Source organism: Buttiauxella sp. A111 (assembly GCF_014189855.1).
Taxonomy (GTDB): Bacteria; Pseudomonadota; Gammaproteobacteria; order Enterobacterales; family Enterobacteriaceae; genus Buttiauxella; species Buttiauxella selenatireducens.
On record NZ_BJFN01000002.1, the window covers coordinates 173,015 to 230,685 of the forward strand.

Annotated in this window: 49 protein-coding genes, 3 tRNA genes and 1 pseudogene (2 of these 53 running past the window's edge); 21 read left to right on the forward strand and 32 right to left on the reverse strand. The window is 49.8% G+C overall.

What is annotated here, in order from left to right; all coding sequences use genetic code 11:
• Window positions 1-1,081: the 5' portion of an MFS transporter gene (locus BSPA111_RS06960; protein ID WP_183270449.1), read on the reverse strand. The gene continues 275 nt to the left of window position 1, outside the view; the window shows 1,081 of its 1,356 coding nt (coding positions 1-1,081); the start codon lies at window positions 1,079-1,081; its stop codon lies beyond the left edge, outside the window.
• Between the two features lie 822 nt (window positions 1,082-1,903).
• Here BSPA111_RS06960 and BSPA111_RS06965 point away from each other — a divergent pair.
• The 3 genes from BSPA111_RS06965 (at window position 1,904) to msrA (ending at window position 3,125) form a co-directional block, all read left to right on the forward strand.
• On the forward strand, window positions 1,904-2,083 hold the full coding sequence (locus BSPA111_RS06965) for a hypothetical protein (RefSeq protein WP_183270450.1): 180 nt from the start codon (window positions 1,904-1,906) through the stop codon (window positions 2,081-2,083).
• Between the two features lie 96 nt (window positions 2,084-2,179).
• Window positions 2,180-2,641, forward strand: coding sequence for a peptide-methionine (R)-S-oxide reductase MsrB (msrB, locus tag BSPA111_RS06970; protein ID WP_183270451.1), 462 nt, complete (start codon window positions 2,180-2,182; stop codon window positions 2,639-2,641).
• The gene (gene msrA, locus BSPA111_RS06975) at window positions 2,631-3,125 is read left to right on the forward strand and encodes a peptide-methionine (S)-S-oxide reductase MsrA (protein WP_183270452.1); all 495 of its coding nucleotides are present in this window, start codon (window positions 2,631-2,633) and stop codon (window positions 3,123-3,125) included. Before msrB ends, msrA begins: the two co-directional genes overlap by 11 nt.
• Window positions 3,126-3,230: 105 nt before the next feature.
• On the opposite strand, the gene BSPA111_RS06980 is transcribed toward msrA, so the two are convergent.
• The 4 genes from BSPA111_RS06980 to syd form a co-directional block, all read right to left on the reverse strand.
• Window positions 3,231-3,680 carry a flavodoxin gene (locus BSPA111_RS06980; RefSeq protein WP_183270453.1) on the reverse strand — a complete coding sequence of 150 codons (450 nt, stop codon included), beginning with the start codon at window positions 3,678-3,680 and terminating at the stop codon, window positions 3,231-3,233.
• A gap of 27 nt (window positions 3,681-3,707) precedes the next feature.
• Window positions 3,708-4,478 (reverse strand): tRNA pseudouridine(65) synthase TruC, encoded by a 771-nt coding sequence (truC, locus tag BSPA111_RS06985; protein ID WP_183270454.1) that lies wholly within the window; start codon window positions 4,476-4,478, stop codon window positions 3,708-3,710.
• Complete coding sequence (locus tag BSPA111_RS06990) at window positions 4,478-4,807, reverse strand: YqcC family protein (protein ID WP_183270455.1); 330 nt, start codon at window positions 4,805-4,807, stop codon at window positions 4,478-4,480. The genes truC and BSPA111_RS06990 overlap by 1 nt, the downstream gene beginning before the upstream one ends.
• 675 nt (window positions 4,808-5,482) lie before the next feature.
• Window positions 5,483-6,031: a SecY-interacting protein gene (gene syd, locus BSPA111_RS06995; RefSeq protein WP_183270456.1), complete on the reverse strand. Its 549-nt coding sequence runs from the start codon at window positions 6,029-6,031 to the stop codon at window positions 5,483-5,485.
• A 67-nt stretch (window positions 6,032-6,098) separates the two neighbouring features.
• On the opposite strand from syd, the gene queF reads away from it, so the two are divergent.
• The 4 genes from queF to BSPA111_RS07015 all read left to right on the forward strand — a co-directional run bounded on the left by queF (window position 6,099) and on the right by BSPA111_RS07015 (window position 11,636).
• Entirely contained in the window at window positions 6,099-6,941 is an 843-nt protein-coding gene (queF, locus tag BSPA111_RS07000; RefSeq protein WP_183270457.1) for an NADPH-dependent 7-cyano-7-deazaguanine reductase QueF, read from the forward strand.
• Window positions 6,942-7,056: 115 nt separating this feature from the next.
• The gene (ppnN, locus tag BSPA111_RS07005) at window positions 7,057-8,421 is read left to right on the forward strand and encodes a nucleotide 5'-monophosphate nucleosidase PpnN (RefSeq protein ID WP_183270458.1); all 1,365 of its coding nucleotides are present in this window, start codon (window positions 7,057-7,059) and stop codon (window positions 8,419-8,421) included.
• Window positions 8,422-8,903: 482 nt separating this feature from the next.
• The gene (locus BSPA111_RS07010) at window positions 8,904-10,202 is read left to right on the forward strand and encodes an HAAAP family serine/threonine permease (protein WP_183270459.1); all 1,299 of its coding nucleotides are present in this window, start codon (window positions 8,904-8,906) and stop codon (window positions 10,200-10,202) included.
• A gap of 69 nt (window positions 10,203-10,271) precedes the next feature.
• Window positions 10,272-11,636 carry an L-serine ammonia-lyase gene (locus BSPA111_RS07015; protein ID WP_183270460.1) on the forward strand — a complete coding sequence of 455 codons (1,365 nt, stop codon included), beginning with the start codon at window positions 10,272-10,274 and terminating at the stop codon, window positions 11,634-11,636.
• A 119-nt stretch (window positions 11,637-11,755) separates the two neighbouring features.
• Here BSPA111_RS07015 and kduI read toward each other — a convergent pair whose 3' ends face one another.
• Complete coding sequence (kduI, locus tag BSPA111_RS07020; protein WP_183270461.1) at window positions 11,756-12,592, reverse strand: 5-dehydro-4-deoxy-D-glucuronate isomerase; 837 nt, start codon at window positions 12,590-12,592, stop codon at window positions 11,756-11,758.
• A gap of 410 nt (window positions 12,593-13,002) precedes the next feature.
• Here kduI and kdgT point away from each other — a divergent pair, with 410 nt between their 5' ends.
• Window positions 13,003-13,998 carry a 2-keto-3-deoxygluconate transporter gene (gene kdgT / locus BSPA111_RS07025; protein WP_183270462.1) on the forward strand — a complete coding sequence of 332 codons (996 nt, stop codon included), beginning with the start codon at window positions 13,003-13,005 and terminating at the stop codon, window positions 13,996-13,998.
• A gap of 53 nt (window positions 13,999-14,051) precedes the next feature.
• Here kdgT and BSPA111_RS07030 read toward each other — a convergent pair whose 3' ends face one another.
• The gene (locus tag BSPA111_RS07030; RefSeq protein ID WP_183270463.1) at window positions 14,052-15,236 is read right to left on the reverse strand and encodes a PLP-dependent aminotransferase family protein; all 1,185 of its coding nucleotides are present in this window, start codon (window positions 15,234-15,236) and stop codon (window positions 14,052-14,054) included.
• A gap of 145 nt (window positions 15,237-15,381) precedes the next feature.
• Between BSPA111_RS07030 and xni the strand changes: the two genes are divergently transcribed.
• Window positions 15,382-16,137: a flap endonuclease Xni gene (xni, locus tag BSPA111_RS07035; RefSeq protein WP_183270464.1), complete on the forward strand. Its 756-nt coding sequence runs from the start codon at window positions 15,382-15,384 to the stop codon at window positions 16,135-16,137.
• A 109-nt stretch (window positions 16,138-16,246) separates the two neighbouring features.
• On the opposite strand, the gene rlmM is transcribed toward xni, so the two are convergent.
• From rlmM to BSPA111_RS07055, 4 genes are all read right to left on the reverse strand, one after another.
• Window positions 16,247-17,347, reverse strand: coding sequence for a 23S rRNA (cytidine(2498)-2'-O)-methyltransferase RlmM (rlmM, locus tag BSPA111_RS07040; protein WP_183270465.1), 1,101 nt, complete (start codon window positions 17,345-17,347; stop codon window positions 16,247-16,249).
• Window positions 17,340-17,735, reverse strand: coding sequence for a DUF423 domain-containing protein (locus tag BSPA111_RS07045; RefSeq protein ID WP_064543833.1), 396 nt, complete (start codon window positions 17,733-17,735; stop codon window positions 17,340-17,342). Before BSPA111_RS07045 ends, rlmM begins: the two co-directional genes overlap by 8 nt.
• Window positions 17,736-17,784: 49 nt before the next feature.
• Window positions 17,785-18,702: a glycine cleavage system transcriptional regulator GcvA gene (gene gcvA / locus BSPA111_RS07050; RefSeq protein ID WP_064543831.1), complete on the reverse strand. Its 918-nt coding sequence runs from the start codon at window positions 18,700-18,702 to the stop codon at window positions 17,785-17,787.
• 343 nt (window positions 18,703-19,045) lie between these two features.
• Window positions 19,046-19,273 carry a YgdI/YgdR family lipoprotein gene (locus BSPA111_RS07055; protein WP_183270466.1) on the reverse strand — a complete coding sequence of 76 codons (228 nt, stop codon included), beginning with the start codon at window positions 19,271-19,273 and terminating at the stop codon, window positions 19,046-19,048.
• Between the two features lie 195 nt (window positions 19,274-19,468).
• Between BSPA111_RS07055 and csdA the strand changes: the two genes are divergently transcribed.
• Window positions 19,469-20,674, forward strand: a complete 1,206-nt coding sequence (gene csdA, locus BSPA111_RS07060) for a cysteine desulfurase CsdA (RefSeq protein WP_183270467.1) — start codon at window positions 19,469-19,471, stop codon at window positions 20,672-20,674.
• Window positions 20,675-21,115: a cysteine desulfurase sulfur acceptor subunit CsdE gene (gene csdE / locus BSPA111_RS07065; RefSeq protein WP_183270468.1), complete on the forward strand. Its 441-nt coding sequence runs from the start codon at window positions 20,675-20,677 to the stop codon at window positions 21,113-21,115.
• On the opposite strand, the gene tcdA is transcribed toward csdE, so the two are convergent.
• The gene (tcdA, locus tag BSPA111_RS07070; protein ID WP_183270469.1) at window positions 21,106-21,915 is read right to left on the reverse strand and encodes a tRNA cyclic N6-threonylcarbamoyladenosine(37) synthase TcdA; all 810 of its coding nucleotides are present in this window, start codon (window positions 21,913-21,915) and stop codon (window positions 21,106-21,108) included. The genes csdE and tcdA overlap by 10 nt on opposite strands.
• Before the next feature lie 97 nt (window positions 21,916-22,012).
• Window positions 22,013-23,113 (reverse strand): murein transglycosylase A, encoded by a 1,101-nt coding sequence (gene mltA / locus BSPA111_RS07075; RefSeq protein ID WP_183270470.1) that lies wholly within the window; start codon window positions 23,111-23,113, stop codon window positions 22,013-22,015.
• Window positions 23,114-23,321: 208 nt separating this feature from the next.
• On the opposite strand from mltA, the gene BSPA111_RS07080 reads away from it, so the two are divergent.
• The 3 genes from BSPA111_RS07080 to BSPA111_RS07090 all read left to right on the forward strand — a co-directional run bounded on the left by BSPA111_RS07080 (window position 23,322) and on the right by BSPA111_RS07090 (window position 23,676).
• Window positions 23,322-23,398, forward strand: a tRNA-Met gene (locus BSPA111_RS07080).
• Window positions 23,399-23,460: 62 nt separating this feature from the next.
• Window positions 23,461-23,537, forward strand: a tRNA-Met gene (locus BSPA111_RS07085).
• 62 nt (window positions 23,538-23,599) lie between these two features.
• A tRNA-Met gene (locus BSPA111_RS07090) sits at window positions 23,600-23,676 on the forward strand.
• A gap of 182 nt (window positions 23,677-23,858) precedes the next feature.
• Here BSPA111_RS07090 and amiC read toward each other — a convergent pair.
• Complete coding sequence (gene amiC, locus BSPA111_RS07095) at window positions 23,859-25,115, reverse strand: N-acetylmuramoyl-L-alanine amidase AmiC (RefSeq protein WP_183270471.1); 1,257 nt, start codon at window positions 25,113-25,115, stop codon at window positions 23,859-23,861.
• A 235-nt stretch (window positions 25,116-25,350) separates the two neighbouring features.
• Between amiC and argA the strand changes: the two genes are divergently transcribed.
• Entirely contained in the window at window positions 25,351-26,682 is a 1,332-nt protein-coding gene (gene argA / locus BSPA111_RS07100) for an amino-acid N-acetyltransferase (protein WP_183270472.1), read from the forward strand.
• A gap of 24 nt (window positions 26,683-26,706) precedes the next feature.
• Here argA and recD read toward each other — a convergent pair whose 3' ends face one another.
• The 12 genes from recD to rppH all read right to left on the reverse strand — a co-directional run bounded on the left by recD (window position 26,707) and on the right by rppH (window position 45,338).
• Window positions 26,707-28,542 carry an exodeoxyribonuclease V subunit alpha gene (recD, locus tag BSPA111_RS07105; RefSeq protein WP_183270473.1) on the reverse strand — a complete coding sequence of 612 codons (1,836 nt, stop codon included), beginning with the start codon at window positions 28,540-28,542 and terminating at the stop codon, window positions 26,707-26,709.
• Window positions 28,539-32,099, reverse strand: a complete 3,561-nt coding sequence (recB, locus tag BSPA111_RS07110) for an exodeoxyribonuclease V subunit beta (protein ID WP_183270474.1) — start codon at window positions 32,097-32,099, stop codon at window positions 28,539-28,541. The genes recD and recB overlap by 4 nt, the downstream gene beginning before the upstream one ends.
• Before the next feature lie 112 nt (window positions 32,100-32,211).
• Window positions 32,212-35,097 carry a pitrilysin gene (gene ptrA / locus BSPA111_RS07115; protein WP_183270475.1) on the reverse strand — a complete coding sequence of 962 codons (2,886 nt, stop codon included), beginning with the start codon at window positions 35,095-35,097 and terminating at the stop codon, window positions 32,212-32,214.
• 211 nt (window positions 35,098-35,308) lie between these two features.
• A complete protein-coding gene (recC, locus tag BSPA111_RS07120) occupies window positions 35,309-38,683 on the reverse strand; it encodes an exodeoxyribonuclease V subunit gamma (protein WP_183270476.1) in 3,375 nt (1,124 codons plus the stop codon).
• A gap of 7 nt (window positions 38,684-38,690) precedes the next feature.
• Window positions 38,691-39,032: a prepilin-type N-terminal cleavage/methylation domain-containing protein gene (locus BSPA111_RS07125; protein ID WP_183270477.1), complete on the reverse strand. Its 342-nt coding sequence runs from the start codon at window positions 39,030-39,032 to the stop codon at window positions 38,691-38,693.
• Entirely contained in the window at window positions 39,014-39,448 is a 435-nt protein-coding gene (locus tag BSPA111_RS07130; RefSeq protein WP_183270478.1) for a DUF2509 family protein, read from the reverse strand. Before BSPA111_RS07130 ends, BSPA111_RS07125 begins: the two co-directional genes overlap by 19 nt.
• On the reverse strand, window positions 39,445-40,005 hold the full coding sequence (locus BSPA111_RS07135; protein ID WP_183270479.1) for a prepilin peptidase-dependent protein: 561 nt from the start codon (window positions 40,003-40,005) through the stop codon (window positions 39,445-39,447). Before BSPA111_RS07135 ends, BSPA111_RS07130 begins: the two co-directional genes overlap by 4 nt.
• A complete protein-coding gene (locus BSPA111_RS07140) occupies window positions 39,996-40,478 on the reverse strand; it encodes a prepilin peptidase-dependent protein (protein WP_183270480.1) in 483 nt (160 codons plus the stop codon). The genes BSPA111_RS07135 and BSPA111_RS07140 overlap by 10 nt, the downstream gene beginning before the upstream one ends.
• 184 nt (window positions 40,479-40,662) lie before the next feature.
• Window positions 40,663-41,457 (reverse strand): thymidylate synthase, encoded by a 795-nt coding sequence (gene thyA / locus BSPA111_RS07145; RefSeq protein WP_183270481.1) that lies wholly within the window; start codon window positions 41,455-41,457, stop codon window positions 40,663-40,665.
• Between the two features lie 6 nt (window positions 41,458-41,463).
• Complete coding sequence (gene lgt, locus BSPA111_RS07150; protein ID WP_183270482.1) at window positions 41,464-42,339, reverse strand: prolipoprotein diacylglyceryl transferase; 876 nt, start codon at window positions 42,337-42,339, stop codon at window positions 41,464-41,466.
• 210 nt (window positions 42,340-42,549) lie between these two features.
• A complete protein-coding gene (ptsP, locus tag BSPA111_RS07155; protein ID WP_183270483.1) occupies window positions 42,550-44,796 on the reverse strand; it encodes a phosphoenolpyruvate--protein phosphotransferase in 2,247 nt (748 codons plus the stop codon).
• An 11-nt stretch (window positions 44,797-44,807) separates the two neighbouring features.
• Entirely contained in the window at window positions 44,808-45,338 is a 531-nt protein-coding gene (gene rppH / locus BSPA111_RS07160) for an RNA pyrophosphohydrolase (RefSeq protein ID WP_034498067.1), read from the reverse strand.
• Window positions 45,339-45,792: 454 nt separating this feature from the next.
• On the opposite strand from rppH, the pseudogene BSPA111_RS22645 reads away from it, so the two are divergent.
• The 5 genes and pseudogenes from BSPA111_RS22645 to BSPA111_RS07185 form a co-directional block, all read left to right on the forward strand.
• Window positions 45,793-45,888 (forward strand): annotated as a pseudogene (locus tag BSPA111_RS22645) (hypothetical protein); the annotation flags it as partial.
• Window positions 45,889-46,025: 137 nt separating this feature from the next.
• Window positions 46,026-46,712: a DNA mismatch repair endonuclease MutH gene (gene mutH / locus BSPA111_RS07170; protein ID WP_183270485.1), complete on the forward strand. Its 687-nt coding sequence runs from the start codon at window positions 46,026-46,028 to the stop codon at window positions 46,710-46,712.
• A 75-nt stretch (window positions 46,713-46,787) separates the two neighbouring features.
• A complete protein-coding gene (locus BSPA111_RS07175; protein ID WP_183270486.1) occupies window positions 46,788-47,501 on the forward strand; it encodes a TerC family protein in 714 nt (237 codons plus the stop codon).
• Between the two features lie 126 nt (window positions 47,502-47,627).
• Window positions 47,628-47,846, forward strand: coding sequence for a YgdI/YgdR family lipoprotein (locus BSPA111_RS07180; protein WP_064543789.1), 219 nt, complete (start codon window positions 47,628-47,630; stop codon window positions 47,844-47,846).
• Window positions 47,847-47,990: 144 nt separating this feature from the next.
• Window positions 47,991-49,031 carry an NADP(H)-dependent aldo-keto reductase gene (locus BSPA111_RS07185; RefSeq protein ID WP_183270487.1) on the forward strand — a complete coding sequence of 347 codons (1,041 nt, stop codon included), beginning with the start codon at window positions 47,991-47,993 and terminating at the stop codon, window positions 49,029-49,031.
• A gap of 324 nt (window positions 49,032-49,355) precedes the next feature.
• On the opposite strand, the gene lplT is transcribed toward BSPA111_RS07185, so the two are convergent.
• Entirely contained in the window at window positions 49,356-50,552 is a 1,197-nt protein-coding gene (gene lplT, locus BSPA111_RS07190) for a lysophospholipid transporter LplT (RefSeq protein WP_183270488.1), read from the reverse strand.
• Window positions 50,545-52,704, reverse strand: a complete 2,160-nt coding sequence (aas, locus tag BSPA111_RS07195; protein ID WP_183270489.1) for a bifunctional acyl-ACP--phospholipid O-acyltransferase/long-chain-fatty-acid--ACP ligase — start codon at window positions 52,702-52,704, stop codon at window positions 50,545-50,547. The genes lplT and aas overlap by 8 nt, the downstream gene beginning before the upstream one ends.
• Before the next feature lie 693 nt (window positions 52,705-53,397).
• Here aas and galR point away from each other — a divergent pair.
• Window positions 53,398-54,405, forward strand: coding sequence for an HTH-type transcriptional regulator GalR (gene galR, locus BSPA111_RS07200; protein WP_183270490.1), 1,008 nt, complete (start codon window positions 53,398-53,400; stop codon window positions 54,403-54,405).
• A gap of 3 nt (window positions 54,406-54,408) precedes the next feature.
• Here galR and BSPA111_RS07205 read toward each other — a convergent pair whose 3' ends face one another.
• The 4 genes in view from BSPA111_RS07205 to BSPA111_RS07220 are tightly spaced (at most 56 nt apart) and all read right to left on the reverse strand, a layout consistent with a single transcriptional unit that may run on beyond the window.
• Complete coding sequence (locus BSPA111_RS07205; RefSeq protein WP_183270491.1) at window positions 54,409-54,858, reverse strand: GNAT family N-acetyltransferase; 450 nt, start codon at window positions 54,856-54,858, stop codon at window positions 54,409-54,411.
• Entirely contained in the window at window positions 54,855-55,661 is an 807-nt protein-coding gene (locus tag BSPA111_RS07210) for an FCD domain-containing protein (protein WP_373925629.1), read from the reverse strand. Before BSPA111_RS07210 ends, BSPA111_RS07205 begins: the two co-directional genes overlap by 4 nt.
• A gap of 56 nt (window positions 55,662-55,717) precedes the next feature.
• Window positions 55,718-57,145 carry a glycoside hydrolase family 1 protein gene (locus BSPA111_RS07215; RefSeq protein ID WP_183270492.1) on the reverse strand — a complete coding sequence of 476 codons (1,428 nt, stop codon included), beginning with the start codon at window positions 57,143-57,145 and terminating at the stop codon, window positions 55,718-55,720.
• Between the two features lie 7 nt (window positions 57,146-57,152).
• On the reverse strand, window positions 57,153-57,671 hold the 3' portion of the coding sequence (locus tag BSPA111_RS07220) for a PTS sugar transporter subunit IIC (RefSeq protein WP_183270493.1). The gene runs 819 nt beyond the window's last position; the window shows 519 of its 1,338 coding nt (coding positions 820-1,338); its start codon lies off the right edge, out of view; it ends in the stop codon at window positions 57,153-57,155.

Sequence of the window (57,671 nt, forward strand, 5' to 3'; positions counted from 1 at the left end):
AGAACGCCATCGCCATAAAGCCGATAACCATCATTTCTGATTCAACATAGTTACAGAACACCATGCTGACCGAGAGCAACATCCCCAATACGATTGGCGTTTTACGCGCGATGTTTAACGAACCGGTGCGGCGCATCAGCCAGTCAGAGATAACGCCGCCCAGCACGCCGCCGATGAAGCCACAGACTGCCGGAACCGAAGCCACAAAACCGGCTTTCAAAATCGACATGCCTTTTTCCTGAACCAGATAAACCGGGAACCAGGTAATAAAGAAATAGGTTAAGGCGTTAATGCAGTACTGGCCGATATAGATCCCGATCATCATGCGCGAACCAATCAGCTGTTTGATCTGGCCCCATTTCTGCGCGAAAGGTACCCGCTCTTTGGTTTGCTTCTGATCCATATTGATCAGCGCGCCGCCTTCTTCGATGTACTCCAGCTCTTTCTTATTCACACCCGGATGGTTATTCGGCTCATGAATCACTTTCAACCAGACAAAACTGATGATGATGCCTAAGCCCCCCATGAAGAAGAAGACGTGCGACCAGCCCACTTCGTGCGTCAGCCAACCCATGATTGGCGCGAAGATTACCGTCGCGAAATACTGTGCGGAGTTAAATATGGAGACCGCCGTGCCGCGTTCCTGTGCCGGGAACCACGCTGCGACTATTCGGCTGTTGCCGGGGAAGGAAGGCGCTTCAGCCAGTCCCACCAGGAAGCGCAGGGTAAACAGCGCGATGATGATGCCAAAGCCACTGAAGATATCGACGAAACCTTGCAGCAAGGTAAACAGCGACCAAATAAAAATCGACCAGAAGTAAACGCGTTTAGAGCCGAAACGGTCAAGCAGCCAGCCTCCGGGGATCTGCCCGATGACGTATGCCCAGGAAAATGCGGAGAACACATATCCCATACCAATCGGATCAAGGCCGATATCTTTCGCCATTTCTGAACCGGCAATAGATAACGTGGCGCGGTCGCCATAGTTAAACGAGGTGACGATGAAGAGCATTACTACTATCCAATAACGAGCGTTGGTTCTTTTCTCGGCAACGCTCGCCGTTTGGCTAATGGTGTTCATGTTGCACTCCTGAATCATACCCGTCGTCTTTCAAGTTGCCGCCTTCCCGCACCTCGAAATCCATGGGGTATATAGCTTTTAGCTACAATCCATTCTGCACTTGTAGGGTTATCAGAATGAGGTATCGGCCGGTCCGCAGTATTTTTGTGACTCTGACTCTGCGGTTTTATGTTTGGCCGAGGGAAAGTATATGAAGGGAGTGAAAACGCCTCATCGTGCAAAGACACAAGTTTGCCGCACGTTTTGTGAGCACTTTATGGCTTTTGTCCAACGTTCTGGGGGATGGTTCACGGATTTGGGAATTATTGTATAAAGCAGAGGAAGGTAACGGATTACGTGGTAATGATTTTAATGCGATGGAGCGTTTGGATAGAGTCGGAGCAGGTAGCCATCTTTGCTCGCCCACATGTCGTCTGGACCCGCACCAGGAATACCCGCGAAGGCTTTAAATGTACTGTCACCTTCCATTCTGTGCAGAGCACTTTTTCATTTTTCCCTCTGCAGTTTTGAACAATGTACAAACATGACCCTTACAATACTAATATATTTCAATGCAGGCCAACTGCGTGTTTGAAAAGTATTTTTAAATAATTAAAAATCATCTCTTTTTCATTTATTTATAATACTTTTTTTAGATATTAAATGAACAACCACAATTTCTTTTTGGCTTGTAAAAACTTCACTCAGTGTTATTTCTCCATTGCTATAGTTGAATATTATGACTCTACCAAGATTAAATGTCGCTATCGTTGACAGAGCTTTCCTAAGCGATCAATTTGTTTTATGGTTAAGTATCAATTGTTTCGTATAAGAGAGGGTTTTATGTTCAAACCAGGCGATATGGTACAGGCTAAAAAAGGCGGACCGAAAATGAAGGTTCTGGATGTACTTGGTGATGAAGTCATTTGTACCCCTTCAAATCACCTAAGCGATGAGAAGATAACGCTGAAAGCTTCCGACGTGGCTTTGTATAAAGAGGAAGGTGATTTCGGCGTCTGTTGATACCAAGTTCCTCACCATAAATTGCGGTGAAAAGCGCTTCCCTGATATACATCAAAATATTAACCAAGGGAATTAACCCACTCAAGAGGCGACACTATGAGCAATAAATATCATAAAGATACTCAGACAATAACAAATTTATCTGAACTACAGTTTAACGTAACGCAAAATAATGCCACGGAGCGTCCTTTCACTGGTGAATATGACAAACATTTCGAAGACGGACTGTATGTCGATATCGTTTCCGGTGAACCGTTATTTTCATCACTGGATAAGTTTGACTCAGGATGTGGTTGGCCTGCTTTCAGCAACCCGGTAGATGAGAATGTACGTAATATTAAAGATCTGAGCCACGGGATGATACGAACTGAAGTACGTTCCGTTCATGCTGATAGCCATCTTGGGCATGTATTCCCTGACGGCCCCCAGGAGAAAGGCGGACTACGTTACTGCATTAACTCAGCCGCGCTGCGTTTTATTCCTAAAGCAAATCTAAGCGCTGAAGGATATGGCGAATATCTGGCACTGTTTAATTCTGGAGATAAACATGAAAAATGAAGTCGCAATTCTTGCAGGAGGTTGTTTCTGGGGAGTGCAGGATTTACTTCGCAAAGTTGATGGGGTTATCAGCACCGAAGTTGGCTACACGGGTGGACAGAATGACAATCCGACCTATGCGTACCATCCAGGCCATGCAGAGGCGGTAAAAGTCGAGTTTAATCCTGAGCAGATTAGTTTCCGCGATTTGCTGAAATACTTCTTTCAGATCCACAATCCCACTACGCCATTTAGGCAGGGTAATGATGTTGGCTCCAGCTATCGTTCTGCTATCTTTTGGCTCACGGATGAACAGATGCACCAGGCCAACCAGTTGATCGAGGAAATAGACGCATCAGGTATTTGGCCGGGTGCAGTCGTCACTGAAGTGAAGGAAGCGACACCCTTCTGGTCAGCAGAGCCAGAGCACCAGGACTATCTCGTGCATAACCCAAATGGCTATACCTGCCATTTTGTCAGACCAGACTGGCAACTCCCTGAATAGTTGTGCGGCAATTGCATTGCTGGCATGTGATGACCCGCACCCAGCGCGCTGGGTGTAATATCATTGGCGGCGACGCCCAAGCATCCCCGCCATTGATTCTTGCCGTTACTTTAACAGCGTTTCCCACTGCTCGACCCACGGGTTCGAAACAGATTCCGGCTCAGGATGATCATTGGCATCAATCGCTAACACGGTGCCAATACGTTTTGCGCCTTGCTCTTGCAGCAAGGTATCGAATTGTTTACCACCGCCACAAAAATGTTCGTAGTTGCTGTCGCCCAGCGCAATCAAACCGTAACGCAATTCAGGCTGGTATCCGACTTTGTCTTTAATTGCCTGAAACAGAGGAACAATGCTGTCGGGTAAATCGCCCTGGCCGGTTGTTGAAGTGACAATCAGCACATATTGGTCGCGATATTTCTGCCAGTCTGCAAGCTCAGGATCTTCGAATACTGTGGCTTTATGACCTTTCTTTTTTAGAATCGCTTCGGCTTCTTCCGCCACCAACAGCGAGTTTCCATACATCGTTCCTACAAAAATCCCCACTTCGGCCATCAGTTAACTCCTTGCGTTACGGCTGTATTATTCATCCTGGCCGTTGCTTGCCACAAACTCAACCTTTTCGATATCACTCAGCAATCCACGCCAGCCAAACTGTGACATCATCTGCATCCAGGTATCATCGAGCGTTGCGCGCAAGCATAACGGCTCACCGGTAACAGGATGCGTTAACGAAAGCTGGCTTGCATGCAGCATCAGGCGTTGGCAGCCAAAATGTTCTGCCGCAGCACGGTTTTGGCGCAGGTCGCCATGCTTAGAATCGCCAATCATCGGATGGCGCAAATGGGACATATGGCGGCGTAGCTGGTGCTTGCGCCCGGTTTTAGGTTCCAGTTCCACAAGGCTGTAGCGCGCTGTTGGATAGCGACCAACCGGGACCGGCATTTCAACCGTTGCCAGACCGCGATAATGCGTGACCGCAGGCTGCGGCGTTTTGTCTTGCGTAGCGTGTTTATCCGCAATTTTATCCAACTCTTCAACGAGCGGATAATCCAGCAAGGCTTCATCTTCAAGCCAACCGCGAGTGACCGCGTGGTAACGTTTCTTAATCTGGTGATTTTCAAACTGCTGCGAGAGCAAATGCGCAACTTCGCTGGAGAGCCCCATCAACAAGACGCCAGAAGTTGGTCTGTCGAGGCGATGTACGGTAAAAACGTGCTTACCGATTTGGTCACGCACGGTTTGCATGACGAACACCGTTTCATGACGGTCCAGCCAGCTTCGGTGCACCAACCAACCCGAAGGTTTGTTCACGGCCACCAACCATTCATCCTGATAAATAATTTCCAGCATCAGTTTTTGTCACTCGCGAACAGAGCATCAAGCTCTTGCAACGCTTTTAAGAGAGGCTCACGCCCAGCATGTGTCGCATCGAGCGCCATTTCGTAGTATGGCGCGATGGCGAAATCGACTGGCAAAGGATGCCGCGCTTCTATCAGGGCGTGCATGCGTGGAATTAAAACCCATTGCAACCATTCTGTGGGTTGTAGAGTATCCAGACAAAACGGCTGGGTACTTTCAAAGGCTTCGGCGCCCGGCGCACTGCCCTGCCAATGTTGATGGTCACGTAAAACCTGCTCGATGATGTGTAGATGCTGGCGTACCAGCGCGTGACGTTCCATGAAAACCTCAGGCATCAGTGAAAAAGAAGCCAGCAAGCATACCACTTCTTACTTTCTTCATTTCTTACTGTGGGCGAAAAAAAAAGCATAAAAAAAGGGAGCACTGTATAAACAGTGCTCCCGGTTCGTTTCGCAGCTAATCCGGCTACTTTTGGTGCTCCCTGCTCGTCCGTGACAACTATGTCCTGTGGTCTCCTGACCTACATTCCGTCGTACTCGCGTCCTGCTACCGTCATCCTGCGGTGATCCGGCATCATCCTGATGCATTATCCTTTGGTCTTCCAGACCCACCGAACATTCCTGGCTCGGCTCTCATTCTCCATCCTGGAGGTGTCCCTTACTCTTCCTGAGTGATCCTTGCTTCAATCCTGAAGCCTTCCTTGTAACACCTTCCTGGTGTCTTCCCGTTCTTCAATGAAGTGACATCATCCTGACATCTCCTTCACTTCCCGACTTCCTGTCGACGGACATAGAATCTACTAATTCGTTCAATCTCGCAAGGCACTCACAACCTATGCTTACGATAACCTTCATTCAAAAGCGACAGAAATTATCACCAAACAATTGATAATTAATAGCTATTTCATTAATAGCCATAAAAATCTTAAATGAAAAGTTAGAGATCTCTTACAGCTTGTGTAAGAGATCTCTCACAAGCTCAGCAGCGATCAACGGTTAAATGACCTGCGGCTGAAGCTCCTGAAGGAATAAACTCAGTGAAGGTGCGAGAGTTGTCCGCTGTTTGGTGCCGATTTTCTCCAGCACCACTCCGCCTGTGAGATTGCAAAGTGACACCACTTCCATTTCGTCAGGCGTGGTGGCGAGGAACAGGGTCGGTGAAAGCTTTAAACGCTTTTGCGTGACCAGATGGCCAATCAGGTTTTCCTGGACGCGCTGAAAATCCTCTTCGCTCCAGGCTTGTAATAACGTTAAAGCCTGATGACCTGACTGCGCGGGCATGTCGCCAGCAAACTGCGTGGTATAAAACTGATGCGCACCAGGTTGCAGAGTAATATCCATCGCCCGTTCCACGGCGCTGAGATCACCAGCAGGAGTGAAAGGTTGCGGCTGCCAGCGCACATCATTACCGGTTGTCGTCACGATACACGGGGACGGTACACCAAATAATTCTTCACTCGCAGGCCACCCACCCACCTGTTCACGCCACGCGTGACAAAAGCGATTTGTAAAATCTTCCAGCGCCTGACGTACGTCGTTATCCACCAATTTCTCACTCTCTCAAGGTGCGGTACAATAAAGACCAATTGTACCTGCATTCTATCGGTGACACATGTCTTATGAAAAACACCAGGCGCTAAGCGGCCTGACGCTAGGTAAGCCAACCGCTTACCAGGATAAATACCAACCGTCGTTGTTACAGGCCGTTCCACGCAGTCTAAATCGTGACCCGCTTGGTTTACAGGCTGATAATCTGCCGTTTAGTGGGGGTGATATCTGGACGCTTTATGAACTGTCCTGGCTGAACAGCAACGGTTTACCGCAGGTCGCAGTGGGTCATGTGCAGCTTGATGCAAACAGCGTGAATCTGGTTGAATCGAAAAGTTTTAAGCTCTATTTGAACAGCTTTAACCAGACGAAATTTGCCGACAGGGAAACGGTTCAGGAAACGCTAAAGCGTGATTTGAGCGCCTGCGCACAAGGCGATGTCAGTGTTGTGTTATTCCGCCTGCATGAACTTGAAGGCCAGGAAATCGCAGCCTTCACGGGCGAGTGCATTGATGAGCAAAATATCACTATTGATAATTATGAGTTTAACGCCAATTACCTCAGCGAATCGGCAGGCGTTGAAATTGTGGAAGAAACGCTGGTAAGCCACCTGCTGAAATCCAACTGTCTGATCACCCACCAGCCGGATTGGGGCTCCGTTCAGATTCGCTATCGTGGCCCACGTATCGATCGTGAAAAGCTGCTGCGCTATCTGGTTTCTTTCCGCCAGCATAACGAATTCCACGAGCAATGCGTTGAGCGCATCTTTAACGACATTCAGCATTTTTGCCAACCTGAAACCCTGAGCGTCTACGCTCGATATACCCGTCGTGGTGGCCTGGACATTAATCCATGGCGCACAAACACCGATTTCCACCCGGCATTTGGTCGTCTGGTTCGTCAATAAGTGCGAAACACCTCGCAGGCTATAGAAGGATTCTTGTTTTCAGGTTGTTAAATTGAACAGGGCGAGGCTATTGTAATCATTGGGAGCGGCACTTTACGCTTCGTAAGGAGTTAACTTGATTACACATATTAGCCCACTAGGCTCAATGGATATGTTGTCGCAACTGGAAGTCGATATGCTTAAACGCACGGCCAGTAGCGACCTTTATCAACTGTTTCGCAATTGTTCACTTGCCGTACTTAACTCAGGAAGCCAGACCGATAGCAGTAAAGAGCTGTTGTCGCGTTACGAAAACTTCGATATCAACGTGTTGCGCCGCGAGCGCGGTGTCAAACTTGAACTGATTAATCCACCTGATGAGGCCTTCGTTGATGGCCGCATCATTCGATCTTTGCAAGCTAACCTGTTTGCCGTCTTACGCGACATTTTGTTCGTGAATGGTCAGTTATCCAACGCCGGTCGCTTCCAGAATCTCGATCTGGAAGATCCTGCAAATATCACCAATATGGTGTTCTCTATTTTACGTAACGCCCGTGCACTGCACGTCGGTGAAGCGCCAAGTCTCGTGGTTTGCTGGGGCGGCCACTCCATTAACGAAAACGAATATCTTTACGCACGTCGTGTCGGTACTCAATTGGGTCTTCGTGAACTCAACATTTGTACTGGCTGCGGCCCTGGTGCGATGGAAGCACCGATGAAAGGTGCTGCAGTGGGTCATGCTCAGCAACGTTACAAAGAAAGCCGCTTTATTGGCATGACGGAACCGTCAATTATTGCAGCAGAGCCACCAAACCCGCTGGTGAACGAGTTGATTATCATGCCGGATATCGAAAAACGTCTTGAAGCGTTTGTTCGTATCGCGCATGGCATCATCATCTTCCCAGGCGGCGTGGGGACCGCAGAAGAACTGCTTTACCTGCTCGGCATTCTGATGAACCCGCACAATCACGATCAGGTATTGCCATTAATTCTGACCGGGCCGAAAGAGAGCGCTGATTACTTCCGTGTACTGGATGAATTTATCGTCAATACCGTGGGCGAACAGGCGCGTCGTCATTATCAAATCATTATTGACGACCCGGCTGAAGTCGCGCGCCAGATGAAAAAAGCGATGCCTCAAGTAAAAGAGAATCGCCGTGAAACGGGTGATGCGTATAGCTTCAACTGGTCGATTCGCATTGCGCCAGATCTGCAAGTACCGTTTGAGCCAACCCATGAAAACATGGCAAATCTCAAGTTGTACCCGGATCAACCGGCGGAACAACTGGCTGCCTCTTTACGCAGAGCGTTTTCTGGCATTGTTGCGGGTAACGTTAAAGAAGGTGGGATCCGCGCGATTGAGCAGTACGGGCCGTATAAAATCCATGGCGACGCTCAAATGATGAGACGCATGGACGATCTGCTTCAGGGCTTTGTCGCCCAGCACCGCATGAAATTACCAGGCAGTGCTTACATCCCTTGCTACGAAATCTGTACCTAAACCCCGAAGGCGGAGAGACTCCGCCTTTTTTTTCTGATTTTTTCCCACGCTTACTGACAATCCTCCGTTATTTTCCCCAGTAATCATGTTACCGGTATCAGCACATTCATCTTCACGAAAAGGGGTGATTTAACGTACAAGCACGTTAAAAATTGTGTTTATACAGATAATTACGCTACCGCTATAAATTGAAACATCAGTTTATTATCTAATTACCGACATTTTTTAGGGTATAAATATCACTCAAACCATAAGACGCAGACATATAATCTGCTAAAAACCACACAAATAGTGGATTCTTACAATTGCGATCTCGATCACTGATGATTTGGCTTCATATCTGTATCTTTCCGCCCTCTGATTATCACTGGCAAAAATTACTCTAAAAGTGCCAGGAAACAGCAGTTAGTTTCAATTGCCAATGGCAGTACTTCGCGGTTGGCTCGGATTTCGAATCACATGTTCCTTTGGAGAAGTAATAGATGGAAACCACTCAAACAGGCAGTATTGCCTCAACCGAGAGCAAAAGCTCCTGGCGTAAGTCCGATACCATGTGGATGCTGGGCCTGTACGGCACGGCAATTGGTGCTGGTGTATTGTTCCTGCCGATTAACGCCGGTGTTGGCGGTTTGATCCCGCTGTTCATCATGGCAATTCTCGCATTCCCGATGACCTTCTTCGCACACCGTGGGCTGACTCGCTTTGTGCTTTCAGGCAAAAACCCTGGTGAAGACATTACTGAAGTTGTTGAAGAACACTTTGGTGTGGGTGCGGGTAAAGTCATTACTCTGCTGTACTTCTTTGCTATCTACCCAATTCTGTTGGTGTACAGCGTCGCTATCACCAATACCGTCGATAGCTTCATCACTCACCAGTTGGGTCTGGTTTCGCCACCACGTGCGCTTTTATCTCTGATCCTGATCGTGGGTCTGATGACTATCGTGCGTTTCGGTGAGCAGATGATCGTTAAAGCGATGAGCATTCTGGTGTTCCCGTTTGTTGCAGCACTGATGGTTCTGGCGTTGTACCTGATTCCTAACTGGAGCAGTGCCGCATTTGAGACTCTGTCTTTTAGCAGCACTCCGGCAACAGGCAGTGGCCTGTGGATGACTCTGTGGCTGGCAATCCCAGTAATGGTGTTCTCCTTCAACCACTCACCTATCATTTCTGCTTTTGCAGTAGCAAAACGTAATGAGTACGGCGAAGCCGCTGAGAAGAAATGTTCACGCATCCTGTCATACGCACACATCATGATGGTCATTACCGTGATGTTCTTCGTGTTCAGCTGCGTACTGAGCCTGTCTCCAGCAAACCTGGCCGAAGCGAAAGCACAGAACATCTCTATTCTGTCTTACCTGGCTAACCACTTTAACGCGCCGGTTATCGCCTGGATGGCACCGATTATCGCAATTGTAGCTATCACCAAATCCTTCCTTGGCCACTATTTAGGTGCGCGTGAAGGCTTCAACGGGATGGTTATCAAATCTCTGCGTGGTAAAGGTAAGAGCATTGAAGTAAGCAAGCTGAACCGCATTACCGCGATCTTCATGCTGGTAACAACATGGATTGTTGCCACTCTGAACCCAAGCATTCTGGGTATGATTGAAACCCTCGGCGGCCCAATCATCGCGATGATTCTGTTCCTGATGCCGATGTATGCGATTCAGAAAGTCCCTGCAATGCGCAAATACAGTGGTCATATCAGTAATGTATTTGTAGTAATTATGGGTCTGGTCGCAATTTCTGCCATCTCTTACTCTCTATACTCCCTGTTCATCTAACAGCTCTAAACCGCCTGCCCTCGCGGGCGGTTTTTTCGCTTCCAAAGTTACTCAGGCAACGGACGCAACATGATTAGCGTATTCGATATTTTCAAAATCGGTATTGGCCCATCCAGTTCCCATACCGTCGGCCCGATGAAAGCCGGTAAACAATTCGCTGACGATTTAATAGCGCAAGGGATTTTGCAGAAGGTCACGCGTGTCGTCGTCGATGTCTACGGTTCACTCTCCCTGACCGGTAAAGGTCACCATACCGATATCGCCATTATTATGGGCCTGGCGGGTAATCTGCCGGATACAGTCGACATCGACGCTATCCCTGATTTCATTCAAGACGTGAATACACACGGTCGCCTGCTGTTAGCCAGCGGCCAGCACGAAGTGGAATTCCCGGTCGATAGCTGCATGAACTTCCACGAAGCGAATCTTTCGCTGCATGAGAATGGTATGCGCATCACTGCGCTTGCTGGCAATGACGTGGTCTACAGCCAAACGTATTACTCAATCGGCGGTGGTTTTATCGTTGATGAAGCGCATTTTGGCGTGGAAGACACTCAACAAGTTGCCGTACCGTATCCTTATAAAAACGCGGCTGATTTACAGCTTCATTGCAAAGAAACTGGGCTTTCACTGTCTGGTTTGATGATGCATAACGAACGTGCGATGCGTCCACAGGCTGAAATTGACGCACACTTTGCCAACGTTTGGGGCGTAATGCGCAGCGGTATTGAGCGCGGCATTACTACCGAAGGCGTGCTGCCAGGGAAAATGCGTGTCCCTCGTCGTGCCGCAGCGTTACGCAGAATGTTGGTCAGCAGCGATAAAAACAACTCTGATCCAATGGCGGTTGTAGACTGGATTAACATGTTTGCGCTGGCGGTGAATGAAGAAAACGCCGCAGGTGGACGTGTGGTAACGGCACCGACTAACGGTGCATGCGGTATCGTTCCTGCGGTACTGGCCTATTACGACAAATTCATCCGTGAAGTGAATGCTAACTCCTGCGCACGATACTTCCTTGCTGCCGGTGCGATTGGATCGTTGTACAAAATGAACGCATCGATTTCAGGTGCCGAAGTCGGTTGCCAGGGTGAAGTGGGCGTTGCCTGCTCAATGGCGGCAGCGGGCCTTGCCGAGTTGCTGGGCGGTAGCCCAACTCAGGTTTGTATCGCAGCCGAAATTGGCATGGAACACAACCTCGGTCTGACTTGCGACCCTGTTGCAGGACAAGTTCAGGTACCGTGTATCGAACGTAATGCTATCGCCGCAGTGAAAGCCGTGAATGCTGCGCGTATGGCACTGCGCCGTACCAGTGAACCACGTGTTTGCCTCGATAAAGTCATTGAAACGATGTACGAAACTGGCAAGGACATGAACGCCAAATACCGCGAAACATCACGTGGTGGCCTGGCGATGAAAGTCTCCTGCGATTAAAACAAAAACCCGCTGAGAAGCGGGTTTTTTTATGCATTACCTATCCTAAATAATTCGAGTAGCAGGAAGGCGATGGCCGAGTGAAACCAACGCATCTGCAACTCGAAGTATGAACAGTATTAGCGCAGGTCACCCACTTTCACGTGGTCCATATCATCGAACACCTGATTCTCGCCCACCATACCCCAGATAAATGTGTAAGCACGCGTACCCACACCTGAGTGAATTGACCAGCTTGGAGAAATTACAGCTTGCTCGTTCTGCATCACAATGTGACGCGTTTCTTGTGGCTGACCCATCATGTGGAATACGCAGCTGTCCTGTTCCATACCGAAGTAGAAATAAACTTCCATACGGCGCTCATGCGTGTGGCAAGGCATGGTGTTCCACAGGTTGCCTGGTTCCAGCTCAGTCAAACCCATGCTCAACTGGCATGTTTCCAGCACATCAGGAACGAAGTATTTGTTAATTGTACGACGGTTGCTGGTGACACTGTCGCCCAGAGTAACCGGAGACACATCGGCAGGGGTCACACGCTTGGTTGGGTAGGCGGTATGCGCTGGTGCGCAGTTGTAATAGAAACGCGCAGGGTTCGCAGGATCAATGCTGGCAAACACAACTTCCTTCGCCCCTTTACCCACATATAAACCATCGCGGGTGCCGATTTCATAGCATGTCCCATCAACGGTAATCGTGCCCTGCCCACCGATATTAATAACCCCCAGCTCACGACGCTCCAGGAAGTAGCTCACACCCAACTGTTTGCCCACTTCCCCGCCAACACTCACAGTGCGAGTTACCGGCATGACGCCACCCACAATGATGCGGTCGATGTGGCTGTAGGTCATGGTGTACTGATCGGCAGTAAAAATGGTTTCGATCAGAAACTCTTTACGCAAACCTGCTGTATCCAGGGTTTTTGCATGATCACTATGAATACTTTGACGAATGTCCATTAATTTTCCTTACTGGGAAGAGCAGGCGGAAACCAAATAACGCCCGTTACTATTAATAATAATTTAGCAATTAAAATATAGTTGATCACAAAGAAACTACATTTAACTGCACCACCCAGACAGTTTATCACCTGAACAATTAAATAATGTGATCTAAATTGAAATATTGTTTCAATTTGATTGAATTGTAATTCCAATCGTTAGATAGTTTGAAGCAAGGAAGGCAACGGAACGCAGGAATCACGGCAGCCCAGCCCAACCAGGTCAACTCTATTTGCCATAAGAGCAAAAGAATACCTCTGACCCGAAAAGAACATAATCAAATGAAAAACAATGATTTTTCATAAAAACTGTTACGTAATTTTTTCATTCGCGACCTATAAGAAATGAAAAAATGAAGAGGATTTACCATGAAGATTAAAGCAACCATAGAACGTATTCCTGGTGGGATGATGTTGATTCCATTGCTGCTTGGCGCAATGCTAAATACCTTTGCACCGGACACTGGCGCATATTTTGGTTCCTTCACAAAAGGAATGATTAGTGGGACAGTCCCCATTCTGGCGGTCTGGTTCTTCTGTATCGGTGCTTCAATTGACTTACGTGCAACAGGAACCGTACTGCGTAAATCCGGTACGCTGGTTCTGACTAAAATTGGTGTGGCCTGGGTTGTGGCAATGATTGCCGCTTCGTTTATTCCTGAAGGTGGAATTCAGACCGGTATGTTTGCGGGCCTGTCCGTTCTTGCTCTCGTTTCTGCGATGGACATGACCAACGGTGGCCTGTATGCAAGCCTGATGAACCAATATGGTACTAAAGAAGAATCTGGCGCGTTCGTTCTGATGTCTTTAGAGTCCGGCCCACTAATGACAATGGTTATTTTGGGTTCCGCAGGCCTGGCATCCTTTGAACCACACCACTTTATCGGTGCCGTTCTACCGTTCCTGATTGGATTCACTCTTGGTAACCTGGATCACGATTTCCGTGCTTTCTTCAGCAAAGCGACTCCAGTACTGATTCCGTTCTTCGGCTTTGCTCTGGGTAACACCATCAACCTCAACGTCATTATGGACACGGGTTTGCTGGGCATCATGTTGGGTGTGGCGGTTATCGTTGTAACAGGTATTCCATTGATTATCGCCGATAAATACATTGGTGGTGGCAACGGAACCGCAGGGATTGCAGCCTCTTCCGCAGCAGGTGCAGCGGTTGCCAACCCGGTAATCATTGCGCAAATCAACCCGGCATTTGAGCCTGTTGCAGCTTCAGCTACAGCGTTGGTGGCGGCAAGCGTTATTGTGACCGCGATTCTGGTACCCATTATTACTGCACTGTATTCAAAACGTGTGGGTGGTACCGTCGCGAAAAAGAAAAACAACGATGACGTGGTCGAGTTATCTCATTAACTCCGCACTTTAAAACCATAAAAAATGGAGCCTTTCGGCTCCATTTTTTTATCTTATAGCGCGGATTTCAATCGCTGTACCGCTTCATAAAGCTGCTCTTCTGTGGCGGTTGCGTAAGAGAAACGTAGTGTTTTCTTGTCCGCGTGATCGCTAAAGAAGAACTCACCCGGCACATACACCACACCTTTTTCGAGAGTCTGTTGTAACCAGCGAGTTGCATCAAACTCATAACGGAATGACGCCCACAAGAACATCCCGCCCTGCGGCTGGTTAAAGGTAATGTGCTCATCCAGTTCCTGATGTAAAAACGTAGAAAGGCTCAGGCACTTCTTCTTATACACTTCGCGAATCAGTTCAATCTGCGGGTTCAGGCGATCAAGCGTCAAATACGCTGACACCAGCGATTGCGTAAATGAGTTGGCGTGCAAATCGGTGGCTTGTTTAATGATGGCCACTTTTTGCTTCATCCACTCTGGCAATACAATCCAGCCGACTCGCAGCCCTGGCGCCAGAATCTTAGAAAACGTCGAGGTATAAACCACATTTTCCTGGCTGCCGCGTTCTGTTGCCACTTGCAGCAAGGTCTTTTCGCGCGTTTCAGTGAAGCTTATTGCGCCATACGGATCATCTTCAACAATCACAAAGTGATACTGTTCTGCCAGTTTGACCAACTGCTCACGACGGCTGGCACTTAACGTTGTGCCACTAGGGTTGCCAAACGTCGGAACCAGGTAGACACCTTTGATTCGCGTCGTTTTGAGTAACGCTTCGAGCTCATCGACAATCATCCCGTGCTCATCACTGCCCACCGATTTCACATCGGCCTCATTCAGGCTGAGGATTTGCAGTGCTGCCAGATAAGTTGGACGCTCAACAACAAAAACATCGCCTGGGTTAACCAGCGCGCGCATCAGCAAATCTAGTGCCTGCTGTGACCCCGAGGTGATCAGAAGTTGCTCTGGGCTGGTGGTGATTCCACGCTCCTGGCACAACCCGACCAATTGTTGACGCAGTTCAACGGTGCCTTCAGTCAAACCATACTGGAACGCGTCGTTAAAGTTCTCAGCGACAACTTTTTGTGTCGCAATGCTCAGACCTTCTCTATCGAATAACTCACTGGAAGGAATGCCGCCGGCGAGGGAAATAACGCCTGGCATTTTGCTATGCTTTAACAATTCTCTGATTGCTGAAGGTTGTAGGGCCTGAATGCGTTGTGCGAGGTGTGAACTATGACTCATGTTGTTGTCTCTGACTTGAAATATACATAGTAATCAATAAGCACGACTTTTTTGCGAGCGGCTTTCCTGATTCATCTTCTCGGGTTCGCGGTCAACACACAGAAATGTTAGTGTGTGCAAAGCGAATATCGAAAGCGAAATACCCATGATGATTCATTTACTTATCGTTGATGCCCTGAACTTAATACGCCGTATTCATGCAGTCCAGGGCTCACCTTGTGTTGATACCTGCCTACATGCTCTTGATGCGCTAATCACACACAGCCAGCCGACGCACGCTGTCGCCGTATTTGATGACGAAGACCGGCGTGAAGGATGGCGACATCAGGTCTTGCCAGACTATAAAGCTGGCCGTGCGCCAATGCCAGAGTCCTTACATCAAGAAATGCCAATATTGCGAGCGGCCTTCGCCAAAAGAGGCGTGGCTTGTTGGCATTCTCAGGGAAATGAAGCAGATGATCTGGCGGCAACACTCGCTGTAAAAATAGCAGCAAGTGGGCATCGCGCCACTATTGTCTCGACCGATAAAGGGTTTTGCCAGTTACTCGCCCCGACAATTCAAATCCGTGACTATTTTCAAAAACGTTGGTTCGATGCGCCATTTATCGCGCAGGAATATGGCGTATTGCCGGAGCAGCTTGCTGATTTCTGGGGGCTTGCGGGGATCAGCAGCAGCAAGATCTCCGGCGTTCCGGGTATCGGCCCAAAAAGTGCCACGCAATTGATCAATCAGTTTTCAACGCTTGAAGCGCTGTATGAACGGTTGGATGAAGTACCAGAGAAGTGGCGCAAGAAGTTAGAGCAGCATCGGGAAAGTGCTTTTATCAGCCGCCAGGTGGCTCAACTGCAGACGGATTTACAGCTTGATGGGAATTTGCAGCAACTTAGATTACCGGGTTGAACGCCCTCACCCTAGCCCTCTCCCCCAGGAGAGGGAATAATTCAGCTTTTCTCCCTCTCCCTCAGGGAGAGGGTCGGGGTGAGGGTGGATTCCCCACCCTCAAACAAGATTAACGTTCGTCGCGACGGCCGCCTACAGCAGCCCACATGCGGCGCACGTGTACTGTCACTTCTTCACGGTCGTGATACAGCTGACGCGCCTGAATCTCCGCACTGATACCATTCTCTTCCAGCCTTTCACGTATCAGCGCCAGGTTCTGCGACACCTCTTCGTATCGTTTCTTCATTGGCAGCTTCAGGTTGAAAATGGTTTCGCGGCACCAGCCGTTAACCAGCCAGGTTGCCATCAGGCTCGCGACTTTCGCAGGTTTCTCAACCATGTCGCAAACCATCCAGGAGATATTGTTTCGTGTTGGCTTATATTTAAAACCATCTTCCTGCAGCCAGGTAACCTGTCCGGTATCCATCAAGCTTTGCGCCATTGGGCCGTTATCGACAGAAGAAACCCACATATTGCGTTTCACTAATTGATAGGTCCAACCGCCAGGGCAAGCCCCTAAATCAATCGCGTACATCCCGTTCGCTAAACGCTCATCCCACTCATCAGCAGGAATAAAAATGTGGAAGGCTTCTTCCAGTTTCAACGTTGAACGGCTTGGTGCGTCAGAAGGCAATTTCAGACGCTGGATGCCCATATAGAAAGGCGAGTTGTTAGTGGTATAAGAATAACCGGTGTAACAACATCCCGGTGCAATAAAGAACACATGCACCACTGGGCGTTTTGTTGTTTCGTAGTTGGTCAGGATACCGGCTTCACGCAGGCTGGCGCGCAGAGGCACGGTCAACTTACGGCAGAACTTCATCAACTCTTTACTTTCGTTGGTATCCGCGACTTCGACACGCAGATCGCCGCCTTTCTCTACCACGCCAGTCAGCATTCCGGTGATCGGCGTAATACGATCTTCTGACGGAAGATCTTTGAGCAGTTCACCCGCAACGATCATTTGACGAGCAAAGATCAGATCTTTGAACGGCAATTCACGCGCCAGTTTGTCAGCATCATCTTGCTGATAACATTCGTAAATGACGTAACCGCTGTTTTCTTTAACCCGTGCAAAACCGTAAACGCCATGCTGGCCGGCTTTATCGGTAATCTCTGCCGCACACTCTTTCTCAAAACCTTGTCGGCAGTACAAAATAACTTTATTCATGGCTTGCGCCCCTACGTTTCAGGCGCATTGCACCAATCAACATCAAGATCCAACCGGCAAGAAAACTCATTCCGCCGACGGGAGTAACAAACGCCCACAGGCGTAAGTGAGACAGCGCCAGGCAGTAAAGACTGCCGCTGAATAGAACAGTACCGAGCGCCATAAATACGCTGCTCCAGTAAAACCAAATGCTGATCCGGCGCTGCATCGCAACGGCCAGACCAAAAATCGCTAACGTATGAAATGCCTGGTATTCAAGACCGGTTTGAATCCACCCCATCTCAACAACACCAAGCGTTTTACTTAAAACGTGTGCCCCAAAGGCGCCAAGGGCGACAAAGATAAAACCGCTAATCGCGGTAAAAATCAGCATGAATCGGCTGGTCATGGTGTAACCCTAAAGTTAGGCGTAGCGGCATGCCTACGCGCTGGTTTGCTTACTGATCGTAGCGAAAACGGAATTTTTCTTGTTCGCTCGCTGTTTTCGCCAAAATCCACTGCCTGAAGGCCGCTATTTTACCCAGTTCTGCCTGGCTGTCATGACAAACAAGATAAAAGGCATTTTTGCTCACCAGAACATCATTGAACGGACAAACCAAACGACCCGCTTCAATCTCTGATTGCGCCATAACATTGTTTGCTAAAGCAATGCCTTGCCCGTGAATGGCGGCTTGAAGCACCATTGCACTGTGGCTGAAGATCGGGCCTTGCTGCACATTGATATGGCTTACACCCAATTGGCGGGTATATGTCTGCCAGTCACGACGAGACGCATCGTGCAGCAAAGTATGATGCGCTAAATCTTCTGGGGTTTTGATGGGCTTATCGCCGGTTAACAGCATCGGTGAACAGACTGGTAACAGATATTCCGCGTACAATTTTTCTACACGCAGACCCGGCCAGTTGCCGCGCCCGTAAAAAATCGCGACGTCGACATCATCCGAAAGTTTATCTTCCTGGCGGTCAACAGCCTGTATACGAACGTCGATTCCCGGATAAGCTGTATTAAAGCTTGTTAACCGCGGTACTAGCCAATGAATGGCAAAACTAGGCAACAAACTGACCGTTAAAGCCCCTTTGGCACTACGTGCCTGCAGCTTACGGGTTGCCTCGGTTAACTGCGAAAATATCTCTTTGATGTCCAGATAGTAACTCTGACCTTCTTCCGTCAGTAGCAGCGAGCGGTTGCGGCGGCGGAACAATTTTAGGCCAAGAAAATCCTCCAGAGACTTAATCTGGTGGCTGACGGCGGCCTGAGTCACGAATAATTCTTCGGCTGCTTTAGTAAAACTCAGGTGACGAGCTGCAGCGTCAAATACACGTAAGGCATTTAATGGTGGTAAACGCTTGGACATAGTTGATTGGCTTAAATGTTAAAGTCCGTTAACAAACAGATTAACTTAGTTAACCTATTAGTTTTTTTTATCTGAGCCATTATAAATTGTCCGTTGAGGATGCACCAGCAAATACCTATAGTGGCGTCACTTCCTGAGCCGGAACGAAAAGTTATCTGAAATGCGTGTTTCGGAGGGCTTTTGGCTTACGGTTGTGATGTTGTGTTGTTGTGTTTGCAATTGGTCTGGCATTCCAGACCCCGGTAGCTAAGCTACCCCTTTTTCACTTCCTGTACATTTACCCTGTCTGTCCATAGTGATTAATGTAGCACCGCAAATTGCGGTGCTTTTTTTTGCCTGAAATTTACTGATCCAGCTCAACCATCTCTTTTACATCAGTACGGTTAATCTGCTGTTTATTCCCATTAGCATCTTTGTACTGAATCATCCCTGTTTCATCATCGGTTTGAGGCTTGCCATCGGCGACAATGCTACGTCCGTCATTGGTGTGCATCACGTAGTTCGGACTTGAACAGGCTGAAAGAGCAAAAACCATTAGACCTGCTGATACTGCTGCGGCTGCCTTATTCATATTCTTCTCCTTAGTAGCGATTAATGCTGAATTACTCTTAAAAATAACCAAAGTAAAACATTCACCTAACAGTAATCAGCATAACCCTCTTTCACCAGGCTTGCCTGGCGAAGCAGAATATTCCGAAGGTTATTGATCCCTTGTGCGATTAAGACAAATGCGCCACGATCACTTCATAGTGATATGAGGAAAATCATGAAAACATTTAATCCCGCCAGTTTTCGCAGCCTGTTTCCGGCGTTGGCTGATGCTGGTGTCTATCTCGACAGTGCCGCAACCACACTTAAACCTCGCGCCGTTATTGAAGCGACTCAGCAATTTTATAGCCTGAGCGCAGGTAATGTTCATCGCAGCCAGTTTGCCGAGGCGCAGCGCCTTACAGAGCGTTATGAAGCGGCTCGCGATAGCGTGGCAGCTCTGCTCAATGCCCCTTCTGGAAAAGATATTGTCTGGACGCGTGGCACAACCGAAGCCATAAATCTGGTCGCTCAGTGTTACGCACGCCCGCGCCTGCAACCCGATGATGAAATTATTGTTAGCGAAGCAGAACACCACGCGAATTTCGTGCCGTGGCTAATGGTCGCTGAGCAGACCGGTGCGAAAATTATCAAATTGCCGCTGGGCAAAAATCTCCTTGCCGATCTCAGCAAGCTGCCTGAGTTACTTAACGCGCGGACCAAAATCCTGGCGCTGGGCCAAATGTCTAATGTCACAGGCGGCTGCCCGGATCTCGCCAAAGCCATTACGCTTGCCCACGAAGTTGGCGCGGTCGTTATGGTCGACGGCGCACAAGGTGTTGTGCATTGCCCGCCGGACGTACAGGCGCTGGATATCGATTTTTACGCTTTCTCAGCCCACAAATTGTATGGCCCAACCGGAATCGGGGCGCTCTACGGTAAAAGTGAGCTGCTGGAAGAGATGTCGCCCTGGCTAGGCGGCGGCAAAATGATTACGCATGTCTCATTCGAAGGATTTAAAACTCAACCCGTACCGTATCGCTTTGAAGCCGGTACGCCAAACGTTGCAGGCGTCATTGGCCTGAGCGCGGCACTTGAGTGGCTGGAGTCGGTTGATTTGACTGAGGCTGAGGCCTACAGCCGTGGGTTGGCGACACTCGCAGAAGCAGAGCTGGCAAAACGTCCTGGTTTTCGCAGTTTCCGCTGCCAGGACTCGAGCCTGTTGGCGTTTGATTTCGAAGGTGTTCACCATAACGACATGGTCACGCTGTTGGCTGAATCAGGCATTTCGCTGCGTGCAGGTCAGCATTGTGCGCAACCTTTGCTTTCAGCACTTGGCGTCACCGGCACATTGCGGGCTTCTTTTGCCCCGTACAATACGCAGAGTGATGTTGATGCGCTGGTCAAAGCTATCGACAACGCGCTGGAAATTCTGGTGGATTAAATGACAAGTGGATTTTTAGCCGGTCACCCATTCGGGACTGCTATCACCGCCGACAGCTTGCGCAGCAATTTTGCTCCGTTGCAGCAGTGGGAAGATAAATACCGTCAGTTGATCCTACTCGGGAAGCAACTTCCGGCCCTTCCTGCGGATCTCAAACGCGATAACATCGAAATTGCCGGTTGTGAAAACCGCGTCTGGCTAGGTCACAGCCTGCAAGCAAATGGGACGCTGCATTTCTACGGTGATAGTGAAGGACGCATTGTCCGCGGTTTGCTGGCGGTGTTACTTACCGCAATAGAAGGGAAAACGGCGGAACAGTTGCTGAATGAAGATCCGCTCGCCCTGTTTGATGATTTAGGGCTGCGCAATCAATTAAGTGCGTCGCGCAGCAGCGGGCTTGCGGCATTAGCACAAGCCGTTCGCGCGGCAGTTCAGGCCTGAGTACGCGCCGCTTTCGCCATCATTTTCTTTAATACATGGGACACCGCCACGAAACCAAAGCTGGCGGTGACCATGGTTGCCGCACCAAAACCGGATGCACAATCCATGCGTTTCGGGCCATCGGCGGTACTTTTCATCGCGCACACAGAGCCATCTGCCTGCGGGTAAACCAACGCTTCGGTGGAAAACACGCAGTCCACGCCGAGCTTACCTTTACTGTTCTTCACCACGCCAAAATCACTTTTTAATCTTTCGCGAAGCTTAGCTGCCAGTGGATCCTGAATCGTTTTCGCCAGATCAACCACTTGAATCTGCGTGGGATCGATTTGACCACCCGCGCCACCGGTTGTGACCAGTGGGATCTTGTTGCGTCGACAATAAGCGATAAGTGCCGCTTTAGGACGAACGCTATCAATGGCATCAATAACGTAACTAAAACCTTGATTAAGCAGCTGCGCCGTATTTTCCGCAGTAATAAAATCATCAACTACCGTGACGCGGCATTCCGGGTTGATTTCACGAATGCGGGCCGCCATCACTTCAGTCTTGGCCAGTCCTACGTTATCGCGCAACGCATGAATCTGACGGTTAGTGTTGGTCACGCAAACATCATCCATATCGATAAGCGTAATCGCGCCGATTCCGGTACGTGCCAGCGCTTCTGCAGCCCATGAGCCCACACCACCAATGCCAATCACGCATACATGCGCATCAGCAAACAGTTGCAGAGCATCACGACCATACAAACGAGCAGTGCCGCCAAAGCGTTGCAGCCAGGCATCGGACAAAACAACAGACATTACGTTTTCCTCGGAAAAATCTTTGCGGGTGTTGTGATAAATAAACAGTTGCGGATAAAGTTGACGGGCTGATTATACAGCCCGTCGGGGGGAAATATTAACCGGTAAATACGCTGTTAGTCGTGCCTGGGGCGTTTTTCAGTACCCAAACACGGCCATAGTGGTTGTACCAACCCGCACGGTGGCCGGCATCAGCCCCAATTCCCTGGTAAATGTCGAAGTGCTGGCCTTTAATCGCACCGCCAACATCTAACGCCACCATGACGCGTAATTCATACTGCCCACTGAATTTCCCATTGTTATCGAGTAACGGGACTTCAGCCAGAATCGTGGTGCCAGCAGGAATAATGGAGCGGTCAGAAGCCACAGACGCGCGGCCAATTAACGGCACGGCGCTCGCCCCTTTCACCGGTGCGAAGCTCGCAGGTTTAAAGAATACGAAGGATGGGTTCTGCTCAAGCAGCTCCTGCACTTCAGCCTGGCTGTGAGTTTCACCCCAATGGCGAATAGCCTGCATCGACATATCTTCTTTCTTTACTTCACCGCGATCGATAAGCACTTTGCCGATACTGCGATAAGCATGGCCGTTTTTGCCCGCGTAACCAAAGAAGGTTAATGGCTGACCATCACCAAAATCGATATAGCCGCTGCCCTGCACATCCATAATGAAGTTATCCATTAAGGAGTTGCTGTAAGCAATGATGTAGCTGTCGCTCAGTGCGCCATTGTAGATCTCGGCACGGGAAGGTAAACGCCCGCGTTTTGGCGGCATGCGGTAAATCGGATACTGGAATTCACCCTGACGGGTGTAACGCGCCTGCACCACCGGCGTGTAGTAGCCTGTGAATTGCACGTTACCGTAGTTGTCTGCGCCTTCCATCTGCCAGGCGTCAATGCCGTACTGGCTCAGCTTACTGGTATCGCCACCGGCCTGTAGCCACTGTTGAACGGCACCGTAAACATCACTCTTGCTATTATAGAGGCGAGGAGATGCGGAACGAATTTGGTTAACTTGCTCAGCAAAGTCACCGCCGTTGATCGGGGCCCCTACCGCATCAGGTCGGTTGACGAGGGAGAAAGGCTGGGTGAATTTCCCGTCCTTATATTGCTGACCTTTATCTGTCGGTTTCGAGGAACAGCCTGCCAGAATGGCAACCATCACTCCAGTTACAATGTACTTAGTCCAACGTCCTATCATCACTTCCTCGCCAGGTTTATGCCGCTATTCCCGACGGGAAGATAGCAAACGTGCCACAAGAATTAAACGTGTCGTGGCCCATAGATGCGGGATGTGCTCACTATTTATACTTAAATTAAATTATTATCAGTTACATGAGACAAATCGGGCATTTATTAAAAAAAAGGTTGCATCAAAAGCCGAGCAGAGTATAGTGCGCTTCCACGGACGCGGGGTGGAGCAGCCTGGTAGCTCGTCGGGCTCATAACCCGAAGGTCGTCAGTTCAAATCTGGCCCCCGCAACCAATTAAAAAGTCGCTGATAGTAGCGCGGTGATGAAAATCATTAGTAGTAAATAGTTATACGGACGCGGGGTGGAGCAGCCTGGTAGCTCGTCGGGCTCATAACCCGAAGGTCGTCAGTTCAAATCTGGCCCCCGCAACCAACTAAGTCGCTGATTATTCGCGCAATGATGAGAATCATTTGGGTACTAAAGAAGTTTACGGACGCGGGGTGGAGCAGCCTGGTAGCTCGTCGGGCTCATAACCCGAAGGTCGTCGGTTCAAATCCGGCCCCCGCAACCAACATTAAAGCACCTTAACAGGTGCTTTTTTTGTATCTAAAATTCATAGAAACACTCCGCAATACCCTAAATAATTTGAGTTGCAGCAAGGCGGCAAGGACGTGAGCCCAGGAGCTTACTTGAGTAAGTGACTGGGGTGAACGAACGCAGCCAACACGGCTGCAGCTCGAAGTATGAAGGGGATTATCCGCGTCGTGCCAGGCGCGAGCTATCTGCGAAGTACGCTCTGATCCCCGCCAAAATCGACTCCGCAACTTCCTGCTGGAAGGTGGCTGTACGCAGCTTTCGCTCTTCTTCAACGTTACTGAGAAATGCCGTTTCCACCAAAATGGAGGGAATATCTGGCGCTTTAAGCACTGCAAACCCCGCCTGATCGACGCTATTTTTATGCAGTTTATTGACGCGCCCCAATCGGGTCAGCACTTCTTTGCCGAATTTAAGGCTATCGTTGATAGTCAAAGACTGGACCATATCGAACATTGTATGGTCGAGATATCGGTCGCCACTCTTGCTCACCCCACCGATTAAGTCGGCGGCGTTCTGTGTTTGAGCGAGGAATTTTGCCGCGGTACTGGTCGCCCCTTTGGTTGAGAGCGCAAACACTGAAGAGCCTCGCGCCGCGCCAGAGGTAAATGCATCCGCATGAATAGAAACAAACAAATCAGCACGTTGCTTCTGCGCTTTTGCCACCCTGACTTTTAACGGGATAAACACATCCTCGTTGCGCGTCATATAGGCTTTCATATTCGCTTCTTTATCAATCAGCGCTTTCAGGCGACGAGCGATTTGCAGCACGATATCTTTTTCACGCGTCTTGTTCGGCCCAATCGCTCCGGGATCTTCACCACCGTGCCCAGGATCCAGCATGATAATGATCGGTCTGTCGCGACCCGCCTTGCCAGGCTTCGGCCCTTGTTCCGGTGATGGCAGTGAATCTTTATCCAACTTACCGTTGTTGTAATCTTCCAACAAAGCCAGCAGCGGATCTTGCTCGCTGTTCATATTGGCCGGATAGAGATCCATCACCAGGCGTTCTTTGAATTCAGCCACCGGAGCCAGTGCAAACAAGTGCGGTGTTACGTTTTGCTTGAGTTCGAAAACCATGCGCACGGTTTGAGGATCAAACTGACCCACACGCGCGGATTTAATGAAAGGATCGTCGCCACGAATCTGGGCACCGATGCCCTTCAATACTGAATTTAAATTCACACCTTCTATGTCGACAACCACCCGATCAGGATTGCTTAACGCAAATTGTCGGTATTTAAGCTCCCTGTTCGATTCCAGCGTGACTCGCGTGTAAGACGATGCGGGCCAGACACGAACCGCAATGACCAGGCTTGAGGCCGCAAAGCCAACCTGGCTAACACTCAGTAGCCACAAAGCGCCCGCGCCCTTTAGTAAGCGGCGACGACTAATTAATGAACGGGAATCTGACATAGCTCTCCTGAGCGGTGTGTTTCCGTGAACCGAATAACCAATTTTATTTTTTTGAGCCGAAAACTTTAGCGAATCGGGCTTAGGCTGTCACTCATAAAAGGGTAAACATTCGCAATCAAGTACCTGGCGGCAACGGCACAGAAATTTCTGCTTTGCGGTAATTGCTGCTTGCACCGAGAGCAATAAAAGAATAAAAATACAGAAATTACGAATAATCATGCAATGAGGGCTTGCCGTGGTGAAGGAACGTAGAACCGAACTGGTACAGGGATTTCGCCATTCTGTTCCCTATATAAATGCCCATCGGGGAAAAACGTTTGTCATTATGCTTGGCGGCGAAGCCATTGAACACGAGAACTTCTCCAGTATCGTCAATGATATTGGGCTGTTGCACAGCCTGGGGATTCGTCTGGTGGTGGTGTATGGTGCGCGCCCGCAAATTGATGCCAATCTGGCTTCGCATAATCATGAACCTGTCTATCACAAACATACGCGTGTTACTGATGCAAAAACCCTTGAGCTGGTTAAACAAGCCGCCGGTTTATTGCAGTTGGATATCACTGCGCGTTTGTCCATGAGCCTTGGCAACACACCGTTGCAAGGGGCGCATATCAATGTCGTCAGCGGTAACTTTATTATCGCGCAGCCGTTAGGCGTAGATGATGGTGTGGATTACTGCCACAGCGGTCGTGTTCGTCGTATCGACGAAGAAGCCATTCACCGCCAGCTTGATAACGGGGCGATTGTATTGATGGGCCCAGTTGCGGTTTCCGTTACAGGTGAAAGTTTTAATCTCACCTCCGAAGAAATTGCTACGCAATTGGCCGTAAAACTGAAAGCCGAAAAAATGATTGGTTTCTGCTCTTCACAGGGCGTGATCGACGATACCGGCAATATCGTTTCTGAACTCTTTCCTAACGATGCGCAAAAACGCATTGAAGAGCTGGAAGAAGCGGGTGATTACCATTCTGGCACCGTGCGTTTTCTGCGAGGCGCAGTCAAAGCCTGCCGTAGCGGCGTGCGTCGCAGCCATTTGATCAGCTATCAAGAAGACGGTGCGCTATTGCAGGAGTTGTTCTCCCGTGATGGTATCGGTACGCAAATCGTAATGGAGAGTGCGGAGCAAATTCGTCGAGCCACCATTAACGATATCGGCGGTATCCTGGAACTCATTCGCCCACTGGAACAGCAAGGGATTCTGGTGCGTCGCTCACGTGAACAACTGGAAATGGAGATCGACAAATTCACCATTATCCAGCGCGACAATCTGACCATCGCTTGTGCGGCGTTGTATCCGTTCCAGGAAGAAGGGATTGGTGAAATGGCCTGTGTTGCAGTTCATCCTGACTATCGCAGCTCATCACGTGGCGAAGTATTGCTACAACGCATTGCCACACAAGCCCGGCAAATGGGGCTGAGCAAGCTATTTGTCCTGACAACCCGTAGCATTCACTGGTTCCAGGAGCGTGGCTTTATGCCAGTTGATGTCGAGTTGCTGCCCGAAAGCAAAAAAGAAATGTACAACTATCAGCGCCGCTCAAAAGTGCTGATGGCAGATTTAGCCTGACAAACTCGCTAGCCCTGCTAAGGGCTAGCTAAAACTTTCCATCAATCCGCTGCGTCGTTCCGTCTTCGTCACAATCGCTTTTTCCAACACCCGATCATCGGCATACAAAGACAATCTGCTGCGCGCACGGGTGATAGCGGTATAGACCAGCTCACGCGTCACCACAGCGGTGTATTGATTTGGCAGAACCAGGGCGGCGTGCTCGAATTCCGACCCCTGTGATTTATGTACCGTCATGGCGTACGCTGTGTCATGCCCCGGCAAACGGCTTGGTTGCACAGATTTGATGGTGCCATCAGGCATCGGGAACCAGACGCGCAGCCCCTCACCTCTATCCAACGCAATACCGATATCCCCGTTGAACAACCCCAATGAACTGTCGTTACGGGAAATCATAATGGGTCTGCCGTTATACCAGCGCGAAACCGTCGGGTTTGGCCGCTCAATCCATCGTTTTTGAACCAGCGCCTGCTCAATGCGATTATTCAGGCCACTGACGCCAAACGGGCCATCCCGCAATGCGCATAACAGCTGATAGCGTCCGAAGGCATCAAGAATAGCGGCGGGTTCGGCATGATTGCGAACTAACTCCAGGTATGGCCGATAACCTTCCACCGCATCAGCAATCATCAACGCATAATCTTCAGTCTCACGCAGCGGCTGTTTCGAAATATCGCCAAAGCCTTTGGCAAAGACAATTCTGGCCTGCTTCACATCGCTGGCGTTGACAGCAAATGCCAATTGTCCGATGCCGGACTTGCTATCAAAACGGTAGCTTTTTTGCAGCAAACATAGCCCATCGCGCAGCACGCTCGCCTGACTTCCCTCCCCCGCAGGCAGTGAATAGCCCGTCAGTCGACTTAACTCCGCCGCTCTTTCGCGTGGATACCCATGCGTAACGTAGTGGCAGATATCCCCAAGCACCGCCCCTGCTTCCACAGATGCAAGTTGATCGCGATCGCCGAGGAAAATGACCCTCGCGTGCGGTGGCAACGCGTTAATTAACTTCGCCATCATCGGCAAGTCGACCATCGAGGCTTCATCTACCACCAGCACATCCAGATGCAACGGATTACCGGCGTGATAACGCAGACGTTGGCTATTGGGTTGTGCGCCCAATAAACGGTGCAACGTACAAGCGTCGTTCGGCAATGCGGCTTTCTGCGTGTCATCCAGCGGTAAACGTCGTAACGCTGAACCCAGTGATTCCGTTAATCGCGCTGCGGCTTTACCTGTCGGCGCCGCCAATTGGATGCGTAAGGGGGCTGTAGTGGTGAGCTGAACCAGGGCTGCGAGTAACTTCGCCACGGTGGTCGTTTTACCTGTTCCCGGCCCGCCAGAAATCACTGAAATACGTCGAGTCAGCGCTACAGCTGCTGCAACTTTTTGCCAGTCGATATCAGCCATCGGTTCAAAAAGCTGGCTCAGAACGCGAATGACCTGCTCATCATCGAGAGGTATCGCGCGGTTCTCCTCTCCAAAAAACCGCGCAACTAACTGTTCGTTTTGCCACATCCGGTTGAGATACAACCGTTCGCCAATCAGCTTTAATGGCGTGGCACCTTCATGCTCACTCACCGCATCTGATGCCAGCAACACTTCGCGCCAGCCGGACTTGACGGCGGCCCCGGCAAAAAGTTGTTCGGCCAGGTCTGGTTGCCGCCCGTTAAAACAGAATTCGGGTGTTAAACGTGAAAGAGGAAGGCACACATGGCCTTCACCGGCATCATGGCTGACTAACGCGGCCGCCAGCATGACGGCAGGTTGCTCATCACCGGCAATCATCATGGCGAACTGGGCATCCAGAGCACGCAGCGATTTCTGCTCAACCGCTTGCTGTAACAACTCAGACATTTTCATGGCGCAACCTCGTCCGTTTGTTCCGCAATATCCGTTTTCAATGCAAAGAGTGTGTCCATTTTCGCTATTAATTGTTCGTCAGGACGGGTGGTAAATATTCCTTGTGACGAACCGTTACTTTCAACGCCGCGCAAGAAGAGGTAGATGACGCCCCCGAAGTGAGTTTGGTAGTCATAATCAGCAATGCGGTGGCGTAAATAACGGTGCAGCGCCAACGTATACAGCTGATATTGCAGATCATAACGATGAGCCTGCATCGCCTGGGCCATGGCATCCTGAGTGTAGGCGCTGCTGTCTTCTCCTAACCAGTTCGATTTGTAATCCAGCAGGTAATACCGCCCTTGCCAGCGGAACACCAGGTCGATAAAGCCTTTCAGCATGCCGCGTACTTGTCTGAAGTTTAACGGTGAGCAACCTGATGATAACGGATCATATTCCCGAACCAGTTTATCCAATTGCGCGGCGTGTAAATCACTCGCAATCGGCAGATAAAACTCCAGCTCGACCTGTTTGTTCTGAGGCGTTAACTGGCTGAGGGAGACGCCCGTTTCATTTAACGGAGCCTGTAAAATGGTGTGCAGCCATTCCTTTAATCTCGGCTGCCACTCCTCGCTAAATCCCTGCTCAGTGAGTTGCTTCAGAATCCACGCATCGTCAAGCGGCTGTGTAAAATCAATACCTTCGAATAAGCTATGGAGGAAAGTGCCAGGACCTGCCCCGCGTGGGAAGGTGTGCGGAGTGAGTAATGGTTCACTTTGTACCGATGCCACTCCTGCGGCATCCACATCCAGCCGCGGCAATAAATCCTGTGCAAGACTGCTGCCATGCTGTTGCAAACCTGAATAACTGGTAACACGCCAGTTATCAGTAACCTGCCGTTCCATCGTGCGGGCACTCAACTGCGGGAGTTCGGCACTCACCGGTTGCCAGGGCGTGTAATCATCAGATTGGGCTTCTTCGATACTCACCGACTCACTCGCCAGTTGCGTTAAGCAAGACTGTAATCCCGCCGCATCTTTCGCTTCGCCCTTTTGCACAAGATAACCCAATGCCCCGAGATGCAGGTCGCTGGCCCCTTTTTTGGCGCGGTTGCCTTTAAACAACGGCGCCACACCAATACTGCAATGCCAAATGGAACGCGTCAGCGCGACATACAACAGACGCAAATCCTCCGCCAAACGTTCTTCTTCAGCGAGACTCAGGCTCTCTGCATCGTCGCTCAAATCCAGCAACGGCGAGAATGTCGAGCGGTCGTGATATAAGCCACTGTTTTGCGAACGATAGTTAGCGATGAACGGTAGCCAAACCAGCGGATATTCCAGCCCTTTTGATTTGTGAATAGTGACAACCTGCACCAAATGCCTGTCGCTTTCGAGACGCAATTGTTGGCTGAATGAATTGCTGTCAGGTTCGGCAACCTGCTGCGCCAACCAACGAACCAACGCATGCTCACTGTCAGTCTGCGAGGCTTCTTCTTGCAGCAATTCGCTGATGTGCAAAATATCGGTCAGACGTCGCTCACCACCTGGCGTTGCCAACAAGTTTTCGGCTATCTGGCGACGGGCAATTAGCGCACGCAACATCGGCATCACGCCCCGGCGCAGCCAGATGTGGCGATATTCTGAAAACTCCTCGACCAGTTGATCCCAGGCATTTTCATCTTCGTTAAGCGCTTCAATCATGCGGGCATCAAGACCTAACATGCTGGTCGCGACGGCACTGCGCAGCGCGGTTTCTATTTCAGGCGCCAAAACAGCCTGCAAAATCCACAATATTTCTCGCGCTTCTGGCGTTGCGAACACCGAGTCGCGGTTTGAAAGATACACGGACGGAATATTCAGACTCGTCAGTGCTTCACGCACAATGGACGCCTCGCCACGGCTGCGTACCAGAATGGTGATGTCAGACGACTGTACTGGACGCGATTCTTCGCCTTTCCACAACAAAGCTTCGCCGCGCTGTCCGGCACTCAACCAGTCCCGAATCTGCTGCGCGCACTGCATGGCCATGGTTTGTTGGTAATCACTCACTCCGCAGCCATCACCCGATTGGGCCCAGAATGTCATCGCCGCCTGATTTTTTCCTTTGAACGTAAAACGCAGGCCGCTGTTTTTCGCCGCAGCTTTCACCGCTAAGAAAGGAATTTGCTGGAATAAGAAGGGATTATCCAATTGCTGGAACAAGGTATTGACGCTGCTAATCATCCCAGGAGATGAGCGCCAGTTGGTATCCAGCGTGTAGTGGGCACTTACCTCATGACGCGCTTTCATATAGGTAAAAATGTCCGCGCCACGGAATGCGTAAATCGCCTGCTTGGGGTCACCGATAAGCAACAATGCCGTATCAGGCTGATTGATATATAAGCGTCTGAAAATACGATATTGCTGCGGGTCGGTATCCTGGAATTCATCAATCATTGCTGCCGGGAAACGTGCCCTGATGGCCGCGGCCAGCGCGTCGCCACCTGGTTTGTGCAGCGCTTCATCCAGGCGAGTCAGCATGTCGTCAAATCCTAACTCGCCACGGCGACGTTTTTCCTGCTGCACGGTGTAGCGGATTTCAGACATTGCGCGGGCGATGACCAAATCACGCAGCGTCAGCGGCTCACCCAACAGCGAATTAATTGCCCTGAAAACAGGATGCTGCGGCGGTTGGCCTTCTTTGGTTTTCTCATCCAGCATCGATTGAGAAAAGCGTTCCAACTGCTCAGGCAATTTGTAGGTTGTGGTTTCTGTTTGCGCCCAGGTTCCGACAATATTCAGCCAGTTAGGCAAATTTTTACTGCTGTAACTGCGGCGATCAATTTTTGCTTCACTGAGAATTTGAGCAATGTCGTCCGCGCAGTCACGCCACTGAGTTTTCACATCCTCAATCGCGGCAATGATCTTTTGATGTCGAGCGAGCAGGGTTTCATCATCCGCAGGCGGCTGCTTCAGGACCGGCTGCTCACCCTGAAGCCAGCTGTTTATATCCTTGAGCAACTCCTCAGGCCCTGCCCATTCCTCGGCCATAACTTTCGCTATCGGCTTCGGCAGTGGGTAGCAATGGCGACGCCAAAAGTCAGCACAAGCATGGCGACGTAACAGCGATTCATCTTCTATAAGCTGTTGCTCGAACAACATACCCGATTCAAACGCGTTAAGGCTGAGCATCCTTTGGCAAAAGCCATGAATGGTAAAAATGGCCGCATCATCCATTTGCTGTTCAGCAAGACGCAAAATTCGGGCCGCCTGGTGAAGATCGGGGATCTCTGCCAACAAGTTTTGGAACAGGGGATTATCAGTTCGGTTGCGAACGCAGGCGATGCGCAATTCATGAATGTTGGCACGAATGCGACCACGGAGTTCTTCGGTCGCCGCCTGAGTAAACGTTACGACCAATAATTCTTCAACGGAGAGTGGGCGGGGATGGGCATTTTCACCACCCAGGCCAAGCAGCAAGCGTAAATAAAGTGCTGCGATGGTGAATGTCTTTCCGGTACCGGCAGAGGCTTCAATCAACCTCTCCCCTGTCAAAGGTAAACTTAGGGGATCAAGAGGTTGCGTGGTTCCGGTCATTATTTACCCTTCATCTTTCAAGTTGCGGGTGTATTAGCTGCACATTATCACCCATTGACTGAATCAAATCAGCCAATGAGTTAATTCCTTTGCGGCCCGGCAGTATCTCAAACTATTTAGGATCGACGAGCGGCAATGATTGTTGCAGGCCGCTGACTCCCTTCCAGGTTTTCCACCCATCTGGCGCAGCGTATTCCGCCTTGCCATTGTTGTTGCCAGAAATTTGCGAAAGAACAGCCATTCCTTGCGGTTCAATCACAGCCTGATGGAAGAAATCAGCCAGTTTTTGTGGCGTCAGCTTTTTAATTTCAGCGACAACTTTATCACGCGAATCAAAGTCCAGGTTTCCGCGATCGAAATCTTTGCTCAATTGAGAAGCTTCCTGCGACAAGGTTTGCGGCGCCTGCATAATTTCACTGATCATCCCCTGCTGCATTTGTGCAAAATCCTCTGCACTCATGCTACGCAGCTTTTGCTCAGCGGTTGGGTAAAACGCTTTAAAGCGTTGGTACAAATAGGCCGGTTGTTTGTCGTTGCTTTGCAGCAAGAAACCAATCCCCCACTGACGCCCAATCGACATCGGGAAGGCAAATACCGCATAACCCAACTGCTCTTGTGTACGTAACTGGTTGTAGAACCACGGCTGAATAATTTGCCCTAACATTGAGCTGTAAGCGGTACTTACAGTTTCATCAAAACCTTTTGGCACGTAAACCGCTGCCAGAGCGGAATCCGTACTGCTGCCCGCTTTTTCGAACATGGCTAAATGTTGTTTATCTACCAGCACATCCTTATTACGGCACCATTCGTTTCCTTCGGTGGCAAGTTGGCTTTGTACGTTATGCGCCAGATCCTTTGCCTGCTGAGGAGACATGTTACCCAGTACCAAAAATTCAGGTTTAGCATGGGTTTTTAACGCATCACGGTAATCAAGCACATCTTGTAATGTCAGTCCTGGCAACAGCGAACGGCGCACTTCGCGTTGGAAATAAGGTACCTGCGACACCATTTGCACTGGCATAATCGCCTGATCGTAAGCTTTGCCCTTGTCCGCCGAATCCATCATTTGGGCATACCATGACTTCGCCTGATCCAGTTGTTCCTGGGTCGGGGTATAGGAGAAATAGCCCTTCAACAGCGCTTCAAATAATTGCGGCAAACGTTGGGTGTAGCCATTGGCATTCACCATCAAACCGCTGTTAGCATTGGTTGAGAAACCAATCCCCCCGACAGATGCCTGGTTGCTTAACTGATCCAGCGCAATACCTGCCAGATAGTCATTCAGAGCAAATAATACCTGGTTTTTCGCGCTGTCCATCGCCTGCGGATTGCGCAGCACCATCGTCACATCTGCCTTAGGTTCGCTGGCAAAATAGCGGCTTGGCATATACAGCACGCGTAAACCAGGCTCTTTTACCAACAACTCTGGATGAGCGTAGGTTTTTTCAGGTTTGACCAACGTAAAGTCATCAGGGATGTAAGGGTTCAACTTAGGCAGTTCCAGCTTAATTGCCGCTGATTTTTGCTGCCAGTCGTTGAACACTTGCGGCGTAATTTTATCGACCTGATAGGGAGCTTCAACAAAATAAGCCGTTTTGTTATGAGGCTCTTTCGGGCTGATATACCAGACGCGGGCATTTTGCGGCGTCATCATATCCAGCCGTGCTTTGATAGCTGCCGGGTCATATTGATCGGCAATATTCACGAAATCCAGTGTATGTTCAACCGGCACACGCAGCATGGTGTCGGCTAACCATTCAACGTAATCCATATTGCGGGTTATTGACGGGTAACGGAAGTCGAGATCCAGCACATGGGCGAGCTCATCGAAGTAGCTTTTATCGACACCTGTTTCACGTAATTTATTCAAATAGCTGAAAATAGCCGCCACGACTTCATCACGCTGGGCAAGACCTTTATCAGTCAATGACACTGAAATGGCGAACACGCCGCTATTGCCATTAACAATGGGATCGGAATCAGCACGAATGCTGTCTGCGAGGCCTTGCTTTTGTAACCAGTCGGAAAGGGTATCGTTGCTACGGTTGCCGATCAAATAGCCAATCAATTCATCCGTTTTGCTGCGGAATTTATCGCTATTATTGTCGATTCGGAACTCCACTCGCACCACTTTGCGCGGCAAGGCTGGCACGTAGTGAATCACTATGCCTTTTTGCGCGTCAGTCACAACGGGCACGTCAATGGTCGGCCTTTCGATATTTTTATTCGGCACACGCCCATAGGTATCCACCGCAATCTTTGCCAATTCAGGCAATGGCTTATTGCTGTAAATAACCGCTTTCATCAGGTTCGCGGAATAATATTTATCGCGGAAAGCCACCAGCGCATCCAGCAACTTGCTGCCCGGTTTATCGCGCAATGTTTCCAGATTACCGCCCGAAAAACGTGAGCCAGGGTGAGCTGGGTTGATCGTTTCTGCACTGACTTGCGCCATACGCATACCGTCACGGGCACGGGCTAAGGTCAGTTCAGCATTCACCGCATTGCGTTCACGTTCGGCATATTCAGGTGCGAGATTTGGTTCAGCGATAGCATCAGACAAACGGTCGACCGCTCCTTCCAGTGCATCGTTTTCCACCTCAAGGTAGAACGCGGTACGGTAAGTTGCGGTGCTGGCGTTATGGCTGCCACCATGCTTTTTGAGAAACTCCGACAGGCTATCCGGTTCAGGATATTTTTTAGAACCCATCAGCGTCATATGTTCAAGGTAGTGAGCCAGGCCAAGATGGTCGTCTGGATCTTCTAATGATCCAACCGGAACCACTAATGCAGACAATGACTTAACGGCTTGCGGATCAGAGACCAGCAGGACCGTCATACCATTATCAAGACGTACGGCCTGATATTGACGATTGTCTTTCTCACTTTTACGGATAGTTTCCTGGATAGGTTGCCAACCCGTGTCTGCCTGACTTAATGGTGCCCAAAGAGCGACTAACAAGAAAAGCGGTTTTAACCAGGTGCTACATTTAGGCATTAACGAACCTCATAATCACGAAACTTCCTATACCCTTAGGACTTCAAGTTGCAGGAGTCGCTGTAATTTGAAGTACTAAGGGTATAACTCACTCATCATTAACAACTTTCAAACAAACATGTTATTTTTAGTTGATGCTTTTTTCGCCAATCCTGAGCAAGTTGCGCATAATAGATGAACCTGCCGGATTGTGCAATTTTTATACAACTTTTTAAGCTTTGTTGAAACGAAACAAAGGCAGCAAGTAACGCTCAGCCTCGGTGATGATGGCATCGTAGTAATCCGGATCCAGCGTTCGATACAGGCGTTGTAGCCACATATCAGCCCCTTCACCTTCCACTCTCTGATTCCCTTCCCAGGCTGCCAATAACTTGCTTTTGGCTTTCTGCTGCATTTGCTCATCCCATAAAATGGCATCATTCGCCGGTTCGTAACAGGCTTTTATCCACGCCCCACCACTTATTGGGAGGAGGAGAAGGGGTTGTACTAATCCTTTGCGATAACCATCAATAAGTTGCTGGAGATAGTTTTTTGCCTGCTCGAGATCGAGGGAAGGGAATTTCCATTCGGTCGAATCCCGCCCGTACAGACGGCTTTCACCTCTTCCTCCCATCGCACACCAAACCACATGTTCAATCCACAATTGCAAACCATGTGCAGGATTGAGAATGGAAGGCCGCCAGCGCAGCAGACCATCTTCCTGTACATCCGACAGCCATCCTTCCAGACTTGTTCCATCGATTTGCAACGACACTTCCAGGCTATTGCCATTCTGTCGCTCGGCTCTCACTTTTTTCGCCAGCTCTTCCATCTCTGTGAGCTGGCTTTCCCATAAAATTTCCCCAAAAGCGCCGTACGGCAAGATCCCCGCCGCCCGATAACGGCGGAATAGCTGCTGCGTGTCACCTTCCTGAACCAGGGTATTCAGCAATTCCTGATTCATCTGGAAACGTTCAAGGCTATCTAATGTGAAAGGTTCCGCATCCGGGAGATCGGTTTCTTCAAGTCGGAAATTGATGCCCAAACGCATCTGGAAAAAGGCGCGAACAGGATGCCGCCAGAAACGTTGCAATTGATCCAACGTGATGACGTCATCAGCATCTTCCTGCAAGGGTTGAATAAACGGAACCTGCGGATTGCCTTGCTCGCTTGCGGCGGGCAACCATTCCCTGGCATAGCTTTGTGCCGTTACGCCGGGGATAAAATTCCCCGACTCAAACGGGGTACGGTAATGCTGCTGAACCAAATATTTTTTCACACGCTCGTTGCTAACATCACAGGTTTGTTCTGAGTCCTGCGGCAAACAATGGCTTTGTGCGATGTAGTCCAGGAGTTCGTCAACCAATACAGAAGGATAGCGCTGGCTGTTGTCCTGAATAGAACGCCCGATATAACTGATATAGAAGCGCATTTGTGCTGAGTTAAGCGCTTCAAGGAACAAGTATCGATCGTCATCGCGACGGCTACGATCACCTCGCTGAGGTTTCTGACTCATTAGATCAAACCCAAGCGGTGCCAATGCGCGTGGGTAAACGCCATCATTCATGCCAAGCAAACAGACCACTTTGAACGGAATTGAACGCATCGGCATCAGGGTGCAGAAGTTGATCGGCCCTGCCAAGAAACGCTGGCTAATGCGCTCTTGATCTAACCGCTGTGCCAGCTCCTCACGCAATAAAATTAAGGAGATGTTCTCTTGATAACGCGACTCAAGGCCATATTTGATGATGTCCTGCCACTGTTGTTCAATCAGCGCCAACGCGCCTTCCGTTTCCGTATCTGGAAGGAAGAAGCTCGCTAGCATTTCACGGCAAACAGTCGTCCATTCCGCCAATGGGCGCGCCACCGAGAGCTCGCGACGCCAATTGTTCAACTGCATTAACAGCTCGGCAAGTTGCCCTACGAGTTCAGCAATTAAGCCGCTCGATTCATCATAAGGAAGGATCGACTGCCACTCTCCTGCCTGGCTATCCATTGCATAGCCCAACAACATGCGAGTTAAACCAAAGCGCCAGGTGTGCTGCCCGGTAGCCGGAAGATCCCATTCACGTACGTTGTCGTCGTCAATCCCCCACCGGATCCCCGATTCATTCACCCACTGGCGTAGGTAGCGCAGCCCTTCTTCATTAATTGAGAAACGCGCAGCCAGTGCGGGAACTTCAAGTAAAGCAAGGACATCCTGCGCGGCAAAACGGCTATCAGGTAGTGAAAGTAAGGAGATAAATGCTTGTAACGCTGGGTGAGCTTGTCTCGCTCGCCGGTCAGAAATCGCAAACGGCAACCGCCGTTCACCTACAGCATTACCGAATACAGCCTGGATAAACGGGCTGTAACTGTCGATATCTGCCACCATCACGATGATGTCACGCGGCGTAAGTGTTGGGTCAGCATCCAACATAGCCAACAATTGATCATGCAGTACTTCTACTTCGCGTTGAGGGCTATGACACTCATGGAAGGTGACAGAATAATCTTCCGGTGAAAAGACGCGTTTATTATGGCTGTGCTCAAACTCTTCTAGGGTAAGCCCCGTGACCGCATTGTTTTGTAACTCAAGCAAATCGTACTGCAAATTGCGCAGTAAATTATTGGGCTCGATATCAACGAAAACATCAATTTCTTCGAATTGTTGCAGCTCGGCCAACAAGTACGTGTAATCACGCCCTAATTTCCCCCACGATGCCAACAAAGGGTTGCCAATATCTTGCTCACCGTCGTCGTTGAATAGTGAAGAAGCGGTATTGCTGTCTTTAAATAGCGGAAGCGTAATGTCTTCCTGAGTATGTTTGCGTCGGCGGCGACTGATTAACCGGGCAAGATAAGACGGATCTTTAATATCGCCCCAGTAGTAACGGCAAGGGTTCGTAAACAGTAAATGCACATCAATGTGTTTACCCAGAGCTTGCAGCGCCTGAAGGTAAACCGGTGGTAACGCTGAAATCCCACATATAAAGACGCGGGGCGGTAAACCTGGCGGACATTCAGAGGTAGATTCTAGGGCTTTAATGAAACGCTGATAGAGATTTGCGCGGTGCCATTCTGGCTGACCAAGTTCTTGCGTATGGCGAACCAGTGCCGCCCATAGCGGAGCCTGCCACAATTGAGCTTCGCCCACATTGTCGACAAGCTCTCCCTTTTCCCACTGACTTAGCCAATCTGGACGATAGACTAAATATTGGTCATAAAGGTCAGCAATTCTTGAGGCTAGTTGAGAAAGTTTTCGGCCATTTTCATCGTCTTCAAGATATTGCTTGAGCAGTGCAAACTCAGGCTGTTCAAACATGGTCGGGATGAGCGTCATTAACTTCCAGCTCATGCTTTGTTTATTGAACGCACTTTGCTCTGGGATATTCGGCAACACGCGGACAAACATATCCCATATAAAGCTCGCCGGAAGGGGGAAGCTGATGTTGGCCGCGATACCGAATTTTTGCGCCAGCGTCATTTGTAGCCATTGCGCCATGCCGGTACTTTGTACCAATATCACTTCGGGCTCAAAAGGGTCCGGCAATGGTTGCTGTTCTACAATAAATTCCATAATTGCTTCCAGCACATCCAGCTGGTTGGAATGGTAAACACGCAACATAGAATCGCTACTCCTGACTTTTCTCTTTCTGCAGGCAATGTAACCGTGACAGCTGCCCAGTTCGCCCTGCCGGGCTCTTAATCGTAACATCGATGCTGACACATCCAGCCGCCGATGTCTGCTGCCGACTGACTTTCCATTCATCAGCCGGTAAAGGGGATTCTGGCTCACTCATTTCCAGCGCCAGCCTCCAAAGTTGCCGGAATTGCCACTGAGACTGAAAACCTTGCTGTAAAACCCGGTGATAGCCAAGTAAAGCCAACATCACTACCGAGAACAAGGCCATGGCACAAAGCACTTCAACCAAGCTGAATCCACGCTGCAATGATTTTATTGGGGGAGTTGGCATCGTGTCGCCTCAGAAAAAGGGCAGAAATCCAACCAGCCATGTGGTGTTGATGACCATTGTGAGTTAACCAGTGTTCCCCATTCCCAAAGAATCAGCGGCATTTTTTGTCCTGATACCATACCGAACGCCGCCATAACAGCTTCATTTTTCTCCACCACTCGCACACAACTTTTCCAGCCTTTTCCAGTGTGCTGCTGGCACTGCCAGGATTGCTGTGATTGCCACGATAACTGGCCTCCCCAAGCTTGAGCTGAAACTGCACTGGCATATTGTTTAAGGAAATCGACTTCACTGGCGACCAGAAACCGTTGGTGGCTTAACTGCTGCTGTAATCCGCCGAGCATTAAGATCCCCAGAGCAAATAGCAGTAGTACAAATCCAAGGGTGATATTCCCCCGCTCTAATTGCCTGCTCACAGGTTATATCCCACTACTGTGTGGCGAAGTGACACTGGGTTTTGACCACTTTTCGAGGCCCCTGCAAGTTCGATAACCAACAAGGGCGACATGGCATGTCGAGCCAAGCGGGTGACTGTAAATCGCTGTATGACCAGCGTCGCAGGATCGGATAATTTATCCCAACCACCGCCTTCGCAATGGGTCGCCCCACGTAGTGTTTCCAGATCGGTACCGTTCAGTCGAAAGCCTGTCTGCTCTGCTTGTGCATGGCTGCCTGGTTCCCAGCGTCCGTTGCTATTGCTATCCCATTGCGACAACACGCATTCCCCTCCTTTGCTCAATACCAGTCCCTGCCCTGAGCAGTTTCCGTGGCAATAGCCTGCCCGCTGCAGCTGCTTTCCCAAACTGAATGCTAATTGCCATAGCGACTCTTGCACGGTTTCTTTCTGGTACTGCTGCAATACAGCGCGTTGAAGTACCGGAAATAATCGGCCAGCCCCAAGCAGAACAATGCTACTTAATGCCATCGCAATGAGCGTTTCAAGTAAAGTAAACCCCTGCTGATTTAGCTGCATTTGTTACTCCCGACAACCTCACAAACTCGAATGCGTCCTTGAGCCGACAGCACCACACGCCATTTTCCTGCCGCGCTTTGCAACGTGATGTGACCTGGCCAGGCGGTATTTCTCAGGCCATAAAATCCAAGCCCCGCCGTTACCTCGCTAATATCGACATCTGTAAAAGGTTGAATTAACCTCCAGCGCCCTTCAGATAAACATTGGGTAGCTTCAATTAGCTTGCTGGATAGGCACCAGCTTTTCCCTGGGCGATTCACCGTAAGCAAATGGTCGCGATTATTCCAATTGGCATCGCTGCGTAGCTGTTCGAGCAAATGACGAATATGCTGGGTGGTTATCCACATTCGCTGCTGTTGCTGCCATTGTTGCCATTGTTGCCAGCCGTACACCCCGCCTGTGCTAAGCGTTGCGACAATAACCATCACCACCATCATTTCTATTAAGCTAAATCCAGACTGTTTTGTTTTCATGGCAGCAGTGTGCCAGTCACTCAATTCTTCGCTACTGAAGATGATTGGATTCTGAGGATGTCTCGAAGGAAATTTTTGCTGTTGCTGTACGTTTCAGAAGTGCTGGAAGGAGGCTCGCAATACCATAATTGGGGCAAAAAAAACCGGCGCACAAGTGGCACCGGTTATGGCAGGCTGTCACCCGTTAGATAGCGACAGGAGCTTTGATCGCAGGATGAGGATCGTAGCCTTCAATTTCGAAATCGTCGAAACGATAGTCAAACAGAGACTCAGGTTTGCGTTTGATTACCAGTTTTGGCAGAGCGCGGGGTTCACGCGTTAACTGCAAACGCGTTTGCTCGAGGTGGTTGCTGTACAAATGGGTATCGCCACCTGTCCAGACAAAATCACCCACTTCCAAATCGCATTGCTGCGCCATCATATGTACCAGTAATGCGTAGCTGGCAATATTAAATGGCAGGCCAAGGAAGATGTCGCATGAACGCTGGTAAAGCTGGCAAGAAAGCTTGCCGTCAGCCACGTAGAACTGGAAAAACGCATGGCATGGAGCCAACGCCATTTTATCCAGCTCACCCACATTCCACGCCGAAACAATGATGCGGCGAGAATCTGGGTCGTTTTTTAACTGGTTAATGACAGTGGTTAACTGGTCAATGTAGCGGCCATCAGGGGTTGCCCAGGAGCGCCACTGTTTGCCATAAACGGGGCCAAGATCGCCATTTTCATCTGCCCATTCGTCCCAAATTGAGACGTTGTTTTCGTGCAGATATGCGACGTTGGTATCCCCTTTCAGGAACCACAGCAGTTCATGAATGATGGAGCGTAAATGGCAGCGTTTAGTGGTAACCAGAGGGAAACCATCTTGCAAATTAAAGCGCATTTGATGACCGAAAATCGACAGCGTACCTGTACCCGTACGGTCATCTTTTGGTGTACCGTTTTCCAGCACATGTTTCATCAAATCAAGATATTGTTGCATGTTTCCTCACGAAAGCTGTTGCTGTGGACGACGACGATACGCCCAAACCATCATAATCACACCGGCCACAATCATCGGAATCGAGAGGATTTGCCCCATGCTGATGTACTGTACCCACTCACCGGTAAACTGAGCATCTGGCTGGCGGAAGAATTCGACAATGATACGGAAAGCACCGTAGCCAATCAGGAACAGGCCGGAAACAGCCCCCATCGGACGTGGCTTACGAATATACAGGTTCAGGATAATGAACAGTACGATGCCTTCCAGAACCATTTCGTAAAGCTGAGAAGGATGGCGCGGCAAAACACCGTAGGTGTTAAACAAGGACTGCCATTCAGGATGCGTCGCCAGCAGGCCGATATCTTCGCTGCGCGAACCAGGGAACAGCATTGCCCAATGGAAGCCAGGATCAACGCGCCCCCACAACTCGCCATTGATAAAATTACCAAGACGACCAGCACCCAAGCCAAATGGAATCAGTGGCGCAATGAAATCCGATACCTGGAAGAAGGAGCGATGAGTTCGACGTGCGAACCAGATCATCACACAAATAACGCCGACCAACCCACCATGGAAGGACATACCGCCATCCCAAACTTTAAACAGGTACAGTGGATCGGCAAGGAAAGAAGGCAGGTTGTAGAAGAATACATAACCAAGACGCCCTCCAAGGAATACCCCCAGGAAGCCGGCGTACAGCAGGTTTTCGACTTCGTCTTTCGTCCAACCGCTGCCTGGTTTCTTGGCACGACGACCCGCAAGCCACATGGCAAACACGAAGCCGACCAGGTACATCACTCCGTACCAGTGCAAAGAGACTGGCCCAATGGAAAAAATCACCGGGTCAAATTCAGGGAAATGCAGATAGCCACTATTCATCTGTCACCACAAACCGTTGTTACCCCACCGAAAGTCGACGATGGGTTGCAAATACGCATCTGTGCAGATGCGCTCCGAAAGCAGCGGATCATAGCATAAAGGGCGTCGGGGTAGAGTCGGCGATGTTGTAAAAGATATGTAATATCCCCGTCATCCTTCAAGTCGCAGGGGTGTTTATAAACTGGAAAATATGAGGGAACAACGAGCGCCTTAGCGCCCGCCGCGAATCAAACCACCCATGCCACGACGCTCCATGAAGGATGCAACTTGATGGCGTACTTCTGTCGCAAGCTGAGCCTCAAGGCTGCGCTGTGCCAGTAATTGCACCTCTTCCAGACTAATGTGTCGCAGCAAATATTTAACACGCGCCACTGAACGACCATTCATCGACAAATGGCGATAGCCCATGCCAACCAGCAGAGCAACACACATCGGGTCGCCTGCCATTTCACCGCAAAGGCACAAATCGATGCCGTTACGTTCAGCTTCTTTAGCAATATGATTCAATGCACGCAGCATCGCCGGGTGCAGGCTGTCATAGAGGCTAGCTACGCGAGTGTTGTTACGATCGACAGCCAGTAAATACTGCGTTAGGTCGTTAGTGCCGACAGAGATGAAATCAACGCGGCTGGCAAGATGCCCAAGCATGAACACCATCGACGGGACTTCAACCATGATGCCAATACGTAGTTTGGGTAACTCGTAGCCCAGCACTTCTTCTACTTCGCGCCCGGCGCGGTCTATCAGTCTACGAGCTTCGTCAATCTCGTCGATGCTGGTTATCATCGGCAGCAGAATGCTCAGGTTGCCAGTGGCAGCATTGGCACGCAGCATGGCACGCACCTGCACCAGGAAAATCTCAGGTTGGTCAAGCGTGATACGGATCCCTCGCCAGCCAAGACACGGGTTTTCCTCGCTGATTGGCATGTAGGGCAGTTGTTTATCCGCGCCAACATCCAGTGTTCGCAGCGTAACGGGTTTGTCGTTAAACATCTGCAACATGCCCTGATACTGGGCGACCTGCTCTTCTTCCGACGGGAAACCACTTTGCAGCATGAATGGGATTTCGGTGCGATATAAACCAATGCCATCAATGCGGCTGCCAAGCAGTTGTTCATGCTCGGGACTCAGACCAGCATTCAGCATCACCTGCACACGCTCACCGCTTTTTAGCGCAGCGGGGCTATCAACGTCGTCCTCAACCAATCGGCTAAGTTCGTTCTCTTCGGTAATGAGCCGCTGGTATTCCTGCAACAGTACCGTTTCCGGGTCAACCAGCAATTCGCCGCGGTAACCATCCACAACTAAAGTTCGGCGATGCAGCACCGAAGGCTGGATATCCGCCCCCATGACCGTTGGGATGCCCAACGCACGCACCATGATCGCCGCGTGCGAGTTCGCCGCACCATCGCGCACGACTACGCCAACCAGGCGGTTTTGCGGTAACTCAGCAAGGGTCGTCGCGGATAACTCATCAGCCACCAACACAAAGCGTTCAGGCCAGGTGTTTGGGCTCTGGATGGTGTCATCGAGATGGAATAACAGACGTTGACCGAGGGTACGAAGATCGCCTGCGCGTTCTTTTAAGTAGCCGTCAGTCAGGCTTGCGAATTGCTCCGCAAACTTTTCGATAACTTTTTTAACCGCCCATTCTGCAACCGAGCCTTTATCAACTTCTTCGAATAATTCTCGACGAAGACGGGCATCGGTTAACAGGTGCGAATAGAGGTCAAAGATAGCCGCAGTTTCTTTCTGGGCCCCCGCCGCAAAACGTTTGCTGTAACGTCGAAATTCGTTAGACGCTTCTTCAAGTGCCGCGGTAAGACGCTCGCGCTCAAGCGTGGTATCCAGTGTCGACGCTTCAGACACTTGCTCCATTAATGGGAGCGTTGAGTCCATCCAGCCTTCAGCAATCGCAACGCCTGGCGATGCAGGCAATGCCCGGATACGCGTCTGGCGATATTGGCCAAATAAGGCGGCTAACTGTGATTGAGAGAGGATGGCTGCCATTTGTGTGGCGAGCGTAACGAGAAAGGACTCCTCGCTTTCATCATATTGCCGGTGCTCACGTTGTTGTACCACCAGCACCCCCAGCAATTGACGTCGCTGGATGATGGGTACGCCAAGGAAGGCTCGAAATCGTTCTTCTTTTACTGCGGGGACATATTTAAAGCTGGGATGTTTTTGCGCATCAGCAAGGTTTATCGGTTCTGCAAGACGGCCGACCAACCCGACAATGCCTTCATCAAATGCGAGTGTGATTGTGCGACCACGCGGCTTTTTAAGGCCGCGCGTCGCCATCAGGTAAAAGCAACGCCGGTCATGATCTGCGAGATAAACCGAGCATACCTCGGTGTCCATCGCAAGGCAGATATCTGTAACCAAAATATCCAGCGCCTCATTGAGGCGCGGAGCACTGGCAACCTTCTCGACTATTTCTCGCAAACGGGTGAGCATTTTTGCGTGACTTAACCTCTTTTACGTCGCCAAGCAGGCGCGTTATTACGTGGTGGCGTAACTTCCTGCAGCGGCATTACGACGCTTGCAAACTCTTTCATCACCCGACGATAGACATCGCGTTTAAAGGAGACAACCTGACGAACCGGATACCAATAGCTAACCCAGCGCCAGCCATCAAACTCTGGGGTACTGCTGGTTTGCATATTGATATCGTTATCGCTACTGATCAACTGCAAGAGAAACCATTTTTGTTTCTGGCCGATACAAACCGGCTTTGTGTCCCAACGCACCAAACGTTTAGGTAACTTGTAACGTAACCAGTTTCGGGTCGAGGCGAGTATTCGGACATCTTTTCGCTGTAAACCCACTTCCTCGAAAAGCTCCCGGTACATTGCCTGTTCCGGGGATTCGCCAGGATTGATGCCACCTTGCGGAAACTGCCAGGAATGTTGACCAAAACGCCTGGCCCACATCACTTGACCCTGCCGATTACAGATTACGATACCAACATTCGGGCGGTAGCCATCATCATCGATCACCGGACTACCTCAAAACAAACTTAGATTAGGGCGATTGTTTCATACAAGCGCTAGACGGTAAACCACTGTGTAACGGTTGCCAGAAAGGAATAACAATTGAATAACTCACAAAATATGACCGAGTTATAAACATTAGGCCGTTTTGAGCGGTGAGTTTATTCACTTTTTCTGTGGATATAACTGTGAAGAACTACCTAATACTCTCGGGACAACTTAGGATAACTTCAAAATCGCCTCGCGACTCATAAAAAAAATACACAATAATTTCAAAGCAATAGTGAGTTAAAAATTAGTTCACAGCTCAGTAGTGTGATGATCATCACATACTAGGATCTTTCACTGATGAAAGATCGACCAATGACGTTTTTATCCACAGATTGTGCCAACAAGTTAGTCACAAACTGGTGAAAAAATGGGTTTTACCCCCCCGTCAAGGCTGTAAATCGAACCAGTAGTGAGCTTTTTTACCAGTTATCCCATTTTTCTGTGGATAACCCGGTGTAAGATCCTGTTCATTGCCAGTGACCAGAATGGGAAAAGGTTTTTGCACAATTCAAAATTGATCATTTTTAGCGATAAAAATGATTCAAAATCAGTGCATTGCCATTCTTATCCCCGACACGCTAAACTATTTCCATGTTGTGGGTAAACCACGTTCATTTTTTAACCACTTAGCAGTCAGGCACAATGGAAGCACTTCGTCCTTTACTTACCCCTCCAGAAAATGAACAGATTTTACTGGCTCAAGCCCAGAAACTGGCAGGCTATACGCTGGGCGAATTGGCGGCGCTTGCCAGTTTACCCATCCCCAAAGATCTCAAACGCGACAAAGGTTGGATTGGTGTTTTACTCGAATTGTGGTTAGGAGCCAGTGCCGGAAGCAAACCCGAGCAAGATTTCGCAGCACTTGGTATCGAGTTAAAAACAATCCCTGTTGATAGAATGGGACGTCCACTGGAAACCACCTTTGTTTGTGTCGCCCCGCTCACTGGTAATACTGGTGTGGTTTGGGAAACCAGCCATGTGCGCCACAAGTTAAAACGCGTGCTGTGGATCCCTGTTGAAGGAGAGCGGCAAATTCCGTTGGCTGAAAGGCATATTGGCTCACCATTACTGTGGGCACCTTCTGCAGAAGAGGAACGGCAGTTGCGTTTGGACTGGGAAGAATTGATGGATTTAATTGTGCTTGGGCAGGTCGAACGTATCACTGCTCGTCATGGGGAAGTGTTGCAGTTGCGTCCAAAAGCCGCCAACAGCAAAGCGTTAACCGATGCGATTGGTGCCGATGGCGCGCCAATTCTGACGTTGCCGCGCGGTTTCTATCTGAAAAAGAATTTTACGGCTGCTCTGCTGGCTAATCATTTCTCGTTGTAGATTCATTTAACTTGCACCCAGATCAGGGCTGGCGTTTATAATTGGCGTTTTATAAATTTCAGGCAGGATTTTTTAATGTTGTTTGCATGGATTACCGATCCTAATGCGTGGATGGCGCTGGGCACCCTGACGATTCTGGAAATCGTTCTGGGTATCGACAATATCATTTTTCTCTCGTTAGTCGTGGCGAAACTGCCAAAAGCTCAACAGGCCAAAGCGCGCCGTCTGGGTCTGGGTGCCGCGATGATCATGCGTCTGGTGCTGCTGGCGTCTATCGCCTGGATGACGCATTTGATTCACCCACTGTTTAGCATAATGGGCCATGATTTCTCTGCGCGAGACCTCATTTTGTCATTGGGCGGTCTGTTCTTAATCTGGAAGGCCAGCAAAGAGATCCACGAATCCATCGAAGGGGAAGAAGAGAGCATAAAAACCAACGTTCACTCTTTCTTTGGCGCGATAGTGCAAATCATGCTGCTGGATATTATTTTCAGCCTCGATTCGGTGATTACCGCTGTCGGCCTGTCCGACCATCTTTTCATCATGATGGCAGCCGTGGTTATTGCCGTGCTGGTGATGATGTTCGCGGCAAAATCGATTGGTGATTTTGTTGAGCGTCACCCGTCGGTGAAAATGTTGGCGTTGTCATTCCTGTTACTGGTCGGCTTTACCTTGATTCTTGAAGGCTTCGATATTCACGTGCCGAAAGGTTACATCTACTTTGCGATGTTCTTCTCAATCGCCGTAGAAACACTGAACCTGATCCGTAACAAAAAGAACCCGCTGTAACCCACGCAGGGGAAGCATTCACGCTTCCCCTCTGTTTCTTTTAAGAATTTGCTGCTTATCATCATCATCAAATCTAGTTATTACTAGACTGTATATGTCACTCCATACCACTCGAGGCGAATAACGATGAAAAAATGGGCTGTTCTTATTTCCGCTGTCGGTCTGGCATTTGCGGTTTCCGGTTGTAGTAGCGATTACGTGATGGCAACCAAAGATGGTCGTATGATCCTGACTGACGGTAAACCCAAAGTCGATGACGACACCGGCTTAGTCAGCTACCGTGATCAGCAAGGCAACGAGATGCAGATCAATCGCGACGATGTTTCACAAATCATTGAGCGTTAAAATATAAAGGTCAGCGCCTGGCTGGCCTGTAATACTTTTCTTCACTTCCCCTCTTCCGCTTTTGTCTCCCCTCTGCCATGTTTATAGTCCATTTTTTGTTGGGCGCATGCCTGACCGTCAGACTGAATAATAAGGAAAGCGGCTATGCACTATCACCGTATCCCCCACAGCTCTCTTGAAATAAGTACGCTAGGGCTGGGAACCATGACGTTTGGTGAGCAAAACAGCGAAGCCGACGCACATGCACAGCTTGATTACGCAGTCCATCAGGGGGTTAACCTCATTGATGTCGCTGAAATGTATCCGGTCCCGCCACGCCCGGAGACACAAGGACTCACCGAAACTTATGTCGGCAACTGGCTAAAACAGCGCGCTAATCGCGAGAAGCTGATTATTGCCACCAAAGTCAGCGGTCCGAGCCGCAATAACGACGCAGGCATTCGACCGAATCAGATACTGGATCGCAGAAATATTCGTGATGCGCTGGATGCCAGTTTGAAGCGTCTGCAAACCGACTATATCGATCTCTATCAAGTACACTGGCCGCAACGCGCCACTAACTGTTTTGGCAAACTGGGTTATACGTGGACCGATAATGCAGTGCCGGTCACGCTGCTTGAAACACTTGAAGCACTCACAGAGTTTCAGCGCGCCGGGAAAATCCGTTACATCGGTGTTTCCAACGAGACTCCGTGGGGTGTGATGCGTTATCTGCAATTGGCAGAGAAGCATGATTTACCGCGTATCGTTACCATCCAGAACCCGTACAGTCTGGTAAACCGTAGCTTTGAAGTGGGTCTGGCAGAGATTACTCAGCGCGAAGGCGTGGAGCTATTGGCCTATTCTTGTCTGGGGTTCGGTACTCTGACGGGTAAATACCTCAACGGAGCCAAACCTGCTGGTGCGCGCAATACCCTATTCAGCCGTTTCACCCGTTACAGCGGTGAGCAAACGCAGCTAGCGGTTGCCGCTTATGTCGATGTTGCGAAGCGACACAATCTCGACCCGGCTCAAATGGCACTGGCGTTTGTCCGCCGCCAACCGTTTGTCGCCAGCACGCTGTTAGGTGCCACCACGCTTGAGCAATTGAAAACCAACCTTGAGAGCCTGCATCTGGACTTGAGTGAAGAGGTGATTGAGGAGTTGGAAGCGGTGAATCGGGTTTATACCTATCCAGCGCCATGATGTGGTAATCCACAACGCTGGGATCTGCCATTCCCCTGTTTTTCCGTTCACCCGTGCGTTTGGCTATCTCTGTAACCGTTGCTAACGGTGAACGTGCCAGGAGGATTACGCCATCCTCCTGGCGACCTCGGCGCCCGGTTTTAAATTGCCGGGAGTCCGGGTTCTTAGGGTGGCGACGGTGGCCACCCTAAGTCGTTCACCGGTTCGGTAACTGCATATAACGGAAGACTTCGGGTGAACGGAACCTTTTCGACACTGACAAAGTGCCCCTCTCCACCTAACCTCAAAAAGATGACTAAGAGACAGCCAGATGGCGATGCCCCCCTATTTCTGTCGAATCTGCCAAACCCACAACCCGCCGATAGCCAGCGCAAACACTGCCCCAAAGCCAATGCCAATACCGACAATCGGCGCACCGGTTTTTACCGCCAGTGAGTAAAGCCCCAACATCAGCAACATCGCGGTATTTTCACCGAGATTCTGCACTGCAATGGCATTCCCCGCGCCAACCGAATGTTTGCCTCGCTCCTGAAGAAGTGCGTTAAGCGGAACAACGAAGAACCCGCCCAAAATACCAATCAGCACGAGCAGCATGTAAGACGGCAGCAACGCGTTTTGCATGGCAAAGAACAAAACGCCAACGCCGATCAAAATCCCCGCCGGCATACACCGCGCTACAGTTTTCAGTGTCACCAGTTTTGCCGCAGCCCCTGCACCAACCACGATGCCCACTGCAACCATGGCATTCAGATACGTTGGCGTCGCGTTATCGGTAATTCCCAGCGCCACCGGCACCCATAAAACCAGTAAGAAACGCAACGTCACGCCCGCGCCCCAGAACAAGCTAGTGCCAACTAACGAGAAACGAGTTTCACCATTTTGCCAAAGTGTACGGCAGGCATTGAAGAAACTGCGGGTCATCGGGGTAAAACGCCAGGACTGCCCAGGACGGGCTGGCGCAAGTTTCGGAATAAAAATATTCGCCACGACCGCCCCGGCATACACCAGTACACATACGCCAAGTGCCGCAACAATATGCCAATCAGCCAGCACACCGCCCGCCATAGAACCCAGCAGAATGGCAGCAATGGTCGATGACTCCATCAGGCCATTTGCCTTAACCAGACGATCGCCAGTCGTTAACTCACCAAGGATTCCGTATTTAGCCGGTGAATACGTCGCAGCACCTATACCCACCAGCGTGTAACCGATAAAGGGATTGAGCCCAAAACAGATAACCGCCGCGCCGATTAGCTTAAGGCTGTTGGCAAACATCATCACTCGCCCTTTGGCAAAGCTATCAGCCACCTGTCCGACAAACGGGGCAAACAAAATGTAAGCGCCGACAAATACCATCTGCAAAACGGGCTGGCTCCAGTCGGGATAGAACTGCTGCTTCAATACCGCCAGAGTTGCAAACAGCAAAGCGTTATCACCAAACGCCGATAAAAATTGCGCGCAAGTGACTGCCATCATGCCCCTGGACCAAATGGAGGTATCGTTCACGGCGCTATCACGCATGCTTTGTCTCCGGTTGGTCTACCATTGCTTTCAGGCTGACAAAATCAGGTTTACCACTACCCAACACAGGTAACTGTTTCAGGAAGCGGATATCTCGTGGTACAGCCAACTCAGGCACACCATGGGCGCGAGCGTATTGCAGCAGTTTTTCTCGATTGAGTTCGTTATCCGTGGTGTACATCACCAATGCTTCACCTTTCGCCGCATCCGTTTTGATAACGGTTGCATGCATTTTCTCTGGTGAAACACCCAGCGCCAGTTGCTCGACCATTTCCAGCGAAACCATTTCACCCGCAATTTTGGCGAAGCGTTTAGCGCGCCCCTGAATCACACAAAAACCCTGCTCATCGAATCTGACAATATCACCCGTGTCATACCAACCCGCTTCCACTTCGCCCTGCGCATTTTCAGCACTCGGCGCTTCCAGCACGCCTGGGTTTTCGACTCGCAGGTAACCCTTCATGATGTTCGGCCCTTTCAGTTGCAACCGCCCACCGTTTTCAATACCGGGTACCGCCATCAGACGGGCATCCATCGCTGGCAAAATACGCCCCACCGTGCCTACTTTTGCCGCCATAGGGACATTAATTGAAACGACTGGCGCGCATTCCGTAACGCCATAACCTTCAAGAATACGCAGGCCAAATTTATCCTGCCAAAGCTGCTTAGTGCTTTCCTGAAGTTTTTCTGCTCCCGCAACCACGTAACGCAGACGGAAGAAGTCATAAGGATTGGCGAAGCGTGCATAGTTGCCAAGGAAGGTCGAGGTGCCAAACAATACGGTGCAGTTACGGTCATAAACCAGTTCCGGCACAATGCGGTAATGCAGAGGGCTTGGATAGAGGAATACTTCGGCCCCTGTAAGTAGCGGGGTAAATAGGCCGACTGTCAGACCAAACGAGTGGAACAGCGGCAGTGCCGACATAAAGCGATCGTTGGCGGTGAAATCCGCGATAGTACGAATTTGCTCAACGTTCGCCAGTAAGCTTTTGTGGCTGTGCACCACACCTTTGGGATTTCCTTCCGAGCCGGATGTAAATAACACCATCGCTGCATCTTCGGGTTGCTGTTTAACCTGTGCCAGGCGCGGCATAAATAAATGACTGAAAATCCAAATTTTATCGGCGAGCGTAACATCGGCTTTTAAATCTTCCAGAAACACCCAGCGCACCTGCGAAAGTTGCTCTGGCAAATGCCATAACTTGCCTTTGTCGAGAAACTGACGGGAGGTGAAAATGGTTTTGAGTTGCGCGGCCGTAATCGCGCTGGTCAGCCCTTTCACACCTGAGGTGTAGTTCATCATCGCCGGAATGCGTCCGCGCGAAGACGCACCAAAAATCACCGCCGCGCTGATTGCCGCATTCGGCAACATCAGGCCAATCGTTTCACCAGGAGCGGTGTATTTATTCAAAATACGCCCGACAAACAGCGTTTTGGTCAGCAAGCTGCGGTATGTGTCGGGTTTGAAATTAATATCTTCGATGCAGTTTTTGCGCTCACCATAACGATATTGCGCGGCGAGTAACGCTTCGTATAACGTCTCTCTTGGGCGCACAGCCATACGCGCTTCCATCATTATTTGATGCAGCATTTCTCCGGCCATTTTGCGGCGTTCACGCGCACGTGGCGCGTCCGGCATTGGAAGCGAGGTCGGTGGCAGGATATGCAGGCTGATACGTGGAAATAAGCGACGTTTGACTAACCCTTTCAGGCGGCTAAAGAACGTCAGTTCAGCTCCATCAATACGAATCGGGATGACCGTCGCATTCGATTTAGCAGCGACAAACCCGGCCCCTTCATAGATTTTCATCAAAGAACCGGTCACCGAGATACGTCCTTCCGGGAAAATAACCACCGGACGGCCCTGCTCAACCAGACGCACCAGATGTTTAATCGACATCGGTTTCGTTGGGTCAAGCGGCACAAAATCAATCAGTGATTTCAGCCAACGGATGTACCACTGCTGGCTAATGGAAGAATAGACGGCGAAAACCGGGCGCACCGGTAAAAATAGCGCTAATAAAATCCCGTCAATAAACGAAACGTGATTGGGGACGATCAGAGTGCGCGATTGGGAAAGAACGTGTTGATCGCCATAAAGTCGTACTCTGAACAAAATACGAAATAGCGTCCGGAAAAAACCAAATAGCATAGCAACTCCCTTTGTCGTGAATAAGCCGCAGACAGTTAAGTGTAATGCCTGCAGATTACATGAGTAACATTAAAGGAGCGATAGTGTGAGTGAATGTAAAGTCTGAAAAAAAGGCAAAAAAAACCTGCGCATCTGCGCAGGTTGGTGCAAAAGAATTGTACTTAACAACGTACCTAGAATTCTCACCAATCAATACCTCTGGGATTTGAATTGTGGCGTACTCTTAGCAGGCTCACCAGTAAGAAAAAGAAAGGGAATTAGCGGAAAGTGCAACCAGGTGTTTAAAACATCTTTTCCTGTTACAGGCTGGTGAATTTTGGGCAAAAAAAAACCTGCGCATCCGCGCAGGTTGGTGTAATTCATGTGATCAGCATTAGATGCTGACATCACCTATCAATACCTCTGGGACTTCAAATGTAGCAGTGGCTTGTGAGTTTTCGCCATGGCGAAATAGCAACAGCGCGATGCAAACTGTAAGCAAAGATTTGGCCTGAAATCTTTAAAAATCCAGAGCATGCCTTTTAATGCCGCTGCGCTTGAATTTCAGGGTCGCAAAAGTGTAACGATTACACTAAAAATGGCTGCATTTTGCTTTAGTTTGCGACGCGAACTACAGTTGCGCCCTTGAAGTAGCGCGCCTTTTCCGTAACACTTAAAATTGTGTAAACGCTTACCCACTCAGGAACACTTTCGATGGCGACAATAAAGGATGTAGCAAAACTGGCAGGCGTTTCTGTCGCCACGGTATCTCGTGTCATTAATGATTCACCGAAAGCCAGCGATGCGTCGCGTCAGGCAGTGACCAGCGCGATGGAAGAACTTAACTACCATCCCAACGCTAATGCGAGAGCACTTGCCCAGCAAACCACTGAAACAATTGGCCTGATTGTGGGAGATGTGTCCGACCCTTTCTTTGGCGCGATGGTCAAAGCCGTCGAGCAAGTGGCCTATCGTACTGGCAACTTTTTACTGATCGGCAACGGTTATCACAACGAACAAAAAGAACGTCAGGCCATAGAGCAGCTGATTCGCCATCGTTGTGCAGCCCTGGTGGTGCATGCAAAAAAAATCCCTGATAGCGAATTGATTTCATTAATGAAACAGATGCCAGGCATGGTTGTTATCAACCGCATTCTTCCCGGCTTCGAACAGCGATGTGTGGCTCTGGATGACCGCTACGGCGCATGGCTTGCGACGCGTCATTTGATTCAGCAAGGCCATACCAAAATTGGCTACCTTTGCTCTAACCACCAGATTTCGGATGCAGAAGACCGTTTGCAAGGTTATTACGACGCGCTAACTGAACACGGTTTACCGGTCAACGATCGGCTAGTGACTTATGGCGAGCCCGACGAAAGCGGTGGTGAGCAAGCAATGACGGAGTTACTCGGGCGCGGCAGGCATTTCAGCGCGGTGGCGTGTTACAACGACTCCATGGCCGCCGGGGCAATGGGTGTGCTCAACGATAACGGCATTGATGTTCCGAAAGAGATTTCATTGATTGGCTTCGATGATGTATTGATTTCACGTTATGTCCGCCCACGTCTGACCACTGTTCGTTATCCAATAATCACCATGGCCGCGCAAGCCGCAGAATTAGCGCTGGCACTGGCTGAAAAACGCGAATTGCCGGAAATAACCAATATGTTTAGCCCAACACTTGTGCGCCGACATTCGGTGATTTCACATTCTGATGAGTGATGTTTAAAGACTAAAACGATAAATGTGAACGGGCTTATTCGGGTAATCCAACCCGTCTCCGATGTACTGCCAGCCGAAACGCTCGTAGTACTCTTTACAGGCAGAGTAGAGATAAAGTTGTGGGTAGCCGAGTGTGCGGGCGTAATGGATAACGTATTCCTGAAGTTTTTCTCCGAGCCCGCGCCCACGCTGGTTTTCATCGATGTATAACGCAGCAAGCCACGGATAAAGATCCTGCCGGCTGATCAAATCACAGCGCCACAATCCTACCGTCCCGACCAATTTCTCACCCTCTACAGCAACAAATGTCAGCGGCATTTCCCCTTCTCGCTGGCTTGTTGCGACAATCGAGGCGAAAAAGTCACGGCTGTCTTCAGTGCCGAACGCCTGCCACTGCCAGTCAATAACTTGCTGTGCATGCTGAGGTACGGCGTAAAGCGGCAGGATTTTCACATTAACTTTCCCTGGAAAATAGGGACCGACTCGAAAAGATAACCGTCAAAATCTGGCGCATCAGAATCGGACTGCTCCAGCAGGCTGTTTTTGACATTTTCCAGGTGTTGCCACATCGCCTGCCACGACCCCATCACATCACGACGGCGCAGAGCTGCCAATATCGTTTGCAGGTCGCCAAGCCATTTCAGGCGATAACTGCGGGTATCAATATTTGAGCGTAATTTCTGCCACATCGGGCTGCTATCAAGATGACGCCAGATACTCTCCACCGTCGCCAGCAACATCTGGTTTTGCGAAGCGCCTGCCAAAACCAAATGAAACATCTTGCAGTTATCCTGGCTAAGATCGTTTATCGCAATGGCTCGCTGTTCCTGCTCAAGGATACGTTTAAGGTTATCGATGTCGGCTTTGGTCGCCATTTTTGCGGCAAATGCCGCAATGTTACTTTCCAGGAGTTGGCGTGCTTGTAGCATTTCAAACGGGCCAATATCGCTACTGAAAAAAGCCTCTTCTTCCGCTTCGTTTTCTGCCGGAACACGAGTGACATACACTCCCGAGCCCTGGCGAATATCCACCGTGCCTTGTAACTCAAGCATCAGCAAAGCTTCACGAACAATGGTGCGACTGACACCGTAAGTCTCAGCAATATTACGTTCAGGCGGCAAACGCGAGCCAACCGGATACAAACCCTGCATAATTTGTGCGCGCAGATCCTCACCAATTTCCTGGTATTGTTTTTTTTCTGGCGAAAGCACTACCTTGTCCACAATATCACCCGCATTGTTGATTCTCAGCGGCATAGTGTTCTGCCGCTGATTAATATCCGCTAGCTTATCAAACTATCCATCTGAAAAGATTATTTCCATTCATCATCAATATCGAGCTGTAAGACGCGAGACTCACTCAGCGCACGATACCAATGGGCCGATTTTTTCGCACGACGCTCGCGGTTATTTTGCAGATTGATTTCAATTAAACCATAGCGGTTTTTGAACGCATTCATGGGTGAAACGTTGTCTGTAAACGCCCACAGCATGTAACCCTGGCAGTTTGCACCGTCTTCGCGCGCACGCAGCGTTTGGTACAGATGTTCGCTGATAAACGCAATGCGATAGTTGTCTTCAATGACGCCGTCGGAATTGCGGAATTGCGCTTCATTTTCTGTCCCCATACCGCTTTCCGCGACAAACCATGGGATATTGCGATAGTCGGTTTTAATCCGCATCGCCATGTCGTAAATAATGCGCGGATAAATTTCCCAGCCCCGTGACGTATTCATGCGCCGCCCCGGTAATTCAAACGGTTCGTAGTAATAAGCGGGATGGAAAGGCGTTTCTGGATTCCACGCACGCGATGGTGCTTTAACACGGTGCGGGTAATAGAGATTGATACCCAATTCATCGACCGTGTTTTCACGAATGATCGCCAGCTCTTCTTCCGTGTAATCCCACTGCACATGGTGTTTTTCCAGCAGTTCAATCAGTTGTTGCGGGTATTCACCGTGTACCAAAGGGTCTAAAAAAACGCGGTTGTAGAACAGATCGTAAATCTGCGCGGCCTGCTGATCGTGTGCCGCACTGGATCGCGCATAGGTGACTTCCGGGTTGAGAATGCAGCCGACAGTCCCGCGATAACCTTTCTCGCGGAACAGTTTCACGACTTTCGCCGTGGCGAGGTTTTTATGGTGATTCCACTGCATCCATTTATGGGTGTTTTGCTCATACGGCCAGCGCAGCGCATCAAGGTAAACGCGCGTTTGCACCACAATCGGCTCGTTGAAGGTAAACCAGCGATTCACCTTGTGGGCGTAACGGGCAAAGACTTTTTCCGCATACAGCACATATAACTCAACGACTTTTTTCGATGCCCAACCGCCGTAGTTTTCGAATAGCGTGGCAGGCAATTCGTAGTGTTCAAGGCAGATCATCGGTTCAATACCGGTACTCAGCATTTCGTCGAAAAGATTATCGTAATACTGCGCGTAATCTTCATCGATGATGCCATTTTCGTAATCGGTGAAAAAACGTGACCAGTTTATCGAGGTGCGATAGTGCGTCAGTCCTGCCTGTTTCATCAGCCACACGTCTTCGCGGTATCGATTAATGAAATCCGTCGCGACTGCCGGGCCATAACCGTTGTGCCAGACGTGCCGGTCGTTTTTGTACCAGGCATCAAGCCAGGAATCCTGCCCTTCTTTTTTGCCGCTCCAGCCTTCAGTTTGCCAGGCCGAAGCCGCAGCACCGAGAATAAAATCTTTTGGAATGGTGACTTTTACGTTGCTCATGCCTTCCTCACGCGTTATTGGCAATTTGTTGCTGTTCAGCCTGCAACTGCGCCTGTTCAGCACGGCGTGAGGCGATTTTCACAAACGGTAGGTAAATCAGAACGGAAACCAGAATGCAGCCCAATTGCGTCACTACTGCGCCCATAGAACCCGCAGTGGAGAGCCAGGCGTTAATCAATGGCGGTGTCGTCCACGGCACCATGACGACCGCTTTCCCCGCAAAACCCATGACCGTTGCGAAATATCCAATAGTCCCGGTGACCAGCGGTGTGATGATGAAAGGAATAGCCAAAATTGGATTTAGCATAATCGGCATACCAAAAATCACCGGTTCGTTAATGTTGAAGATCCCCGGCCCAAAAGAGAGTTTTGCTATCTCTTTCATTTCTTTGCGTTTAGTCGCGATCATGACTGCAATCAACAGCCCGATGGTTAAACCCGAACCACCAATACTCATGTACACATCCCAGAAAGGCATGGTGATGATGTTGGGGATCTCTTTACCCTGCTCAAACGCACTCATGTT

Coding starts and splice junctions, on each gene's coding strand:
- BSPA111_RS06965 (WP_183270450.1), top strand. CDS start 1,904: ATGTTCAAACCAGGCGATATGGTACAGGCTAAAAAAGGCGGACCGAAA.
- msrB (WP_183270451.1), top strand. CDS start 2,180: ATGAGCAATAAATATCATAAAGATACTCAGACAATAACAAATTTATCT.
- msrA (WP_183270452.1), top strand. CDS start 2,631: ATGAAAAATGAAGTCGCAATTCTTGCAGGAGGTTGTTTCTGGGGAGTG.
- BSPA111_RS06980 (WP_183270453.1), bottom strand. CDS start 3,680: ATGGCCGAAGTGGGGATTTTTGTAGGAACGATGTATGGAAACTCGCTG.
- truC (WP_183270454.1), bottom strand. CDS start 4,478: ATGCTGGAAATTATTTATCAGGATGAATGGTTGGTGGCCGTGAACAAA.
- BSPA111_RS06990 (WP_183270455.1), bottom strand. CDS start 4,807: ATGGAACGTCACGCGCTGGTACGCCAGCATCTACACATCATCGAGCAG.
- queF (WP_183270457.1), top strand. CDS start 6,099: ATGTCTTATGAAAAACACCAGGCGCTAAGCGGCCTGACGCTAGGTAAG.
- BSPA111_RS07010 (WP_183270459.1), top strand. CDS start 8,904: ATGGAAACCACTCAAACAGGCAGTATTGCCTCAACCGAGAGCAAAAGC.
- BSPA111_RS07015 (WP_183270460.1), top strand. CDS start 10,272: ATGATTAGCGTATTCGATATTTTCAAAATCGGTATTGGCCCATCCAGT.
- kduI (WP_183270461.1), bottom strand. CDS start 12,592: ATGGACATTCGTCAAAGTATTCATAGTGATCATGCAAAAACCCTGGAT.
- kdgT (WP_183270462.1), top strand. CDS start 13,003: ATGAAGATTAAAGCAACCATAGAACGTATTCCTGGTGGGATGATGTTG.
- BSPA111_RS07030 (WP_183270463.1), bottom strand. CDS start 15,236: ATGAGTCATAGTTCACACCTCGCACAACGCATTCAGGCCCTACAACCT.
- xni (WP_183270464.1), top strand. CDS start 15,382: ATGATGATTCATTTACTTATCGTTGATGCCCTGAACTTAATACGCCGT.
- rlmM (WP_183270465.1), bottom strand. CDS start 17,347: ATGAATAAAGTTATTTTGTACTGCCGACAAGGTTTTGAGAAAGAGTGT.
- BSPA111_RS07045 (WP_064543833.1), bottom strand. CDS start 17,735: ATGACCAGCCGATTCATGCTGATTTTTACCGCGATTAGCGGTTTTATC.
- gcvA (WP_064543831.1), bottom strand. CDS start 18,702: ATGTCCAAGCGTTTACCACCATTAAATGCCTTACGTGTATTTGACGCT.
- BSPA111_RS07055 (WP_183270466.1), bottom strand. CDS start 19,273: ATGAATAAGGCAGCCGCAGCAGTATCAGCAGGTCTAATGGTTTTTGCT.
- csdA (WP_183270467.1), top strand. CDS start 19,469: ATGAAAACATTTAATCCCGCCAGTTTTCGCAGCCTGTTTCCGGCGTTG.
- csdE (WP_183270468.1), top strand. CDS start 20,675: ATGACAAGTGGATTTTTAGCCGGTCACCCATTCGGGACTGCTATCACC.
- tcdA (WP_183270469.1), bottom strand. CDS start 21,915: ATGTCTGTTGTTTTGTCCGATGCCTGGCTGCAACGCTTTGGCGGCACT.
- mltA (WP_183270470.1), bottom strand. CDS start 23,113: ATGATAGGACGTTGGACTAAGTACATTGTAACTGGAGTGATGGTTGCC.
- amiC (WP_183270471.1), bottom strand. CDS start 25,115: ATGTCAGATTCCCGTTCATTAATTAGTCGTCGCCGCTTACTAAAGGGC.
- recD (WP_183270473.1), bottom strand. CDS start 28,542: ATGAAAATGTCTGAGTTGTTACAGCAAGCGGTTGAGCAGAAATCGCTG.
- recB (WP_183270474.1), bottom strand. CDS start 32,099: ATGACCGGAACCACGCAACCTCTTGATCCCCTAAGTTTACCTTTGACA.
- ptrA (WP_183270475.1), bottom strand. CDS start 35,097: ATGCCTAAATGTAGCACCTGGTTAAAACCGCTTTTCTTGTTAGTCGCT.
- recC (WP_183270476.1), bottom strand. CDS start 38,683: ATGTTGCGTGTTTACCATTCCAACCAGCTGGATGTGCTGGAAGCAATT.
- BSPA111_RS07125 (WP_183270477.1), bottom strand. CDS start 39,032: ATGCCAACTCCCCCAATAAAATCATTGCAGCGTGGATTCAGCTTGGTT.
- BSPA111_RS07135 (WP_183270479.1), bottom strand. CDS start 40,005: ATGCAGCTAAATCAGCAGGGGTTTACTTTACTTGAAACGCTCATTGCG.
- BSPA111_RS07140 (WP_183270480.1), bottom strand. CDS start 40,478: ATGAAAACAAAACAGTCTGGATTTAGCTTAATAGAAATGATGGTGGTG.
- thyA (WP_183270481.1), bottom strand. CDS start 41,457: ATGCAACAATATCTTGATTTGATGAAACATGTGCTGGAAAACGGTACA.
- lgt (WP_183270482.1), bottom strand. CDS start 42,339: ATGAATAGTGGCTATCTGCATTTCCCTGAATTTGACCCGGTGATTTTT.
- ptsP (WP_183270483.1), bottom strand. CDS start 44,796: ATGCTCACCCGTTTGCGAGAAATAGTCGAGAAGGTTGCCAGTGCTCCG.
- mutH (WP_183270485.1), top strand. CDS start 46,026: ATGGAAGCACTTCGTCCTTTACTTACCCCTCCAGAAAATGAACAGATT.
- BSPA111_RS07175 (WP_183270486.1), top strand. CDS start 46,788: ATGTTGTTTGCATGGATTACCGATCCTAATGCGTGGATGGCGCTGGGC.
- BSPA111_RS07180 (WP_064543789.1), top strand. CDS start 47,628: ATGAAAAAATGGGCTGTTCTTATTTCCGCTGTCGGTCTGGCATTTGCG.
- BSPA111_RS07185 (WP_183270487.1), top strand. CDS start 47,991: ATGCACTATCACCGTATCCCCCACAGCTCTCTTGAAATAAGTACGCTA.
- lplT (WP_183270488.1), bottom strand. CDS start 50,552: ATGCGTGATAGCGCCGTGAACGATACCTCCATTTGGTCCAGGGGCATG.
- aas (WP_183270489.1), bottom strand. CDS start 52,704: ATGCTATTTGGTTTTTTCCGGACGCTATTTCGTATTTTGTTCAGAGTA.
- galR (WP_183270490.1), top strand. CDS start 53,398: ATGGCGACAATAAAGGATGTAGCAAAACTGGCAGGCGTTTCTGTCGCC.
- BSPA111_RS07210 (WP_373925629.1), bottom strand. CDS start 55,661: ATGCCGCTGAGAATCAACAATGCGGGTGATATTGTGGACAAGGTAGTG.
- BSPA111_RS07215 (WP_183270492.1), bottom strand. CDS start 57,145: ATGAGCAACGTAAAAGTCACCATTCCAAAAGATTTTATTCTCGGTGCT.